Raw genomic sequence first — 46,243 nt, forward strand, 5'->3', positions numbered from 1 at the left:
GCGGGCCGGCAGGCACGAAGGTCAAATTGACCATCGCCCGCAAGGGAGTGCCCCAACCCTGGGATGTAAATCTGGTCCGGGAGGAGATTAGTGTACCCACCGTAGAGGGTAAAATGATACCGGGCAAAGGAATTGGCTATATTTCCCTGACCCAGTTTACCGAAAAAACGCCGGAAGAACTGGGGGCCACCATTTCCCGTTTAAAAAAAGAAGGAATGCGAGCAGTTATCCTGGACTTGCGCAACAATCCGGGGGGTGAGCTGCGCTCGGCAGTCAAGGTGGCCAACTACTTTATACCCCGGGGGCCGGTGGTTTACATCCAGTATCGTTCCGGCCGGGAGGAAACATATTCCTCGGAAGGGAAAAACCTCAACCTCCCTCTGGTGGTGCTCATAAACCGGGCCAGCGCCAGTGCGGCTGAGATTCTGGCCGGGGCGGTTAAAGATACCAGGGCGGGTATCCTGGTGGGAGAGAAAACCTTCGGCAAGGGCATTGTACAAACGGTTTTTGATCTGGACAACGGTGCCGGTTTGAAACTGACCACAGCCCGTTACCTGACCCCCTCGCGCCACGACATTCATAAAAAAGGGATTACGCCGGACGTGGTGGTGGAACAGGAGCCCCAGGCGGAAGTGGATCTGCAGCTGGAACGGGCCATTGAAATCCTGGTAAGCAAGATGGCCAGGGCCGCTTGATGAGGAAAGAGTGGTGAAAAAATGTTTCCTTTTAGCCAGATATTACCGGCCATTATGGCCACCCTGGTCACTGTGTTTTTCGACCCCCTGTTCTGGGTGGTGGTGCTGCTGGTGGCCCTGCAGTACCGGCGCATGGCCGCCGCCAGGAGGGAATTTTTCGGCCTGCCGGGTGCTGGCGGGGTGTGGCGTGACACTGTGGTCGCCACGGGGTACGGCCTTCTGGGCGGTTTTCTGGGCAGTTTCCTCATGGTGCTGATCGGACTTTCCCTTACAGGCTCCGGTCTGATTTATCTCTGGCCGGTGGCCATTTTATTGATGTTGATCAATGCCCGGTTTCTCTGTTTTGCCTATGCCGGGGGGGTGCTGTCGCTCAGCAACCTCCTTTTTGGCTTTCCGGAAATACACATCGCCCAGGTGCTGGCCCTGGTGGCCATTTTACACCTGGTGGAAAGCGCGCTGATTCTGACCAGCGGCCACCTGGGAGCCGTGCCGGTTTACTTTAAATCGCCCGCCGGGCAGGTGATCGGTGGGTTTACTTTACAGCGCTTCTGGCCCATTCCCATTGTTGCCCTGGCCGTGGTCGGTCCGGCGGCGGTACAGCAGGGGGTGGCCATGCCCGATTGGTGGCCCCTGCTCAAACCGGGAGTTAGCGGTGATGCGAAGGACCTGGTCTACACCCTCATTCCGGTGGTAGCCGGGCTCGGTTACGGGGACCTGGCCATTTCCCGCAGTCCGGGAGAGAAGAGCCGCCTTTCAGCCCTTTTTCTGGGCGCCTATAGCCTTTGCCTGCTTCTCCTGGCGGTACTGTCCCAGTATGTCCGCGGTCTGGCTTTTCTGGCCGCCCTTTTTTCCCCCCTGGGACATGAAATGGTCATTTATACCGGCAAAAAAGTGGAATTTTTACGGCGCCCCCTCTTTGTACCGCCGCCCCGGGGTGTAGGGGTGCTGGATGTGGTGCCGGACAGTCCGGCCTGGCGGGCGGGGATTCGCTCGGGGGATGTGGTGCTGTTTCTAAACCAGCACCAGGTAAATTCCCGTCCAGAGCTAGAGATGGTTCTGGCCGACGTTTGGGGTCCGGTGGAGGTGCAGTTCCTGCGCGGGCAGGAGCAGGCCTTTCATCGGGAGGTGGTCTTCCGGGCTCCGGGCCGGCCCTTTGGTTTTGTACCCGTGCCCGACGGTAGTGAGGAAGCCGTCATGGACCTTTCCACCGCCGGCCCCCTGGGGCGCTTGTGGCAGGACTTCCGGCGGCGCATCAAGCGTTAATCTTTCTGCAGTACTGCCCTCGAAACCGGATATAATTTGCCGTTGACACATGCCGGAAGCTGGGGCTATAATCGTTTATGAAAAAAGGTGGTGAAACGCATGTGTGAAGCAAATGCTTACCTGCGTAAAGATGGTAAGGAAGAACTCTTTTTAGAAAATGTGGACCGGGTGATCCCCCACGAGGACGGGATTTTGCTGGAGGACATCTTCGGGCGGCGCAAAATAGTGAAGGCCAAGATTGTGGAGCTGGCCCTGGTGGATCACCGCATTATTTTAGAGAAAGAAGAATAAGCGGCATGATAAAGGCTTAAAGCGAAAGGGGCAAGGGGCAGTGAAACCTGCCCCTTTTCCTTGGTGGCGAAGCGAGCGTAGCGAACGGCGTGTAAACAGGCATACAGTTATTTTTCCGGGTTAGTCTTTAATGGCGGGGTGAGATAGTTGTTCTGGTTGCAGGAGAGCCTGTTCGGCGACCCCGGGTGGGATCTCTCCGGGATAAACGATATGGCCGCCCTGGAGGAAAAGGTCAAAACATGCAACCGCTGCGGCCTGCGGGCGGGCTGTCAGGGAGTAGTTTTTGGCGAGGGCAATCCCGCGGCCAAAGTTGTACTTTGCGGTGAAGGGCCGGGTGCCGACGAAGACCGTTTGGGCCGGCCCTTTGTGGGGAAGGCCGGCCAGTTGCTGGACAAGATTTTAGAGGCCTGCGGTTTCGGGCGTTTTGAGCACGTTTACATATTGAACACTGTGAAATGCCGTCCTCCCGGCAACCGGATACCCACCGAAGAGGAGCGGGCGGCCTGCCGACCCAACCTGGAGGCCCAGCTGCGCATTTTACAGCCCCGGATTATGGTCTTGCTTGGGGCTACCGCCCTCCAGGCCGTACTGGACTCCCGGGGGCGCATCACCCGGGACCGGGGACGCTGGGTGGAAAAAAACGGGGTCTGGATCATGCCCACCTACCACCCGGCGGCCTTACTGCGCAACCCCAACTTGAAAAAGGATACGTGGGAGGACTTCAAGCAGGTGGTGGCCAAGTACCGGGAGCTGGTCGACCCCAACCATTACTCTCCCCATTGTTGAAAATCGCCACGGGGCGAAGGGTGATGGCCGTCACCCCCGGCCGCATTGCTCGCCGCGTGCGCATTTTACGCGGAAGCCAAGGAGTGAGCGGGATAACGCCGTGCCTTAAGCGAGTTGTTTAACACCTAGCCGGTAGTTCTGACAGGTCCCGGCAGGTCCGGGGGCCAGGCGGTAACGCCCCTGCGCCGGGCCTGGATTAAAAGCGCGATGAATCTCCGCTCCGCGGTATTTATCTTGAAAATTACATAATCAACCATTTCACTATCCACCAGGTGAAATTCCCTCAAGGCTTCTTGCCACTCCCGGCGGGCCTCATCAATGATTTCCACCAGGGTCGGCATCCGGTGCCGGCAAAACGATCCCATCCATCGTGAAATGCCCCTGAGTACTGATTGCCAGAGAACCAGCAGTTTGTTCAAGGGGACCACCTCCCACAACCTATGGTTATGAGCCTGTAGCCCTCTGTAGAAGGGCTTTTTTTGTTGAATGCAAAAGGCCGGGCATATTATATTTCCGGCGGAGGGTAAGCATAATACCCTTAAGATACCAAAGGTTCACTGTCCATGGTAGCGTGTTTTGGAGCTTTCACTGCGGGGAGGGTCTTGGAAGATGGTCCGGTGCGCCGGGTGGAAGAAGGCGGGGCTGCCTATTTTCCTGGCTGTGTTGCTAATTTTAACTGGATGTCCCGGGCGGGGTGAACAGGAGCAACAAATGACCCCCCAACTGCGGATTGCCGTCAGCCTGGCCGATATGCAGCGGGACGGCAACCAGATCATCAAGCAGGTGATGAACCGGCGCAGGCGCGAGGAAAAGATGGACATCACCTGGCTGGATGCGAAAAACGATCCCGCGCAGCAGGAAAAACAGCTGCAGCAGCTTGCCGGACGGCGGGTTAAAGCCGTGGTGCTCCAGGCGGTGGATCCGGCGAGTGCCCCCCGTCTTGTGCAGCAGCTGGTACAGAATAATATCAAGGTAGTGGCCCTGGAAACCCTGCCCGCCAATACACCGGTGGATGCCTACGTGGCCTCAGATCACGCCAGGGCGGGAGAGTTGCAGGTCCAATTCATTAACGAGGCCCTCCGGCAGGCCGCCGGTATGCCTGCCGGGCCGGGAGCTTCCTCCGGCGGCCAGGGTGGCCAGACCGGCGGGCAAGGTCAGGGTGATCAGGCCGGCGGCGGCCAGGGGCAGGGTACCGCCCAGATGACCATGCCCGGCAGGCAGCTTCCTTCCAGACGACCCCTTAACGTAATGATCCTGGCCGGTGATCCCCGGGACAACGCCGCCCGGGAAATTGTGTTCGCGGCCAGGAAAGCGCTGGAGGCTAACCCCCAGGTACGGGTGGTGGAAGAGGCCCAGCAACCGGGAAATCAGCCAGCCATGGCCAGCCTTGCCGTGCAGCAGGCCCTGGCCAGGTTCAACAATAAAATTGATGTTATTCTGGCCAGTGACAGCCGGCTGGCCACAGCCGCGGTGGAGGTCCTCAAAGCGGCAGGCTTGAACAACCGCGTACTTACAGTGGGGGTGGGGGCTGATAGGGAGGCTTCCCGGGCCCTGCGAGCCGGGGAGCATGATGCGGAAGTGGACACCAGGCCCGATTTGCTGGGGCAGTACGCCCTGGACGCGGCGGTGGGCCTGGCCAAAACAGGGTACTGGCAGTACGACACCCGGGTGATCAGCGGCGATTACAGCATTCCGGCCCGCATTGTACCCGTGCGGTTGATTCAGTCCGCCAACGCCTATTTGCTGCAGGAGCGCTGGGGAAAGGAAATGGAGCAAAAGCAGGGTGGGGGTCAGGGCCAGGGCGAAGGCCAGGCCGGAGGTAGCGACCAGGGCAGCAGTTCCTCCAACCAATCCGGCCAGCAGGGCGGTGAGGGTAAACAAAAGCCCCGCACCACCTTGCGCATTACCACCCGCGAGGGGAAAACGGTGGAGGTGCAGATCCAGGGCGAGGTGGAGCGCATTGAAAGTGTGGAAGGCGGCGGAGCCCAGCAAATGCCCGTGCCGGCCGGGGGAGCCGGCGGTGGCGGCGTCCCCGGTGGAGGAGGCGCTGGCGGTGGAGGCGGTACGTAAGCAAAGCGGCAATGCCTTTGAAAAAAACTGGATAACAAAAGACCATTTCCCCGGGAAGAGGAGATGGCCGTATAAAATTTAAGTAGGCCCATGACGCATTCAGCGCCACTAACAGCGGATAAAATGGCCGCCGTTTTGCACGAAGCGAGCGACCTTGAGCCGAGCAGGTGCCAAACTTAGCGAGACCGAGGGCGGAGGCGGGGCCGAGGGCATGGATGCCGGGAATGGAGGTTAGAGGTCGGAAGTCGGAAAAGAGGAAGGAATTCGCGTAGCGAATTCCAACAGCAGTTCTAACCTCTGACATCTGACTTCCAACGTCCAAATTTGCCGGGAACCCCGCCGGAGCCCGAGGTCGAGCGTTAGTTTGCCCAGCACTCACTGCAACCAGAGTTCTCTGATGGGATGAGTGCTGACTATAACTGTTTAAATGCCTTCGGAGGTACCTGCACCCGGTGAGTGCTGGGGAACGGAGCGAGCGCGTGCAAAACGGCAGGCGAGTACAGAGTTACCTACTGAATCTTAATACGAACGAGACACCTGCTGGAGCTTGACACGGACCAGGAGATGGTCTTTTTACACCCGGACCGCAAAATATAGTATAATATCTCGTTACAGGGCAATCTGGTTATCTGGTTGCTTAACGGGAGGAGAACCCCTTTTGAAAGTACGCATCAACGACTGCCTTCTGGGCGGAAAACCGGCCTATGATGTGCAAATAGTCCACGAAGGCGCCACGGTGCAGGATTACCTGGATGCCTTAAACGATTTTATCCGGGAACACTGTCCTCCCTGCAACGGCTGCACCGCCTGCTGCTGGGAGAGGGTCCCCCTTACCTACCCCGATGTGGCTGCTTTCCTGCGGGACGGCCGGTTCGGGCGGCAGTTCCAGGGGCTGCCTGCGCCCCTGTCATCCTTCCTGCAGCAGTACGGTTACGTTTACGTGGAAGGGCCGGTGGTGGATATCAGCTTGGGGTTTAAATCCGACGGCTCCTGCATTTTCCTGGATACCCGGCGGGGCCGGTGCTCCATTTATCGCCTGCGCCCCATGGTCTGCCAGACCTACACCTGCCGCCGGGCCACCCGGCGGGCCCGGGAGCTCAGGGGCCTGGTGGTGAATGCCGGCATGGACGAACTGGTCCGGCGCTGGCTCCTGGAGGGCCGGCGCTGCGGCCGGACGCCGGTGATCCATGAAGGCCGCCGGCCCCGCCCGCGCCTTAAGGACTATTCCCCCGGAGCTTTCAGCGGCAGGGAAAGGTTTTCCGGGATTCCCTTGAAGAAAATCTGCCCGCCCGGGTTATGGCGGGAATTGTATGGTTTGCCTGGAACTGGCTCCGACCACATTGACAGGTAATTAAAAGGGGGATAGAATCAATTAAGAAGTGGGGTGGTGAAGTTGTCTTACCAGGAGCGTCCTTTCAAACTGAAATCGGATTTCCAGCCCCGGGGCGACCAGCCCAGGGCCATTGCCCGGCTGGTGGAAGGGCTGCAAAAGGGCTACCCCATGCAAACCCTTTTAGGGGTCACCGGTTCCGGGAAGACCTATACCATGGCCCAGGTAATCCAGGCGGTGCAGCGCCCTACCCTGGTGCTGGCCCCCAACAAGACCCTGGCCGCCCAGCTCTGCAGCGAGTTCCGGGAGTTCTTTCCCGAGAACGCGGTGGAATACTTTATCAGCTATTATGATTACTACCAGCCCGAAGCCTATATACCGCAGACGGATACCTATATCGAAAAGGATTCCTCCATCAACGACGAGATAGATAAGCTGCGCCACTCGGCCACCTGCGCCCTTTTTGAGCGGCGGGACGTGATCATCGTGGCCAGCGTATCCTGCATCTACGGTTTGGGTGACCCCGAGGAATACCGCACCCTGGTGCTCTCCTTGCGCAAGGGGGGTACCTATGACCGGGATGCGGTATTGCGCAAGCTGGTGGAGATCCAGTACGAGCGCAACGATGTGAACTTCACCCGGGGAAAATTCCGCGTGCTGGGGGATGTGGTGGAGGTCTTCCCCGCGTCCTACACCGAAAAGGCCATCCGCATCGATTTCTTCGGTGACGAAATCGAGCGGTTGCTGGAGTTCGACGTGCTCACCGGGGAGATCATCGGGGAGCGCCAGCACGTGTCCATCTTCCCGGCTAGCCACTACACCGTTTCCCGGCCCCGCATGGAAAGGGCCATCGCGGCCATTGAGGCCGAACTGGAGGAGAGGCTGGCCGAGCTGCGGAAGCAGGGCAAGCTGCTGGAGGCCCAGCGGTTGGAGCAGCGGACCCGGTACGACATCGAGATGATGCGGGAGATGGGTTACTGCAAGGGCATTGAGAACTACTCCCGCCACCTGACGGGCAGGGCTCCCGGGGAGCCCCCCTATACCCTGCTGGACTACTTCCCCCAGGACTTCCTGCTTTTCATTGACGAATCCCACGTGGCCGTGCCCCAGGTGCGGGGGATGTACGAGGGCGACCGCTCCCGTAAGGCGGCCCTGGTGGAATACGGCTTCCGCCTGCCCTCGGCCTTTGACAACCGGCCTCTCAAGTTTGAGGAGTTCGAGCGGAAGATCAACCAGGTCATCTTCGTCTCCGCCACCCCCGGCCCCTATGAACTGGAGCGCAGCAGCCAGGTGGTGGAGCAGATCATCCGGCCCACCGGGCTGGTGGACCCCGAGCTTTCGGTGCGGCCCACCCGGGGCCAGATCGACGACCTGGTGGCGGAGATCCGGCAGCGGGTGGCCAAAAACCAGCGGGTGCTGGTGACCACCCTGACCAAGAAAATGGCCGAGGATCTCACCGACTACCTGCGGGAACTGGGCATCAAGGTGCGCTACATGCACTCGGAGATCAACGCCATCGAGCGCATGGAAATTGTCCGGGACCTGCGCCTGGGGGTCTTCGACGTGCTGGTGGGGATCAACCTTTTGCGGGAGGGCCTGGACCTGCCCGAGGTCAGCCTGGTGGCCATCCTGGATGCCGACAAGGAGGGTTACCTGCGCTCGGAGCGCTCCCTGATCCAGACCATCGGCCGGGCCGCCCGCAACGCGGAGGGCAAGGTGATCCTCTATGCCGACCGCATTACCGAATCCATGGACCGGGCGATCAAGGAAACGGAACGCCGGCGCCGCATCCAGATGGAATACAACGAAAAACACGGCATCATCCCCCGCACGGTGGTCAAGGGGGTGCGGGACGTGATTGAGGCCACGCGGGTGGCGGAGCCAAAGGCCGCTTACCAGGCCAAGGATAAGCCCCGGCCGAAGAAGCGGACCAGGAAAGAGCTGAAGCAGTTGATTGCCCGCCTGGAAAAGGAAATGCGGGAAGCCGCCCGCCACCTGGAGTTCGAAAAGGCGGCGGAGCTGCGGGATGCGATCATCGAATTGCGGCTGGAGCTCCAGGGCCTCGACAGGCGCCTGGTGCCCATAGGGGAGGTTGTGGGGGAGTAGCATCAGGCCCACACTTTTGAAAGGTCTACGGCCAGTCCCGGAAAAATTTCCGGTTTAAAGGGTTCGCTACCGGTGGCCCGGCTGACCAGGGTGTAGGCTCCTTCCTCCAGGCGGTACTCTTCCACCGTGGTGGTGTCGGGGTCGACCAGCCAGTAATAGCACACCCCGTAAAGGGCGTACACGTGGGCTTTGGTGATCTTGTCCCTGCGGGAAGTATGGGGAGAGAGAATTTCCACCACCAGGTCGGGGGCACCGGCAATATTTTTCTCGGTTATAATTTCCGCCCTGGCGTGGGAGACAAAAATGAGGTCCGGCTGGGCAATGCTGATATTGGAAAGGATTACGTCCAGGGGGGCATAAAAAACCTCTCCCAGGTCGTGTTCCAGGACGTGGGCATCAATAATCCGCTGCAGGTTGCGGGAAACCCGCTGGTGGCGGGTGGTGGGGGAGGGCGTCACGTGCAGCACCCCTTCCAGGATTTCATAACGGTTACCGTCGTCGGGCAGGTCAAGATAATCCTCATAGGTGAGGATGATCTTCCCTGCCGGGGGAGTGGGGATACTCATGGCCGGGCCTCCTTTGCGCTCAAATGTGCCTGAGCGGCTTTTGTTTTGCTACCGTCAATTGTATAATATATCCCCGGGACAGTCAAAGGGGTCCCTTTGCTCTTTTCCGTGGCGCTATAGTCCGGCAAAGGGCATTATATGGAGGAAGAGTTATGCTGGAAAAAATTGTCGTTAAGGGAGCACGGGTGCACAACCTTAAAAATATTGACGTGGAGATTCCCCGGGGAAAGCTGGTGGTGCTGACCGGCCTTTCCGGCTCCGGGAAGTCTTCCCTGGCCTTCGACACCATCTACGCCGAAGGCCAGCGCCGCTACGTGGAATCCCTGTCGGCCTATGCCCGTCAGTTCCTGGGCCAAATGGACAAGCCGGACGTGGACTACATCGAAGGTCTTTCCCCGGCCATCTCCATTGACCAGAAAACCACCAGCCACAACCCCCGTTCCACCGTGGGGACGGTGACGGAAATATACGATTACCTGCGCCTCATTTTTGCCCGGGTGGGCCGGGCCCACTGCCCGTCCTGCGGCAGGCCCATTTCCCGGCAGACGGTGGAGCAGATGGTTGACCAGCTTACGGTCCTGCCGGAAGGTACCCGCCTGCAGATCCTGGCCCCGGTGATACGGGGCAAGAAGGGCGAGCACCAGAAGGTGCTGGAGGAAATCCGCAGAAGCGGTTTTTCCCGGGTGCGGGTGGACGGCGAGGTCAGGGACCTGGCCGAGGGGGTCAAGCTGGATAAGAATAAAAAGCACACCATAGAAGTAGTGGTGGACCGGGTGATCGTCCGTCCCGGCGTGGCCCGGCGCCTGGCCGACTCCCTGGAAACGGCCCTGGGCATGGCCGGAGGCGTGGCCGTGGCTGCCGTGGTGGACGGCTCCGAGATGCTGTTCAACGAGAACTTTGCCTGCCCGGAATGCGGCATCAGCCTGCCGGAGATAGCCCCCCGGCTGTTCTCCTTCAACAGCCCCTACGGGGCCTGCCCGGTGTGCACCGGCCTGGGGGTGAAGCGGGAGATTGATCCCGACCTGGTCATTCCCGACAGGCGCAAATCCATTGCCGATGGGGCCATAGAAGGCTGGTTCCGGGGTACCAACGCCTATGCGTGTCTGGAAGCCCTGGCGGAAAAGTACGGCTTTTCCCTTTCCACCCCGGTGGCCGAGCTGACTGAAGAGCAGCTGGATAAAATCCTTTACGGCACCGGTACGGAGAAAATCCTGGTCAATTACCGGGACGCCTCCGGCCGGCGGCACCAGTACGTGGCCACCTTTGAGGGGGTAATCAACAACCTTTCCCGGCGCTACCGGGAGACCACTTCCTCCCACATCCGGGAGGAAATCGAGCGGTACATGAACGACCGCCCCTGCCCGGCCTGCAGCGGAGCCCGCCTGCGGCCCGAGGCCCTGGCGGTGAAGCTGGGGGGGCTCTCCATTGTGGAAGTCACCCGCCTCTCCGTAAAGGAAGCGCTGGAGTTTTTCCGTCGTCTTGAGCTGACGGAAAGGGAGCGGCTCATTGCCCGGCAGGTGCTCAAGGAGATCAACGCCCGGCTCGGTTTTTTGGTCAACGTGGGTTTGGACTACCTGACCCTGGACCGGGCGGCGGGTACGCTGTCCGGCGGGGAGGCCCAGCGCATCCGCCTGGCCACCCAGATCGGCAGCGGGCTGACCGGGGTGCTTTACATCCTTGATGAGCCCAGCATCGGCCTGCACCAGCGGGACAACCAGCGGCTTTTAGATACCCTGCTGCACCTGCGGGACCTGGGCAACACGGTGATCGTGGTAGAACATGACGAGGACACCATCCGTACGGCGGACCACATTATCGACATCGGCCCGGGAGCCGGGGAGCACGGGGGCAGGGTGGTGGCCCAGGGTACTCTGGAGGACATCCTCAATAACCCCGACTCCATTACCGGCCAGTATTTGAGCGGCCGCCGCTTCATCCCCGTCCCGGCTGTGCGCCGGAAGCCCAACGGCAAGGTACTTGAGGTGATCGGGGCGGCCGAACACAACCTCAAGGAGATAGACGTGACCTTCCCTCTGGGGGTGTTCATCTGCGTCACCGGGGTTTCCGGTTCGGGCAAGAGCACCCTGGTGAATGAAATCCTGTACAAGTACCTGGTCCGGGAGCTCCACGGCAGCCGTACCCAGCCGGGGGCCTGCCGGGAGATCAGGGGTACCGAGCACCTGGACAAGGTGATCAACGTGGACCAGTCCCCCATCGGCCGCACGCCCCGCTCCAACCCGGCCACCTATACCGGGGTGTTCAACGACATCCGGGATCTTTTTGCCGGCCTGCCCGAGGCCCGGATGCGGGGCTACAAGCCGGGCCGCTTCAGCTTCAACGTCAAGGGCGGGCGTTGCGAGGCCTGTGCCGGGGACGGCATCATCAAGATTGAAATGCACTTTTTACCCGACGTCTACGTGCCCTGTGAGGTCTGCAAGGGCCGGCGCTACAACCGGGAGACCCTGGAGGTAAAATATAAGGGGAAGAACATTGCCGACGTGCTGGACATGACGGTGGACCAGGCGGTGGAGTTTTTCCGTCACATCCCCAAAATCCACCGGCGGCTGAAAACCCTGCAGGACGTGGGTCTGGGCTACATCCGCCTGGGCCAGCCGGCGCCGGAGCTTTCCGGGGGTGAGGCCCAGCGGGTGAAGCTGGCCACCGAACTTTCCCGGCGCTCCAACGGCCGGACCCTCTACATCCTGGACGAACCCACCACCGGCCTGCACATGGCCGACGTGCACCGCCTCCTTCACGTGCTGCATCGCCTGGTGGAGGCCGGCGATACGGTGGTGGTTATTGAACACAATCTGGACGTCATCAAGACCGCCGACTACATCATCGACCTGGGCCCCGAGGGCGGGGACGGGGGCGGCCGGGTGGTGGCCTGCGGCACGCCGGAAGAAGTGGCCCGCGTGAGCGAATCATACACCGGTCAGTTTCTGGCTCGGGTTCTGGCCGGTGCCCCCGTATCCCACCATTTCTTTGCCGGTGGAGCGGATACGCAGGGCCCGTCCTTACTTGATGGGGTGCGTGTGGCGGGAGGTTGATGACGGGGAGGGGAGCAGGATGACACCTGAGGAAAAATTACAACACCTCCCGGACAAACCCGGCGTGTATCTCTTCCGCGATACGGCCGGGGAAATTATTTATGTGGGCAAGGCCGTTTCCCTGAAAAACCGCGTGCGTTCCTACTACCAGTCCGGTAGCCGTCTCAGCCCCAAGGTGCGGGCGTTGATGAACCGGGCGGCGGACTTTGAGTACATTGTGACGGACAACGAAGTGGAAGCGCTGATCCTGGAATCAAACCTGATCAAGGAGCACCGCCCCCGCTACAACATCTACCTTAAAGACGATAAAAGTTATCCTTATCTGAGAGTGACCCTGGGGGAGGACTTCCCCCGGGTGCACGTCACCCGCAGGGTGGTCAAGGACGGCTCCCGTTATTTCGGCCCCTACACTTCCGCGGGAGCGGTGCATGAAACCCTGGACCTTTTGCGCCGGCTTTTTCCCTTCCGCACCTGCAAGCAGAAGCTGGCTGAAGGTGTGATGTCCGCCAGGCACCGTCCCTGCCTCAACTTTCACATCGGCCGCTGCCTGGCTCCCTGCTCGGGCCAGGTGGGCAGGGAGGAATACCGGGCCATGATCCGGGAGATCTGCCTGTTCCTGGAGGGCCGCCAGGACGACCTGGTTAAAGAACTCACCAGGCGTATGAACGAGGCGGCGGATAAACTGGAATTTGAGCGGGCGGCCCGCCTCCGGGACCAGCTTCAGGCCGTGCGCCAGGTGCTGGAGAATCAGAAGGTGCTGTCAACCAGCAAGGAAGACCGGGACGTGGTGGCCCTGGCCCAAAATCATGACCTGTCCCTGGTGATGATTTTCTTTGTGCGGGGCGGCAAGCTCATCGGGCGGGATCAATTCCTGGTGCTCGGTGCGGAAAACACCCCGGAGGAAGTGCTCACCGCCTTTGTCAAGCAGTATTACGTCCGGGCTGATTTTATCCCCGGAGAAATTCTCCTTGCCGAAATGGATCCCCAGGAACGCCCGGCCATAGAAGAATGGCTTTCCGGCATCAGGGGGGCCAGGGTGCGCCTGGTGGTGCCCCGCCGGGGAGAAAAGAAACAGCTGGTGGACCTGGCGGCCAAAAACGCTCTTTTGGCCCTGCAGGAAGTCGAACAGGAACAGAAGTCCCGGGGGCAGGGCAGGGATGCCTGTGCCGAGCTGGCCCGGGAACTGGGTCTGGAGAACATACCTTACCGCATCGAATGCTTTGACATATCCAACACCCAGGGCGAGGAAAGCGTGGCCTCCATGGTGGTTTTTGAAGAGGGACGGCCGGCGCCAGGCCAGTATCGGCGGTTTAAAATCCGCACCGTATCAGGGCCGAACGACTTTGCCTCCCTGAAAGAAGTGCTCACGCGCCGCTTCACCCGCGCCAGGGAAGAGCGGGAACTGATCCAGACCGGGCAGCTGTCCACCAGGCAGGCCAAATTTTACCAGTTACCCAACCTGGTCATTGTGGACGGGGGCAAAGGCCAGCTGTCGGCGGTACGGAAAGTTATGAAGGAGCTGGGCTTTGCCCACATCCCGGCCTTTGGCCTGGCCAAGGAGGAAGAACTGCTCTTTGCCGAGGGACGCTCCGAGCCCATTCGCCTGCCCCGGGATTCCCGTGCCCTGCACCTGTTGCAGCACCTGCGGGATGAGGCCCACCGCTTTGCCGTGACCTACCACCGGCAGCTGCGTACCCGGCGCAACCTCAAGTCCCTTTTGGATGAGATCGAGGGCATCGGTCCCGTGCGCCGCCGGGCCCTGCTGAAAGCCTTCCCTTCCCTGGAGGAGATGGCCCGGGCTACGGTGGAGGAACTAGCCGCCGTGCCGGGGATGAACCGGGCGGCCGCCCTGGCCGTTTACCGTTTTTTGCGTGGTTAGGACTGGTTTTTTCAGAAAACCATGGTATAATATCCAGGGATATCTTGATCATGATGTAACTACCGGTGTGAGCTACAAATGTAATCTGGAGGAATGAACTGTTGTACCGGTTGCTGGCCTTAGATCTGGACGACACCCTGCTGGATAAAAACCTGCGTATCAGCGAAGACAACCGGAGGGCCCTGGCCCTGGCCAGGGATGCCGGTGTGGTGGTTACCCTGGCCACGGGGCGCATGTACCGGGCCACCCTGCCTTATGCCCGGGAACTGGAGATCAATGCCCCTCTGATCACTTACCAGGGGGCTCTGGTCAAGCACGCCGTTACCCGGGAAGTGGTGGTTCACCGGCCCGTGCCCCTTGCCTGCGCCCTGGACATTGTTGCCCGGGTCCAAGCCCGCAGTTACCATATCAACATCTACCTGGACGATCACCTTTACGTGGAGCGGCACACCGAAGAAAGCAGGCTTTACCAGTCCATTTCCGGGGTTCAGGCGCGGGCGGTGGGGCCGCTCGTTCCTTTTTTGAAAGAAGCGGGGCAGGATCCTACCAAGGTACTGGTAATTGCCGGGGAAGAGAAACTGGACGAACTGGCCGCGGAATTAAAACCCCTTTACGGGGATAACCTTCATATCACCAAGTCCAAACCTTATTTTCTCGAATTCTCCCACCCGCAGGCCACCAAAGGACACGCCCTAGCGGCGGTGGCCGCCTTTTACGGTTTCAAGCCCGCGGAGGTGATTGCCGTGGGAGACAGCTACAACGATCTGGAAATGATTGAATGGGCCGGTCTGGGAGTGGCGGTGGCCAATGCCCGGCCCCAGATCAAGGCCCGGGCCGACTACGTTACGGTTTCCAATGAAGACGGCGGCGTAGCCCGGGTGGTGGAGAAATTTATCCTGGGTTGGGCTTGAAAAGGAGGGTCCGCATGAGGGGATTGGTTGCCGCCGTCGACCTGGGTGGTACCAAAATTTATACCGCCCTGGCCGACCAGAGCGGCGGCGTGCTGGCCGAAGTCGTGGTCCCCACCCGGCCCTGGGAGGGAGCCGGGGCGGTGATCGGGCGGATTGTGGAGACGGTGAACCAGGTATTAAAGCAGGCCGGGGAAACAGGACCACTCCTGGCCCTGGGCATCGGTTCTCCCGGCCCCTTGAATGCTGTCACCGGGGTGGTTTACCAGGCCCCCAATCTGGGCTGGCACGATGTCCCTTTGAAGGATTTGCTGGAGAAGCGGCTCGGTATTCCCGTGGCGGTAGACAACGACGCCAACCTGGCCGCTCTGGGGGAATATGTCTACGGGGCCGGGCGCGGTGAGGAGGAGATGGTCTACATCACCGTCAGCACCGGCGTCGGGGGCGGTTTGATCCTGGGCGGGTGCCTATACCATGGCGCCGGTTACGGGGCCGGCGAAATCGGTCACATGACCATAGATCCCGGCGGCCCCCGGTGCAGCTGCGGCAATTACGGCTGCCTGGAGGCTATGGCTTCAGGGACGGCTATGGCCCGGGCGGCCCGTCACCTGGTGGAATCCGGCGGGGGCAGGGCCATTCTGGAGGCGGCGGGAGGGGATGTGGCCGCTATCACCGCCCGGGAGGTGGCCCGGGCGGCCGCTGCGGGTGACGGCGAGGCCCGGCAAATAATCATCAACGCTGGTCGGGCCCTGGGTATCGGCGTGGCCAACGTGATCAACCTGTTGAATCCGGCCCTGGTGGTGCTGGGAGGCGGGGCCATGCAGGTGGGCCCCCTTTTATGGGACGCCATGGAAGGGGAGGTGTCCCGGCGTGCCTTTGCTCCTGCCCGCAGGCGGGTGCGGCTGGTGCCAGCGGAGCTGGGCGGGAGGTCCGGTTTAATGGGAGCGGTGGCCCTGGCCCTCCAGAAGGTGCGAGGAAACCTTCCCTACTAACGCTGTGGTATAAGGGCGCCAGTACGGGATTATTCTATTTATCACATATTATTGTAATCGATCCAGGTTATTGGGAAAGGAGGAGAGGCGTTGCGCTTTGGCAAAGGGGAATGGCGCAATTTTGAGCGGGGTATTGAAAAGGAATGGCTGATCACCAACGGTCTGGGTGGTTATGCCTCCTCCACCATTATCGGGGTCAATACCCGCAAATATCACGGTCTGCTCGTGGCGTCCCTTTCCCCGCCGGTACAGCGCAATCTGCTTTTGGCCAAACTGGATGAGCGCCTGGAAACCCCCCAGCGGACGTACAACCTGGCCACCAATCACACCGGGGGGGGCGTAACGGAATTTGGATTTGTCCACCTGCAGCAGGTACTGTTCAATCCATTTCCCACCTTTGTTTTTTCTTTTGGCGACATAACCCTTCAAAAGCAAATTTTTATGATCTACGGTGAAAACAGCACCGTTATTCTTTATCGCGTCATCAACGGTGCCGAACCGGCCATCCTGCGCCTGATTCCCCTGGTCAACTACCGGGATTTCCACTGGACCGTCCGGCGGGGGCAGCTTAACTTTTGCCGGGAGAAAATTCCCTACGGGGTGGCGGTAAAAGTGATGCAACGGAATCCCGCCCTGCGCCTGGTTTGCAGTGAAGGTGAGTTCCACGGCCGCGATGACTGGTTTTACGATATGTTTTACGTGGTGGAACAGAGGCGGGGTCTGGATGCCCGGGAGGATCATTTCATACCTGGTGATTTTACTATTTCTCTGGAGCCGCGGGAGGCCAAAACCATTACTTTTATGGCCACGCTGGAGGAAGTTTCCACCCTGGACGGGAGAGCCCTTATGGAGCTGGAAATAAAGCGCCTTCAGGAGCTGGTGAAGAGGGCCGGGTACAGGAGCGTTTTAGCCCGCCAGCTGGTACAGGCCGCGGACAGCTTTATTGTCTACCGCCAGTCCACGGGCGCGAAAAGTATCATTGCCGGTTATCACTGGTTTAACGACTGGGGAAGGGACACCATGATTGCCCTGCCCGGGTTGACCCTGGTTACCCGGCGTTACGACGACGCCCGGGACATCCTGCTCACCTATGCCCGTTACTGCAAGGACGGGCTTCTCCCGAACATGTTTACCGATGCCGGCAGGGAGCCCCTTTATAATACGGTGGACGCTTCCCTGTGGTTTTTCTGGGCGGCCTGGAAGTACCTGCAATACACCCGGGACCATACCCTGGGTTCTGAAGTGATCTACCCGGTCCTTAAGGAGATTGTCCACCATTACATCAAGGGAACTCACTTTAACATTAAAGTTGACGAGGACGGGCTCCTGGCGGCGGGTTCTCCGGAACTGCAGCTCACCTGGATGGATGCCAAGGTGGATCAATGGGTGGTTACACCCCGCCACGGTAAGGCGGTAGAAATCAACGCCCTCTGGTACAATGCCCTGTGCGTATTGCGGGAGCTGGCCGCCCGATACGGGGATACCTTCCCCTACCAGGACCTGCTGGAAAAGCACAGGCAAAGTTTTTTGCGGGAGTTCTGGTTTGAGGAAGGCGGCTATCTTTACGATGTGGTTGGTGAGCAGGGAAAGGACGCTTCCCTGCGCCCCAACCAGGTTATTGCCTTGAGCCTTCCCTTCACCACGGTTGATGCCGAAAGGGGGCGAAGGGTGATGACCCGTGTCTGGCAGGAACTCTACGCCACCTACGGGCTGCGTACCTTATCTCCAGGCGACCCCCGGTACCGGGGGGTTTATGGCGGTGACCGGTGGCAGCGGGACGGAGCCTACCATCAGGGGACGGTCTGGAGCTGGTTGATCGGCCCATTTGTTACGGCCTGGCGCCAGGTGCACCATTATTCCCCGGCCAGCCGGCTGCAGGCGGCACGTTTTCTTGCTCCTTTTCAGGACCAGCTGCGGGACCACGGGGTGGGCTATATTTCCGAGATCTTTGACGGCAATGAGCCCATTATCCCCCGGGGGTGTATTGCCCAGGCCTGGGGTGTGGCGGAAGTGCTCCGGGCCTACGTGGAAGACGTGCTGGAAATCAGGCCGCAGTTTTAAAGGTTGAGACACCCATGACGCATTCAGCGCCACCAACGAGGATGAAAATGGCCGTCGTTATGCACGAAGCGCCCCAGCACTCATTGTAGCCAGAGTTCTTTGGTATGGATGATTGCTGGCTATGTGTGGTTTCAATCCCTACGCAGGTATCCAGCACTCACCGTAACCGGGTTCTCTGGTAGTAATACTGCTAACCATATGCGGCTTTAGTCCCTGCGCAGGTACCTGGAACCGGTGAGTGCTGGGTGAGTGCTGGGGAAGGGAGCAAGCGAGTGCAAACGGCAGGCGACAATGATAAAGGAGGGGTCCATTTTGCCCGTTCTGGATGACGCTCAGGCCATGTATAATGCCGATACGAAGGGAATGCTCAAGGCCCTGTGGGAGCTGCCCGAGCAGTGTGCCCGGGCCTGGGAACTGGGTATGGCCGCCGCGGTTTCTCCCCTGGATGATCTCCGCCAGGTAGTGGTCACCGGTCTCGGTGGTTCGGCCATCGGGGGTGACCTCCTGCGGGTCTACGCCGCACAACGCCTGGACGTGCCGGTGGTGGTGAACCGGGATTATGTGCTGCCCGAATTTGTGGGGCCGCATACCCTGGTTTTTGCCGTCAGCTATTCCGGCAACACCGAGGAAACCTTGAGTGCCTATGCCCAGGCCCGGGAAAAAGGTGCTTCGCTTGTGGTCTTGACCACCGGCGGCAAATTGGGCGAAATGGCCAAGAACGACGGCGTGCCGGTGATTACTGTGCCCGGCGGCATTGCCCCCCGTTCGGCCACGGGATACCTTTTCATTCCCACCCTGGCCGTGCTTTACCGGATGGGCCTGTTGCCGGACCTCAGCCATGAGGTGGCCGAGTGCGCTTCCCTGTTGCAATCCATCCGGGAGGAGCTCAAGCCGGAAGTTCCGCGGGATTCCAACCAGGCCAAGATGCTGGCGGCCAGTTTCCACAACCGCATTCCCGTAATCTGGGGTTCCAGCGGTACCACGGAAGTAGTAGCCCAGCGCTGGAAAGGGCAGATCAATGAAAATGCCAAGGCCCCGGCCTACTGGAACGTGTTTCCGGAGTTAAACCATAATGAACTGGTCGGCTTTGAGTTTCCCGGTGAACTTCTGCGCCGGCTTTACGTGGTTATTTTGCGGGATCCCCAGGATCACCCGCGGGTGCAGAAGCGTTTTGCCATTACCCGCGAAATCATGGAAAGTGCCGTGGCCGGTGTTGTCGAAATAATGGCCCGGGGCAGCGGCGCCCTGGCCCGCATGTACTCCCTGGTGTATATTGGGGACTATGCCAGCGTGTACCTGGCCATGCTCTATGGTGTGGACCCCGGCCCGGTCAGGGTGATCGACACGCTCAAAGCCCGCCTGGCGGAGGAGTGAGCGGGACCCAGCACTCACTGGAATACTAGTTCTTCCCAAAACCTGATTTGTCAATTAAACCTGAAACACCGGGAGCAGAGTCATATATAGGTGAGTGCTGGGCCGCATCCAACCGGGTTCACTGAATATTTACAACAGACGAGCCTTTTGATGCGCAGTTGAGCCGGGTAACGAGTGGTGATAATTATGCGTCTGGTAATTGTTACCGGCCTTTCGGGGGCCGGAAAGACCCAGGCCTTAAGGATTCTGGAGGATCTGGGCTTCTTTTGTGTGGACAACCTGCCCCCCAGACTTATTCCCAAATTTCTGGAGCTTTGTTCACAATCTTCCCGGGGAATTAATAAAATAGCAGTAGTGGTGGATATCCGGGGTGGGGAATTTTTCGACGCCCTTTTTGAAGTTCTGGCCGGCCTGGAGCAGGAGGGGCTGCGCTACGAGATATTGTTCCTGGAGACCTCCGATGCCACCCTGGTCCGCCGGTACAAGGAGTCCCGCCGCAGCCACCCCTTGAGCGTGGACGGGGAAGTGCTGCAGAGTATACGGCAGGAAAGGGAGCGGCTGCGGGAATTGCGGGGGTGGGCCCATAAAATAATTGACACTTCCGAAATGACTCCCCAGCAGCTCAAAGAAGAACTGGTCAGCTTATTCGGGGATAATGCCGGGGCGCCCTTGCGCATTACAGTAATTTCCTTCGGGTACAAGTACGGCATACCTCTGGACAGCGACCTGGTCTTTGATGTGCGGTTTTTGCCCAACCCTCACTACGACCCGGCGCTGCGCCCGCTGACCGGAAACGACCCGGCCGTGCGGGATTACATCCTGTGCGCCCCGGTGAGCCAGGAATTCGTGAGCCGGTTCTACCAGTTTATTGATTTTCTACTTCCTCACTACATCCAGGAAGGCAAAACCACCCTGACCATCGCCATTGGCTGCACCGGCGGCCAGCACCGCTCCGTTACCCTGGCCAACTGTTTGGGGGCCTATCTGGCGGAGCGGGGTTACCGGGTGGCCGTGCGGCACCGGGATCTTCCCCGTTAAGACAGGGGTGAAAGGTGATGCACCTGTTCAAGTGGCTTTACCCCGGTATGCATATCAAGCGGTGGCTGGCCCTGGCCTTATTGGGCCTGGTGCTTGCTGCTGCCGGCATCTGCCTTTTGGGCCGGTATCTGCCCCGGGAGCACCAGGCGGTGCTGCTGGCCTGGCTTGCAGAGCTTTTCGGGCCGGGGCGGGTTTGGATCGCGGGCGCGATTCTCCTGGTTCTGGGTCTGCCGGCCCTGGCTTACGGGAACTTCAAGGCCTTTAAATCGGTGTTGGACGTCCTGGCGCCCGGAGAGCGCACGCGCCTAGCGGAAATTATCTATACCCGCCAGCACCTGCGCCGGGGACCCCGCATAGTGGTAATTGGCGGGGGTACGGGGCTGTCCGTATTGTTGAGGGGCTTGAAAGAGTATACCAGCAATATTACGGCCATTGTTACCGTGGCTGATGACGGGGGAAGTTCCGGCCGGCTAAGGGGAGAGCTGGGTATGCTTCCCCCGGGTGATATCCGCAACTGCCTGGTAGCCCTGGCCGATAAGGAATCGTTGATGGAGGACCTGCTCCAGTACCGCTTTAAGAGCGGCGACCTGGCCGGACACAACCTGGGCAACCTGCTCCTGGCCGCGCTAAACCACATGGCCGGGGGGTTTCACGAAGCCGTGCAGGCCTTAAGCAAGGTGCTGGCCGTCAGGGGGCAGGTATTGCCCGTTACTCTGCAGAATGTGGTCCTGGGGGCGGAACTATCCGACGGCACGCTGGTATACGGGGAATCCACCATACCCGGATGCAGGAAGCCTATTAAGCGGGTCTTCCTGGTGCCCGGAGATTGCTACCCCCTGCCCGAGGCGCTGCAGGCCATTGCCGGGGCCGATGCGGTGGTGTTGGGGCCGGGCAGCCTTTACACCAGCATTCTGCCCAACCTCCTGGTGCGAGGAATTCCCGAGGCCATTGCCCGCACCAGGGCCGTGCGAGTCTACGTCTGCAACGTGATGACCCAGCCCGGGGAAACCGACGGTTACGCCGCCAGCGATCATCTCCAGGCTATTTTCACCCACGCCGGTCCCATTGTGGATTACGTGGTGGTCAACCAGGGCGGCATACCGGCCCGGTTAAAGGTACGCTACCGCCGGGAGGGATCCGTGCCGGTTGCGGTGGATGAAGAGAAGCTGCGGCAGATGGGAGTCGAGGTCATCGGGGCCGACCTGGTGCACGAAAGCAATGTAGTCCGCCATCACCCCGACAAACTGGCCCGGCTGATTTTGGAGCTGGCCCTCCTGGAGCGCAAAACGGGGGAACCCTTCAGGTTGCTCGGCCCCGTTAACGGCGGCCTCCGTTCGGGGCGCATGTGATCCGGCTAATAAGTTAACCAGCCTTCCGCGGAATGCGGAGGGTTTTTTGTCGAAACGGCAGTTGTCAGGGCTAAAGCCGGGTGTTAAGATCTTAATTAAGACCAGAGAATTTAAGACCAGTAAATCCGGTCGGATGCGCTCGACACTCATTTTTCTTAAAAGTCTTATTTTCTGAAGAAATCTGGAGGAGTAGATGAGCAAAAGGATTTTAATCGCCATCGTAACGCTGCCCCTGCTTTTTCTGCTGGTTCTGGGCGGCACCCGGTATGCCGCCGATTCCCTGGCGCAGAGCCTGGCCCCTCCCCTTCCGCCACCTGGGCGGGGAGAGAGAGGGATACCCATTCTGATGTACCACAAGGTAAACCCCGACCCCCGTGCGGGAGGCCTGGGGTTGCGGGTGCCCCCGCAAAAGTTTGCCCGGCACATGGAGTACCTGGCCGACCACGGGTTTCATACAGTTTCCCTTACCGACGTGGTGGATCACTTCCAAAAGGGCAAACCTCTCCCGATCCGGCCGGTGGTAATTACCTTTGACGACGGCTACCTGGATAATTATACTTACGCTTTTCCTATTCTAAAGAAGTATGGTTTTACCGCTACCATTTTTGTGGTAGCCCATACGGTAGGCAAGACAAATACCTTCGATGCCGGAAGACAACCTGTAAACAAAATGGCCGGCTGGCGGGAGCTTAAGGAGATGGCCGATTACGGCATAACCATCGGCGCCCATACCCTGGATCACCCCCGCTTGACCCGGATTCCCCTGGAGGAAGCCCGGCGCCAGATAAAGGAAAGCAAGGCCCTCCTGGAAGCGGGGTTGGGGCGTCCGGTGGAGGTTTTCAGCTATCCCTACGGCAGGTACAACCGGGAACTGGCCCTGGCGGTGAGAGAAAGCGGGTACCGGGCAGCCGTGACCACAGAACAGGGTCTGGCCTGCCTCGGGGATGACCCTTTTACCCTGAAACGGATAAGGGTGATGGGCAGTTACGACCTGCAGAAATTCATCACAGAGTTGGTAAAACATTATTATCCCCCTCACAGTTGAGAGGTGGGAAGTGAGAGGCAGGAAGTGGGATTAAGAAGGAATCCGGCTTTAGCCGGATTCCGACCTTAAAATCTCACCTCACGTCTCTCAAATAACTCCGGTGTGGTATAATATCAACAAGGTGAATGTAAATGTCCTTTTCTACCCTGACCAAAAATGAACTGGCCCGGGTGGTGGGGAAGGAAAAATGCTGCCGGTTGGCCGAACTGGCCGCCCTGGTCAAAATGGACGGTAGCCTGTCCATTGGAACGGGACCTGAAGCCGCCCTTACAATCGGTACCGGTAATGCAGCTGTAGCCCGCAAAATATTTTCCCTTTTCAAAGAAATCTTTGGTGTACATACCGAGGTTGTGGTAAAGCGTAAGAACCGGCTGCGCAAAAAAAACCTCTACCAGGTGCGAGTTTCCCCCCCGACCGGGATGGCCGAAATCTTGCGCCGCCTGGGTATGGTGGATGCCCGGGGTCAGTTGACCGGGGGCATCCCCAGGGAACTGGTGCGCCGGGAATGCTGCCGCCGGGCCTATTTGCGTGGGGCTTTCCTGGGGGGCGGTTCGGTGAACAACCCCGAAGGCAACTATCACCTGGAGATCATCACGGGCAACGCCGAACATGCGCGGGCGCTAGGCCGGCTGATGGGGGAATTTGGCCTGGATGCGCGGGTAAGCGCCCGCAAAAACTGGCATGTGGTATATTTAAAGGATAGCGACCAGATTGTAGCCCTGCTGAATATCATGGGAGCCCATACGGCCCTTTTAGATTTTGAAAACGTGCGCATATACAAAGACATGCGCAACCAGGTGAACCGCCTGGTAAACTGTGAAACAGCCAACCTGAACAAGGTTGTGGATGCAGCCCTACGCCAGGTGGAGAATATCCGTTTTATTGCCGCCACTATGGGGCTGGAAAAGCTTCCGCCAGCTTTACGGCAGGTGGCCGAGGCTCGCCTGCAGTATCCTGATGCAAGCCTGAGGGAACTGGGAGAAATACTCGAGCCCCGGGTGGGAAAATCGGGCGTGAACCACCGGCTGCGCAGGTTGGATGAAATTGCCAACAGGCTCCGGCATGGCAGGGAATGAAACAATTACCGTCCGAATATGCTGGTACCGGGCAAAAGGCGGCAGGAGAAAATCGCGGTTTTAGAGAATAAATATTCTTTAGAGAATTAATTAATCTTCCGGGACTTAATTAACGTTATTAATGGCGGAGCTTTGGAGGAGTGAAGGCCTATGCGCCTGGGTTACGGACTTAACGTGGAACAAACGCAAAAGTTAATCATGACTCCCGAGCTGCGTCAGGCCATAACCGTACTGCAGCTGTCTTCTCTGGAGCTTTCTCTGTATATAGAACAGCAACTGCAGGAGAATCCCCTTCTGGAGTTGCGGGAAGAGGAAGGCGACGGAAACGGGGAAGAAAGAGAATTTGAGTGGGAGCTTGAGAGGGAGGAAGAAAACAGGGAATACGATCTGGACTGGGAGGAGTATTTCCAGGATTCTAGCGATCTGGGTTTTCCCCGGGCGGAGCGGGATCCCGAGCTCCCTGCCCACAATTACGAAAGTTTCCTTTCCCAGGCGCCTACCCTGATGGAACACCTGATGTTCCAGCTGTATTTGAGCAAGTGTAGCCCCGAGGCAAGGGTTATCGGCGAATACCTGATCGGCAATATTGACGAGCACGGCTACCTCCAGACCAGTGTGGAGGAGGCCGCCAAACAGCTGGCCGTGCACCCCCAGGCTGTGGAAGAGACGCTGAAACTAATCCAGACCTTTGACCCGCCGGGGGTAGGTGCCCGTACCCTTCAGGAATGCCTGCTCATTCAGGTTAATCAGTTGGGCATTAATGATACGCTACTGGAAAGGATTATCCGCCATCACCTGGTGGATCTGGCCAGGGGCAAATTTAACCGTCTGGCTCAGCAGTTCAATGTCCATGTCCGTGACATCCAGCGAGTGGCCGATATTTTGAAAACCCTTGACCCGAAGCCCGGCCGCAATTTCTCAACCCCCCATGACGTGCGCTACGTGGTACCGGATATCGTGGTGGAAAAAGTGGGAGACGACTATGTCATCCTTATCAACGATGTATCCGTGCCCCGCCTGACCATCAACCATACCTACCGCTCCGTGCTCAGCCAGCAGGAAAACTATGATTCCCGCACTCGCCGGTTTGTGGAAAGCAAGCTCAATGCGGCGGCCTGGTTGATCCGCAGCATAGAACAGCGGCGTTTGACCCTTTACAAGGTGGCTAGCTGCCTGGTGCAGCTGCAGCGGGATTTTTTGGACCACGGGGTGAAATATTTAAAACCTCTTAATTTAAAACAGGTGGCTGAAATGGTCGGCCTGCACGAGTCTACCGTAAGCAGGGCCACTTCCAACAAGTATATCCAGACCCCCCAGGGAGTATTTGAAATGAAATATTTCTTCCCTACCGGGATTAACAGCGACGGTGGGAACCTGACCTCCGCTGAAAGTATTAAGAAGATGCTCCAGGAAATCGTGGCGGCGGAGGATCCCAAAGAGCCCTTAAATGACCAGAAGATTGCAGAAATTTTATGTAAACAGGGAATTCACATCTCCCGGCGCACCGTAGCTAAATACCGGGGCGAACTGGGCATCCCCCCCGTGCAGCAGAGGAAGCGCTACTAAGTCCTTTGCAGATTATCCTGCGGTATATTCCCTTTGCGATGGCCCGCGCACATCTGGAAAACTACCATACACGCACAGCTTTAAATCCGGGTACTGTTTTTAAACGGTACCCAATTTTTTATGCCAATCAGCCAGAAAAAGGAGGAACTATTTAACTGGATAGCGAATAAGAATATCATAATTCAAATAAATTTTACTAAATGAGGTATACTATTGAAAGGAGCGAGAGGGAATAATGACGGTAAAAATAGGGATTAATGGTTTCGGCCGGATTGGGAGGAATGTCCTGCGGGCATCTCTCCGGTATCCTGAGATCCAGGTGGTAGCCGTAAACCACAAGTCCCGGCGGCTTCCGGTGAATGGAAACTACGTCCGCACCCTTGCCCACGCTCTGAAATACGACTCGGTGCACGGCCGGCTGGACGCCGACGTGCAGGCCGGTGAGCGCTCCCTGGTGGTAAACGACCGGGAGATCGCTGTCTTTGCCGAAGCGGACCCCGCCAGCATCCCCTGGGGCAAACTGGGGGTGGATGTGGTGGTGGAGTCCACCGGCAGGTTCAAAACAGCGGAAGATGCCTCCGTACACCTTACCAGCGGGGCCAAAAAGGTGGTGATCAGCGCCCCGGCCAAGGGCGACGTCCTCACAGTGGTCATGGGCGTTAACGAGGAGCTTTATAATCCTGCCGTGCATCATGTGATTTCCAACGCCTCCTGCACCACCAACTGCCTGGCGCCGGTGGCCAAAGTGCTGGATGAGCATTTCGGCATTGTCAAAGGTCTTATGACCACCGTCCATGCCTATACCAACGACCAGCAGATCCTGGATATGCCCCACCGGGACCTGCGCCGGGGCCGGGCCGCCGGTATGAGCATTATTCCCACTACCACCGGTGCAGCCAGGGCGGTGGAACTTGTGCTCCCGCAACTGAAAGGCAAGTTGAACGGTATGGCCATGCGGGTGCCCACGCCCAATGTCAGCGTGGTGGATTTTGTGGCCCAGTTGAGCCGTCCCGTTACGGTGGAGGAAGTAAACGGAGCTTTAAAGGATGCTTCCGAGGGCGGGCTTAAGGGGATCCTGGCCTACAGCGACCTGCCTTTGGTGTCGGTGGATTACTGCGGGGATCCCCACTCGGCCATTGTGGACGGCCCCTCGACCATGGTCATAGCCGAGGACATGGTTAAGGTGGTGGCCTGGTACGACAATGAGTGGGGTTATTCAAACCGCATCCTGGACTTAATTTTATACATGGCACGGAGAGGATTTTAGTAAAACATGTCAAAGAATATACATAGGCAGACATTTCCGGCGGGCCCCTGACGCGGCGCCCGCCGGAACAGGTAATGGGCAATACTAAATAAAAAGGGCGGCGCCCTTCCCCGGCCCTTTCGCCGGGAGGGAAGATTACCGCCCGAATATTATGCCGCGAATTTATTTCATTTCGGTAGGGAGGTATATGCGTGATTAAAACTATCCGGGACTTGGAAGTGACCGGTAAACGGGTCCTGGTACGGGTGGACTTTAACGTACCCCTGGACCAGGAAGGTAATGTTGCCGATGATACCCGGATCCGGGCGGCACTGCCGACCATACAGTACCTGATTGACAGGCAGGCCAGGGTAATCCTGGCCTCCCATTTGGGGCGTCCCAAGGGCAAAGTGGACGACCGCTACCGCCTGGATCCGGTGGCCCGGCGCCTTTCGGAGTTGCTGGGCAAGCCGGTGGTCAAGGTGGACGACTGTGTAGGGGATGAACCCAGGCAGGCCATCGACGGAATGCAGCCCGGCGATGTGGTGCTGCTGGAAAATGTGCGTTTTTACCCCGGGGAGGAAAAAAACGATGAAAAGTTTGCCCGGCAGCTGGCCGAACTGGCCGACGTTTATGTAAACGACGCTTTCGGCACCGCCCACAGAGCCCACGCCTCCACCGAGGGGGTAGCCCACTTTTTGCCCGCCGCGGCCGGGTTCTTGATGGAAAAGGAAATTACCGTGCTGAGCCAGGCCCTGTCCAACCCCACCCGTCCCTTTGTGGCCATCCTGGGTGGGGCCAAGGTTTCCGATAAGATTGGCGTGATTGAAAACCTCCTGGGCAAGGTGGATGCCCTGCTCATCGGCGGGGGCATGGCCAATACCTTCCTGGCCGCCAGGGGTTTTGCGCTGGGCAAGTCGCTGCTGGAAGCGGACCGGGTGGCCCTGGCCCGGGACTTAATGGCCCGGGCGGAAAAGGCGGGCGTTAAGCTGCTGCTGCCCGTGGACCTGGTGGTTGCCGAGGCGGCCCGCCCGGAAGCAGAACCCAGGGTGGTACCGGTGGATTCTGTGCCGGAAGAGTGGATGGCCCTGGACATCGGCCCGAAAACGGTAGAAACCTTTGCCGCCGAGGTGCACGATGCCGGTACCGTCATCTGGAACGGCCCCATGGGTGTTTTTGAGATGGCCCCCTTTGCTGCGGGCACCTTTGGCCTGGCGAAGGCGCTGGCCGACAGCAAGGCTACCACCATCGTGGGCGGGGGAGATACGGCGGCGGCGGTGGAAAAGGCCGGGGTGGCCGGCAGGATGTCCCATATCTCCACCGGCGGCGGCGCCTCTCTGGAGTTTCTGGAAGGGAAGGTTCTGCCCGGCGTGGCCGTGTTAATGGACACAGGGAAGTGAGGGAGAGATAAACATGCGTATACCCCTTTTGGCGGGTAACTGGAAAATGTATAAGACCGTCACCGAAGCGGTAGAATTTGTGCGGGGGCTAAAAGAGGCCCTGGCCGGCGTCCAGGGGGTGGAGGTGGCCGTCTGCCCCCCCTTTACCGCCCTGCACGCCGTGACCCGGGAACTGGAGGGCAGCAACATCGTCCTGGGCGCCCAGAATATGCACCACGCCGAAGAAGGAGCCTATACGGGGGAAATTTCCCCGGTCATGTTGAAGGAGATCGGCTGTCGCTACGTGATCCTGGGTCACTCGGAACGGCGGCAATATTTCGGCGAAAGTGACGAGGATGTCAATGCAAAGGTAAAAGCGGCCCTTAAACACGGGCTCGTTCCCATTGTTTGCGTGGGCGAACGCCTGGAGGAGAGGGAAGCGGGACATACGGAAAGGGTTGTCGGTGCGCAGGTGCGCCGTTCACTGGCCGGCCTTTCCAGCGCTGAGCTGGCCGGCCTGGTGGTGGCCTACGAGCCGGTGTGGGCCATCGGCACCGGACGCACGGCCTCACCGGAAGACGCCCAGCAGGTAAACGCCTTTATCCGTTGCCTGCTGGCCGAGATGGGAGGGCAGGAGGCGGCCCGGCAGGTACGCATCCAGTACGGCGGCAGCGTCAAGCCGGAAAATGCCGCCGAACTGCTGGGGCAGCCCGATATAGACGGCGCCCTGGTGGGCGGCGCCAGCTTGAAGGTGGACAGCTTTGCCGCCATTGTCCGGGCGGCGCTGCGGGAATAGACCGCCAAACGGCGCTTTTATTGCAAAACAGGCCAAGCCAATCTATTTTCAACATCCTGGAGGTTTCTGATGGAAATAAAGCATGTCCCCATGGTCCTGGTTATCCTGGACGGCTGGGGCCTGAGGGATGAACAAACAGGAAATGCCATAGCCCAGGCCAAAACACCCAATATGGATCGCTTTTGGGCCAGCTATCCCCACACCACCCTGGGAACATCGGGAGAGGATGTGGGCCTGCCCGACGGTCAGATGGGCAATTCGGAGGTGGGGCACCTCAATATCGGGGCTGGGCGCATTGTCTACCAGGAGCTGACCCGCATTTCCCGGGCCATCAGGGACGGCAGCTTTTTTACCAATGAAGCTCTGGTGGCGGCCGTGGAACATGTCCGGGCCGGCAACGGGGCGCTGCATTTGATGGGTCTTTTGTCCGACGGCGGCGTGCACAGCCATATTACCCACCTCTTTGCCCTGCTGGAACTGGCCAGGAGGCATAATTTGCCGCGGGTGTACGTACACTGTTTCCTGGACGGCCGGGACGTTCCCCCCGACAATGCCGGGGAATACATCCGTCAGCTGGAAGAAAAGTGCCGGGAACTGGGTACGGGCAGGATTGCCACGGTCATGGGGCGCTATTACGCCATGGACCGGGACCGCCGCTGGGACCGTACCAGAAGGGCATATGAGGCCATGGTCCTGGGGGAAGGGTTAAAGGCGCCTTCCGCCATGCAGGCCCTGGAAGAAGCATACCGGCGCGGGGAGACTGACGAGTTTGTACAGCCTACGGTAATTACCGGGGGAGATGCTCCCGTGGCGGTGGTGAAAGACGGCGATGCGGTGATCTTTTACAATTTCCGCCCCGACCGGGCCAGGCAGATCACCCGGGCCTTTGTGGACGAGGATTTTGCCGGCTTTGAGCGCCCGGCAAACCGCCCGCGCGTGCATTTTACCTGCATGACCCTTTACGATAAAACCATAAATGCTCCGGTAGCCTTCAAACCACACCATCCCACCAACACCCTGGGGGAAGTGATCAGCCGCTTGGGGCTAAAACAGCTGCGCCTGGCCGAAACGGAAAAATACGCCCACGTCACCTTTTTCTTAAACGGGGGAGTGGAAACGCCTTATCCCGGTGAAGACCGCCTTTTAATTCCCTCCCCCAAGGTGGCCACTTACGATCAGAAACCGGAAATGAGCGCCCCGGAGGTTACGAACGCCTTCCTGGAACAGCTGGCTGCGGATAAATACCAGGTAATCATCATGAATTATGCCAATGCGGACATGGTGGGTCATACCGGTGACATGGCTGCGGCGGTCAAGGCCATTGAAACCGTAGACCGGTGCCTGGGCAGGGTGGTGGGGGCCGTGCTGGAAAAGCGTGGTACGGTCATTATTACTGCCGATCACGGTAATGCCGATGAAATGCTGGATCCAAACGGACACCCCCATACCGCCCATACCAACAACCGGGCTCCCTTTATACTGATCGGGAAGGATCTCGGGCAAGTGAAACTTCGTCCGGGGGGCATTCTGGCGGATATAGCCCCGACCATGCTGGACCTGATGGGGATTTCCAGGCCGCCGGAAATGACCGGTGAGTCGTTAATTATGGAGTGTTAGAAATTTAGTGTGCCTGTTATTCGGCGCATACTTGCCATAATACATACGAGGAGGAAGACTTTCATGAGCACAACCATTGTTGACGTATACGCCAGGGAGATTCTCGATTCCCGGGGCAACCCCACCGTGGAAGTGGACGTGTTGCTGGAAGACGGCACCCTGGGACGGGCGGCCGTTCCTTCCGGGGCGTCTACCGGCGCCCACGAAGCGGTGGAACTGAGGGATGGCGATCCGTCCCGTTACCTGGGCAAGGGCGTGCAAAAGGCCGTAAATAACGTAATTGAAAAAATCGCCCCCGAGATCATCGGCTTTGACGCCACGGATCAGGTGGGTCTGGACATGGCCCTCATCGAGCTGGACGGCACGCCCAACAAGATCAACCTGGGCGCCAACGCGGTACTGGGTGTTTCCCTGGCTGCAGCGAAGGCAGCGGCCCAGGCGGTGGGCCTACCCCTCTATCAATATCTTGGCGGAGTCAATGCCCGGCGGTTGCCCGTGCCAATGATGAACATTTTGAACGGCGGCAAGCACGCCGACAACAACGTGGACATCCAGGAATTCATGATCATGCCCGTGGGGGCACCCAGCTTTGCCGAAGCCCTGCGGATGGGGGCCGAGGTATTCCACAACCTGAAAAAGGTGCTCAAGAAAAAGGGGCTGAATACCTCCGTAGGCGACGAGGGCGGTTTTGCGCCCAACCTCAGTTCCAATGAGGAGGCCTGCGCGGTAATTATGGAGGCTATTGAAGCCGCCGGCTACCGGCCGGGGGAAGATGTGGCCCTGGCCATCGATCCCGCTGCCACAGAGTTTTTCAAGGAAGGTCGTTACATGCTGGAAGGGAAGCCTTTAACTGCGGAGGAGTTGATTGACTTTTACGCTTCTCTGGCAGAGCGCTATCCCATCCTTTCCATTGAAGACGGCCTGGCCGAGGACGACTGGGAGAACTGGCCGAAGCTCACCGCCCGCCTGGGTGGCAGGGTGCAGATAGTGGGGGACGACCTTTACGTTACCAATACGGAAAGGCTTCAAAAGGGGATCGAACTGGGGGCCAGCAATTCCATCCTGATTAAGGTGAACCAGATCGGCACCCTCACCGAGACCCTGGAAGCCATAGATATGGCCCGTCGGGCCGGGTTCACCGCGGTGGTCAGCCACCGCTCCGGGGAGACGGAAGACACCTTCATTGCCGACCTGGTGGTGGCTACCGGGACCGGCATGATTAAGACCGGGGCGCCTTCCCGCACCGACCGGGTGGCCAAGTACAACCAGTTGCTGCGCATCGAGGAAGAACTGGGAGATACCGCTATTTATTCGGGCCGGAACGCTCTGAGAACCCCACGTCTCCAATTTATCCCGCATGTATAATTGTCAATTATTATTGTTGTATGCTATAATAACAACGAATGGAAGGGGAGGTGCCTGCGAGTGCTAAAGGGCGTTTTAATAGCCTTTCACGTTCTCTTAAGCATTGCTCTCATTGCCACAGTTCTTTTGCAGTCAGGAAGAAGTGCCGGGCTCTCCGGGGCCATAGCCGGGGGAGCGGAGGTTTTGTTCGGTAAAAAGAAAGGGTTGGACGAATTTTTCAGCAAACTGACTACGGTAGTGGCGGTGTTATTTGCTATTACATCACTGGTTTTGGGCTTATGGATATAAGCCCATTGTCTTATTCTTTGCAGGCTGCCAGCCACCAGCCAGAAGATTTATAAAAGAAAGGTGTGCGGCGCCTGTTACCGGGAAGGGGAGGTGATCGGGAGGGGGAGGTTAGGTATTTTATGACAGGCTGTTTAAAAAATTAACCATGGGGGGGAATATTCTTGGTACAGTCGTGGGTGACCTATTCCGGGATAGTGGCTGCCATTGTGGGTATCCTGTTTGCAGGTTATCTGGCCTCATGGGTACTTAGTCGTCCAGCTGGTTCCCAGCGCATGCAGGAAATTTCGGCGGCCATTCAGGAAGGGGCTATGGCCTATCTCAACCGTCAGTATAAGACCATAGCCGTGGTTGGTGTGATAGTAGCCCTGATTATCCTGTTCGGCCTTAACTACTGGACAGCTGTTGGCTTTGTCATCGGGGCCGTTTTCTCCGGTTTGTGCGGGTACATCGGCATGTATGTGACCACCCGGGGTAATACCCGTGTGGCGGAAGCGGCCAAGTCCGGCATCGGCTATGCCCTCCAGGTGGCTTTCCGGGGCGGCGCCGTGACGGGTATGATGTGCGTGAGCCTGGCCCTTTTAGGCGTATCGGCTATGTACGTCATTTTTAAGGACCCGGTGGCGCTGGTGGGCCTGGGCTTTGGCGGCTCGCTGATCAGCGTGTTTGCCCGTCTGGGCGGCGGCATTTACACCAAGAGTGCCGACGTCGGCGCCGACCTGGTGGGTAAGGTGGAAGCCGGCATTCCCGAAGACGACCCCCGGAACCCGGCGGTTATTGCCGACAACGTGGGTGACAACGTCGGTGACTGTGCCGGTATGGCTGCCGACCTCTTCGAGACCTATGCCGTGACTGCTGTCGGTGCCATGCTCCTCGGTTTCCTGATCTTCAAAGATCAACCCCAGTACGTGGTCTATCCCATGGTTCTGGGAGCAGTCGCAATCATTGCCTCCATTATCGGTACCTTCTTTGTCCGCATGAGCGGCGGTACCAACATCATGGGCGCCCTGTACAAGGGGTTGTGGGCTTCCGCTGTTCTGGCACTGATTGGTTTTTGGTTTGTAACCAGTAGCGTTCTGGGTTCCACTGCCTTCTTCTGGCCCGCTCTCATCGGCGTGGTCGTCACCGTAGCCATCGTGTACATTACCGACTACTATACATCCAAGAGTTTCCGCCCGGTGAAATCTATTGCTGAAGCTTCCCAGTCCGGTCACGCCACCAACATCATTACCGGTATTTCTGTGGCTATGGAGGCCGGCGTTTTGCCTGCCATTGTAATCATAGCCGGTATTCTGATTTCATACCTGATCGGCGGCGGCGGGGCGGAAGGGCTCTATGCCATCGGTATTGCTTCCATGGCCATGCTCTCCATGACCGGTATCATCGTGGCCATTGACTCCTACGGACCCATTACCGATAATGCCGGCGGTATTGCCGAAATGGCCGAGTTGCCGGAAGAAGTGCGCAACATCACAGATCCGCTGGATGCTGTGGGCAACACTACCAAAGCGGTGACCAAGGGTTACGCTATCGGTTCTGCCGGTCTGGCGGCCATCGTGCTCTTTGCCGACTACACCCACCACCTGGCGGACTTCGTTCCCAGTGAGAAGCTCACCTTTTCCATCCACAACCCGTGGGTGCTGGCCGGCCTGTTCATCGGTGCTGCCCTGCCCTACCTGTTCTCCTCCCTGGCCATTGGTGCCGTGGGCCGGGCGGCCTACGAGGTGGTCAACGAGGTGCGGCGGCAGTTCCGGGAAATTAAGGGCATTATGGAAGGTAAGGCCAAGCCGGAATATGGCCGTTGCGTGGATATCGTCACCCGCCGTGCCCTGAAGGAAATGATCCTGCCCGGACTGATCCCCGTTCTCTCCCCAGTGATCGTGGGCCTGCTCCTGGGACGGGACGCCCTGGGCGGCATGCTGATGGGCACCATCATCAGCGGTCTCTTCCTGGCCATCTTCCAGACCTCCGGTGGCGGTGCCTGGGACAACGCCAAGAAGTACATTGAAGAAGGCATGTACGGCGGCAAGGGTACTCCCACCCACGCTGCGGCGGTAACCGGCGACACCGTCGGAGACCCGCTGAAGGATACGGCGGGACCGGCCATCAACCCCATGATCAAGATCGTGAATATCGTGGCCCTGCTGATCATCCCGTTGATTGCTAATATCGCCCGCTAGGATCAAAACTGGCATTAAAAATGCCCCTGCCGTATGCGGCAGGGGTACTTTTATATGCGCGACCTGAGTTAACCCACTTTCCAGCTACCCTTACCCCCGGCTTCCGTTTGCGGTGATTATCGCCTCAACCGAGCAACCCCTGAATGGAAAGGCGGCGCCACACGCCTTTGCCAGTGATGTCGATACTAACCCCATCCGGCGCCACCCTGGCATTTTTGGGGAGAAATACCTTGAGGCCGTTGGTCTCGGTTTGGTGGAACCTTTCTACATCGGCAGGTGTGCCTGCGTACACGGCAGGCTCATAGGTCGCACCTCCTCACCCGCCGCAGAGTTCCATGACCAGGGTGATGGTATCGGTTTGTTGTAGTATATAGTCCCTGGCCTCGTCGGATACATGTACCTGAACCACAAAAACCACCCTCCTTTCGAGCGTTTTGTTAAGTGAACTTGCGAAAGACCTGCATAAATTCAGCCATAATGTCTTTAAGCTCCTTGCCTCCCGCCAGTCCCTCCATGACCTCATCAGCCAGGTGGCAGGCCAGGGTGGTCATGGCCACCTGGCTGATGGCTGCCTTAATGGCCGCCAGCTGGATGACCACCTCGCCGCAACTGCGCTGTTCCTGGATCATCCTGGACACTCCCCTTACCTGTCCCTCGATGCGCTTTAACCGGGCCAGCAATTCTTCCTGAACTTCCTGGCGGTAAACCGGGTCTCTGTTCATGAAGTCCGCTCCTTTCCCGGAATGTCAAATCATAATTCATAGCCCCATACCCGGTATGGTATATAAAAGTTTACTATTAATTCTGCAGTTTGTCAAGGGCAAACCCTCAACAAAAGTGTGTTGACAATCGGAAAGGACACGAGTAATATTATATATGCGAGATACCCCTACAGGTACCCGTAGATGGCCTAATAGTTTTTTCAGTAAGCGGCAACCTTCAGATAGTCCAGAAAAGGAGGAATCACCATGCTCAAGGAAAAACGGAAACAGCGCAAAATAAGGCAAAGCTTAACCTGGGCGGGCCTGCCCCTGGTGGCCGTCTTGGGTTGGTTATACCCCTGGCTGGGCTTTTTGCTGCTCGGGTGCATGGTTGGGGCCGTGGGTGTGGCTATCTTCCGGGGGAGGGCCTGGTGCGACTGGATGTGCCCCCGGGGAGCCTTTTTCGATCTCTTTGTGCGGCCCCTGTCCCAGAAGAAAACCATCCCTGCCTTTTTCCGCAGTCGAGCGGTGCGGGTATTCATGCTGGGCTTAATTTTCACCATGATCGGCATCCAGTGGTACCTGGCCTGGGGAGATGGCGCGGCCATGGGACTGGCGCTGGTGCGTATACTTACTGTTACCACCGTGGTCGGAATTATCCTGGGGTTACTTATTCACCCCCGGATCTGGTGTCACATCTGCCCCATGGGCACCTTGAGCCACTGGCTCTCCCGGGGCAAGGAACCCCTCTCCATCGGCAAGACCTGTACCGTATGCCGGGCCTGCGCCCGGGCCTGCCCCATGCAATTGAAACCCTATGAGTACCGGCTGGACGGAACAATGGGGGATAACGACTGTATCAAATGCGGCACCTGTGTGGCCGCCTGCCCACGCCGTGCCCTGTCCTTCCGCTCCGGTCACGGGGAGAAGGAAGCCGGCCTGGTGGCCTGAACCCATCCGGTTCTGCTGAAGGTCGGTGTTAAAAATGGCCGGCGACAGCCGGCCATTTGCCTTGAAAATGGAGTTGCTTCAGAACCCCTGTACCTTTTTGAACAGTTGGCGCTCCGCCCAGAGCTGGTCGGCCACCCGGCCCCACTCCCGGGAACGTTCATCCAGGTGGGCGGCAATAATTCCTTCCAGGACGCTATCTGCCCCTTCGTGAGTGGGATGGGCTCCCGATTCCTTTACAATGTCCCTTAAGGCCTGTGGCACGTCGATGATCGGGCAGGGCCGCAGCAGGTTGTCGTGGAAGGGTTGGCGCTTCTGGTAGGCGGCGAACAGGGGCGAGTGCAGCACCTCGAGCAAGCTCTTTTCATTGATGTTGTCCACGGCAAAGTGGACGAAGGCGCAGGGTTCCACTTCCCCGGCGGCATTGATGTGGAAGTAGCGCCGCCCGCCGGCAATACACCCTTCCACCAGTTCGCCGTCGTTCCAGAAGTCGGCAATCTGGATGGGTTTATGGGTGCGGATGTAGGGGATGCGTTCAGCCAGGTAGGCCCTCTGCTCCGGGGTGATCATCAGGTTCACGTTGGGGTTGCGGCCGATGGGAATGTAATGGAATGTCCAGCCATAAATAACCCCTTTATCAATAAGGAAATCGATAAACTCGTCGCTGGTTACTTCCATGACGTTTTCCCTGGTGATGGTGATGGAAACGCCAAAGGCCGCACCTCGTTCCCGCAGCAGATCCATGGCCCGTATTACCTTGTCAAAGGTTCCCGGACCCCGCCGGGCGTCGGTGCGTTCCCGCCACCCTTCCAGGCTGATTGCCGGGGAGAAGTTTCCTACCTCGATAATTCTATCGGCCATTTTTTCATTGATCAGCGTACCGTTGGTGTAGGCCATGAAGGCCATATCGTGATGTTTGGCCATCAGGTCGAACAGGTGCGGATAGACCAGGGGCTCCCCGCCGGAAAAGACGATCCAGTAGATGCCCAGCTCTTTGGCCTCGCTGAAAAGGCGGTCCAGCCTCTCCGGGCTCAAGGAGTTCTTGGGGGAATATTTGCCCGCCCAGCAGCCCTCACAGGCAAGGTTGCAGGCGGTGGTGGGATCGACCAGGATGAAGTTGGGAACATTCACCCCCAGTTTTGCGGACATGCTCCTCTGGCGGGGAATACCGAAAATCATGGCGTTCATGAACCAGTTATACGCCAGGCGGTTACGCACGTTGGGATGGAGATTTCTGGCCAGCCTGTTGACGTACTCCCGGATGGCTGCGTTTTCCCGGTAGGCGGCGGCTACCGTTTCAACCTGACGTTTGTGCCGTTCTTGAATGGCCAGTAACTTCACCAGATTTAAGAGTCGTGGAAAATTGGTTTCCGGTTTTTTGCTCACGTAGGCCAGAACGTTTTGAGAAAGGTGCGCGGCAAGGAAATTTTTAGCCCGTCCCAGTTTGGAAGTTCCGGAATGCATAAACAGCAACCTCCTGTAAGTTTTTTAAATGACCGTTTGCAATGCATTTACTGGTTGAGGGAGAATACCGCAAAATTGCCCGGCGGTGGTCGTCTTTTGTCGCGAAAGACAGCAGCCAAAGGGAATATCTTGAGGTCCATATCAATACGCATAGGATTTCCCCCTTTCGTCAAAAAATTCCCCAATAAACCTAATAGACACAAAAGACCCAAAAATATTTTAAAAAATTTACCGTGAGCGTTGCAGGGCTTCCGTTAAAAAGCTGGCCAGGAGCCTGCGCTCCTGATTATCGCATTTGGAAATATGATCTTCAAAGCGACGGATACAGGCAAGGATTTTGTTGTTAACAGCATCTTTCATGTTCTTGAGCATGGTTCCTATTACCGAACCTGCAAACAGACTCAAGACCAGCTCGGGTTTTGGGGCCAGTTCGAGGATGTGCTTCAGTGCCGCTATGCCCCGGGAGTTCATTTCGTGTATATGGGTGACTAAAAGGGCAATAGTGTAGGCACTGAAAACTACCGGCAACTCTATCCGGGACATTTCCTCCAGAAGCTCTTCCCTGATCTTCTGGGGGTTTAAATTTTTCAGGTTGTCAAAAATCGACAACAGCCTTTCCCGGGCTAAAGACCAGTCTTCAATCTTTTTAGCTTTTAGATCCTTCGCGATATTTTCGTTACTGGGGGACAAAACCTGCAGTGCCTTTTCCGTGGGCCGGAAAACCACCATGGAACGGCCGGGAGCTTTTTCGCCGCGGCTGAGGGTATACTCCCTGCGCAGAAAGTCTCCTTTTTCCAGCTCCTTGAGGATGTCGTAGGCCGTCCACTTGCTTACGCCCAGTGCCTGGGCAACGGTGGCATAGTGGACGGGAAGACCGGTATGGTGGAAGAGGTTGATAATTTTATAGAGGAATTCTTTACGCCGTTGGGTAAGATTCATGGGTTATCACTCCCGGCAAGAAATAAATCAGCCCTGCTCCCCAAAACTAAACTCTTATACTTTATTTTCGTCCGTGTCGTCCCGGACTTCGATACCTGGCCAGGCGCCACCCAAAAAACCAAAATTTAATTATTATTATACTTTCCCTTTCTGGGCTGTCAAGGTTACCTCGAAACGTCACCCCATTCTTATTCAGCTCCGGCCCGGTGCTACTTGCGATATGAGAAATTTTTGGTAAAATATCTGTATACCGTGTTCAAAAAGGGACTTTTCTCCATAGGTGTGGCGAATATCCAAAAGTAAGGTGAATGAAGATTATGTACGGTCTCAGCCGGAGTGACGGCATGTGTTTTGCCTGCAGCCCCAAAAATCCCATCGGCCTGCACCTGGAGTTTTCCCTGGAAGGGGATATTTGCCGGGCTACCTTTACAGCCGGGGAAGAACACCAGGGGTGGGATGGTTTGCTGCACGGCGGTTTGATTGCTACGCTGCTGGACGAGGCCATGGCCCAGTGGCTCTGGCACCGCGGTATTGCGGCCATGACGGCGGAAATGCTCACCCGTTTCAGCCACCCGGTGCCCGTAGGCGTGCCGGTAACCGTAGAGGCATGGAAGGTGGGCGGTAAAGGACGGCTGTGGGAGCTTTCCGCACACCTGATCCTTCCCGGCGGCAGGGTGGCGGCCCGGGCTACGGCCAAGTTTTTAACTATGAAAGAAGGGAGTTTTCCGGCGTGACACGAGACGAAGCCTATAGTCTTCTCACTAGGCATTTAAAAACACGTAACCTGGTAAAGCATTCCCTGGCCGTGGAAGCGGTCATGCGAGGCCTGGCCAGGCATTTCGGCCAGGACGAGGGTATCTGGGGCCTGGCCGGGCTGCTCCACGACATCGACTACGACTGGACGAAGGACGAGCCTGCCCGGCACAGTATGGAAGGGGCGGACCTGCTGGCTCGCGAGGGTTTGCCGGAGGAAATAGTCTACGCCGTCCGGGCACATAATGACGCCCACGGCCTGCCCCGGCGGAGCCTGCTGGACAAAGCCCTTTACGCCAGCGACCCCCTCACCGGGCTGATTGTGGCCGGAGCTCTAATTAAGCCGGAAAAGAAGCTCTCGGCCATAGACGTTCCCTTCCTCCTCAACCGCTTCCACGAAAAATCCTTTGCCCGGGGGGCCAACCGGGAACAGATTAAAAGCTGCTCCGAAATGGGTCTTTCCCTGGAGGAGTTCATGGAAATCGGCCTTGAGTCCATGCAGGGTATTGCCGGGGAGATGGGGCTGTAAGCATTTTGAAAGGTTCCTGAACTGGCTTCTTAAAGAAGTTGCCCCTTGGAACTTACCAGCGATGGCACGGTATATTAACGCAGTGGCTAAAGCTGATGAACTTTCTTCATTGTTGGGTCGGAAGGGATGGGTTCCCGGGAATATTTCCGCGTCTTTGGCAGGCTCATCCGCTTTTGCGTTAGAGGACCGCAACCGTCGGCCTCCCCGGGACCCGGTCAGCGCGCTGACGAAGGTATGATTCAGGCAGGTGACCGGTTTCGCCCGGCTCAATGAGATGCTTTCCAGGGTGGCTGTTATATTGCAGGGCTTACCCCGCACCACCTATATCTGAACCTGACCAGTGGTACGACCTGCCTGCAATATATGATTTCCCGCATTCCCGGAGTCCTCACCTGTACCTGTACGGGTGTAACCACCGTGGCCATGATCGACCGGCGGCCGGCGGAAGAACAGAGGGAAAATCCGTTTGTGGTGGGGGAAATGGTTCTGGTGGAGTATAAAATGCGTGTTGCCGGCGGCGCCAAAACCGGGCGTACTTTAAAACTTAAAAGGCTGGGAGAGGCTATAAGTGCCGGTTATACCCTTGCAAGTGGTGCAATCCTTGAGTAAAATATGAGAAATCAACTTTGAAAGGGGCGGCATAAAAGCAGTGCAGGTGAAGATAAATCTGAACCGGGAAGAATACGAATTGCTCATTGAGATTTTTTATATCGCGGACTGGGTCCTGAATGCATACAAAACAACAGAGGATGACGAAATTGACCGGTATCGGGATCTGGAGCAGAAAATACTTTCCCGTGCAAAAGAATTTGGCTTGCAAAATATTGTCGAATGGGACCCTTCCATGCGTGTGTACCAGTACACCAGGGAGTTTGAGGAAAATAACCCCGCGATGGAATTTATCGAGGACTTCGAAGAAGATACTTTCTGGGATGAGCTGGTTGAACGCCTCAGTATGCGGGATTTAGTTGAAGAATACGGGGAAGAGTCTGTAATGGAAATGGACGTTTTTACCAGGCTGGAGAAGCTGGACAAGTACAGGGTAAAATACCTGGAGGAATTCGAGAAGAACGGCCTTCAAAACGTCCAGGTTTTTTGAGCGGTTTAGGGTGTTCATATGACAGGCATCTTATTACAATTAGATCGACTGGCCCGTACCCGCGGTCAGCAGGTACATTTGGTGGGCGGTTTTCTGCGGGATTTACTGCTGGAGCGGCCATCCCGGGATGTGGACCTGGTGTGCCCGGCCGGAGGGAGGAACTGGCCCGGGCACTGGCCGGGGCGGTGAGGGGCAGTTTTGTGCTCCTGGATCCCAGATTTTTCCGGAAATCAATCCCATGCGGCAGATGGAGCAGAATGGCCATCATGTGGCTAACGTGTGGGTGCACAGTTTAAAGACATTACAATGTTTCGAAGCCATTGTGAACTCACTTAATATAAATCATTCCGGCGGCCCATCCCGGTGCAGTCACGACTCCCGTGGGGAAGCGCAGACAGAGCACATTCAGCTGCTTGCCCTTCCCGGTTACCTGGCCGGCTCGGAGTGGGACTACCTGCGGAAACCGGTGACCCGCACCCGCAGCCGGATGCCGGTGGTCAAGCTGGCCTGCCTTTTCCACGACACCGGCAAGCTGGAAACACGGGCCGTGGGCGGCGGCGGGCGGTTTACCTTTTACAATTACCACACCGCCGGTGCCACCGTAGCGGCTGCTATCGGTGGCGGCTGCGCCTTTCCGGCCGGGAGGTGGACCTGCTGTCCTGGCTGGTGCGGGGCCACATGGACCCCCTCTTCCTGTACAAATCCCGCCCGGTCAGAGGCCGGGCGGCCTACCGCCCAGCGCTGTCCAAATTATTCGCCCCACCCGCTACCAGTGTACTCATGCGCAAAGTCAATTAGGTGGTGGGGAACTTGAACTTAGATTCACCAGGGTATGCTTCCGACCAGATAATGGTATTCACCGCTTGACAATTCCCCCCGGACTGTTATAATGGTGTTAAGAGCCGTATACCAGCAAATGCAGCCCGGCCGTTTTCCGGTAGGGGCTTTATTTATCGGCGTGGGAGGTGGTCATGGTGGGAAAGGTGGTCACGGTGAACAGGAAGGCCCGCCATGACTATCACATCCTGGAAACCTACGAGACCGGCATCGCCCTGACCGGCACCGAGGTCAAGTCCCTGCGGGCAGGGCGGGCCAACCTGCAGGACAGCTTCGCCCGCGTTGAAAACGCCGAACTGTTCCTGTATAATATGCACATCAGCCCCTACGACCAGGGCAACCGCTTCAACCACGAGCCCAAGCGGACGCGCAAGCTCCTGATGCACAAAAAGGAAATTCTGCGCCTGCTGGGGAAGAGCCGGGAAAAGGGTTTGGCCCTCATCCCGTTGAAGGTGTACTTCAACGACCGGGGCAAGGCCAAGGTGGAACTGGCCCTGGCCCGCGGCAAGAAGGTGTACGACAAGCGGGAAGATATGGCCGCCCGGGATGCAAAGCGGGAAATGGAGCGGGCCCTGCGGGGGAAGATGTAATATGTGACATGGGGGCGAAAGGTTTCGACGGGGGAAGCGGTGGCAGGAGAAGCGAGCCGGGGTTCCATCAGCCCGTAAAACGGTGGAAAAACAATAACTGCCAACGAAGAATACGCTCTGGCTGCTTAATTTAGCGGCCACATCCTACCCGGGTCCGGCCCGTGACGCGGGATAGGGTGTCAGACTAACGGGCTTGCCGCCGGGACGGTTCTCGGAGGCCCGGCGGGACAACAAAACGGGATAGCCCCTGCGGAGGCTGGCTGTGGCCGCCAAAGGGGCGAAAGTTAAAACACAGCCTGCGCTCGGAGAAACTCCTGTGGCTGTTCTTCCGGACGGTGGGTTCGAATCCCCCCGCCTCCACCAGGAAACAATAACAGACACCCGGAAGGTTACTTCATTTCGGTGTCTGTTTTTGTATATTGGGTAATGTTGCGGGTTCACTCCAAAGCAAGCCGATTGCTCAATAAGACCGGAGCGCTTAATTGACGCATTTATTACACGTTTATATCAATGTTACGGGGGCTTTTAAATGCCGGTCAAATTCATATTTAGCAGGCATGCTTTACTGGAGATGAAAAGAAGACAAATTGATGAGGCTATGGTTCTTAGAGTACTCAAGGCACCTGAACAGGAGGAGTATGTACGTCCCGGGAGGAAAGTTTTTCAATCCAAAATACAACTTGGGGAGCCGCGTAAAACATATTTACTGCGGGTTTTTGTGGATGTGGATCGAAAACCGCCGGAAGTGGTTACAGTATACAAGACCAGCAAATTGAAAAAATACTGGAGGGGAAAAAATTGAAAGTAACCTATGATCCCCATACGGATTCCCTGACCATTGTTTTCAGTAACAGGCCAGTAGCTGAAAGCGATGAGGATAAGCCTGGGATAATTATTGATTATGATGAAGATGGAAACCCGGTTGGAATTGAAATCCTTGATGCATCCAAGCGTATAACCGAGCCTGCTGGCATCGAGTTTCATCTGCTTCAAGCAAAGTAGATAGCCCCTTCAGGAGGCTGGCTGTGGCCGCTAAGGGGGCGAAAGCCAAAACACAGCCTGCGCTCGGAGAAACTCCTGTGGCTGTTCTTCCGGACGGTGGGTTCGAATCCCCCCGCTTCCACCACTCAAATCCACAGTTATCTTAAACAACACTTTAATTTTTTCTTTGGTTGCGATAACCTTTTCCATAAACTGCTGGACGAGGGGCTTTAAGTGCTCTTCGTCCTTTTCGTTTTTGAATTGCTCGTAAATGGCTCGAGATATCGTTCCACCGGGCCGTGAGCGCGCGGGGGGCAGGGTGTAGGAGAAAAGGATGGGGCGGCAGAAATAGCTATGAGACCGGGAAACATTTAAAGAGTCTGCCTGACTCAGTGCTAATTGAAAGTCAGATTTCCGGCAGCCATAACGTTTTTCTAATCAGAAGTGCTTTCCTCAGAACTGGCGTGAAACAATTCTAATGTATTATGAGTTGGATGTAAACAAGGACATAGACGCTAAGGAATGGAAGGGATATGTTAATCGAATTCAAGAGGCAGTTTCAGGATTCGCTTCACAAGGCAGCAGGTCTTTAATTGTTATAAAGGGGAGTAATAATCATTTTTATTATATCAACCCCTTGACAACTTAACTCAAATTTAAATATTACTGACTTAAAGACGCGGCCTTACTGTCCGAGATAGCAAGTTTCTGTAAAGAAAAAGCCCGCACTTGGCACAGGACCTGTTCGAGGTGGGGGAGATAAGTGAACTCGGAAGCGTAAATGAAATCCTTGTGTTGAACAAAAGTGACTTTGCCGTCCTCATCCTGGATGGGGAAATCCTGACGGGAGCGAAGCAGAACCGTGTGGTGAACGCCAGCGTTCTGGTGAGTCTTAAGGAGATGAAAACATTGGGGCTTGAAGTGATTTGTTTTATCCCGTGCTGCTCCAGCAAAAGCGTGGGAGGTGGGGTGGAAAGGCCGCCTTACGTCTGGCCCGGCAGCGGTCTGGAGCGTGCCTGGGTCCGTCTGGAGGTGGCCCGCCGCGGGATGGAGCACTGCATTGAAGGCAATTCCAGGCCGACACCAGCGATGCATCTTTACAACGGTAGTTTCTATTCCGCTTTTGATGCCGGGCTGGCAAGACAGCTTATTTATTCCGGAAAGCTCCGGCTATTTATTATATCAGCCGGCTATGGCGTGCTGGATGCCTTTGAACCCGCCCGTAATTATGATGCTGAAATGAAGGGTAGGGTGGCCAGGTACTGGCGTGAAGCCGGTTTGGCCGATATTATCGGCGACATCTGTCTGGTCCTCAGCCCCCAGCGGGTTTACGGCTTTTTTGCCGGCGAGCCGGGCTGGTCCGGTTCCGGGGCAAAATACCGCTATTTTTTTACTGAGGGGGTAAAAAAAGCTCTTAGCTCCGGTTTCAAGCCTGCCCAGGCGGGCTGCTTCTATAGGGAAAGTGGTAGGGGAGTTACTGCAATACTCGGGGCTCTGGGCCGTGCCTTTTCCAGATGGCTTTCCAGCGGACCAAATTGCGATATGATTGTCGAAGCGGCAAAAACGAACGGTTTGAGGGACGGCGGAATTATAATCAGGTATCAGGATTTTCTGGCGGCCGGGGAGTAGCGCCGGGCTTAGAAATTCCCGGGCTATCTTAAGGGGGTGGCGGTTTGTGGATATAAAGAATTCTGCCAAGGTTATCAGGGATTTAGAGAGGTTTTATGCGGTTTTGAATACGATCAGAGAGCATGTCGGCGGCGAGCGACGCCTATCAGAGTGCAGCGGGCGGATGGGTTGGCCCCGGCGGGGAGTATATTTCTTTTTCGAACCTGGAGAGAACAGGTGCTCCGGCGCGGGGCTAAGTTCCGGCACCACCCTTTGGGACCGCCTGCGGACTCACCGGGGCGTTCTGGGGGGAGGCGGCAACCACCGGGCTTCGATCTTCCGACTTCATGTCGGGACAGCTCTCCTGGCGAGGGGAGATTACCCCGATGCAGTCAGGTTGAGCTGGGGCAGGGGCAGCTCCGCTCCGAAAGAAGTGAGGCGCGCCGAACACGGGTTGGAATGTGCGGTAAGCGAGTACATAGGAAAGATGCCTTTCCTCTGGCTGAAGGTCGATGATGAGCCCGGGCCGGCGAGCACGCGCAAGTACATAGAGCGCAATGCGGTGGCGCTGCTGAGTGCAGCCTCCAGGTTACATATTGATCCCCCGTCAGAAGGCTGGCTGGGCTACAGCTGCAGGCACGAGGCGGTCAGGGCATCGGGCCTGTGGAACGTGGATCACGTCTTTGAAGAATACGACCCGGATTTTCTTGATTTATTCGAACGGCTGGCCAGCGGAAAAGTGAGAATAGATACTCGTCCTGCAGGAGGTAACGATGTTAAAAAGAGATGAAGTTTTAAAGCGGCTGGATGCCTATGACATTCAAAAATATCCGGCTTCCGTTTACGATGAGCTGGTAGTTGAACAACGCCCATATCCTGGCAGAATTAAAATCCTTGGCGCCTGGAAGACGGGGTGTTTGAGAGCTGGTGGTCAGGGGAGAGAGTATGTTGGTGAACCTCCCCCGGGACAAGCCCGGGGGATTCGTCCCCCCAGCACTCAACACCCAAGTTAAGTTGGTACTCAGAAACTGAGTGTTACAATGGGTGTTGAGTGCTGGGTCTTACGCTTTCCTCGTGAGCTACATCCCGGCATTTGCCGGGAAGGCCCGGTCCATAGGCGTCTACTACTCATCGTAGATACGTTTTAAGATACAGTCGCAAAACCCCCAGCTAAATGGCAGATATTAACATAGCCCAGGGAAAATGCTACTCCCTGCCATGGATGAAAATGGTCTTCCACAGCAACTCATTATGATCACATGTAAAATGACTAAAAACAGGGATAATCAATAAAAACTACCCTCCCCGCCAGGAAAACAACCAAAAACGTCGAATATCCAACTATGGCTGATGACTTCTACCCGGGGAGGAAAACCTCATGTACAGGCCATCAAAAGAAGAGCAACTCTCCTTCTATCATCCGGACCTGATCTTGTCCCGGATGTTCGGGGAAGACAACTTTTATCACCTGTTCCGGGAAA

At 57.5% G+C, this 46,243-nt stretch carries 42 protein-coding genes and 1 other RNA gene (1 of these 43 running past the window's edge); 37 read left to right on the top strand and 6 right to left on the bottom strand.

The genetic code is table 11. The annotated features are described in order from the left end of the window. The 4 genes from BUA65_RS02805 to BUA65_RS02820 all read left to right on the top strand — a co-directional run. Positions 1–695: the 3' portion of a S41 family peptidase gene (locus BUA65_RS02805; RefSeq protein WP_072867292.1), read on the top strand. It extends 466 nt beyond the left edge of the window; 695 of the gene's 1,161 nt are visible here — the last part of the coding sequence; its start codon lies beyond the left edge, outside the window; it ends in the stop codon at positions 693–695. Positions 696–716: 21 nt separating this feature from the next. After that, positions 717–1,958, top strand: a complete 1,242-nt coding sequence (locus tag BUA65_RS02810; protein ID WP_072867253.1) for a PDZ domain-containing protein — start codon at positions 717–719, stop codon at positions 1,956–1,958. A gap of 99 nt (positions 1,959–2,057) precedes the next feature. Next, positions 2,058–2,249 carry a CooT family nickel-binding protein gene (locus BUA65_RS02815; RefSeq protein WP_013824306.1) on the top strand — a complete coding sequence of 64 codons (192 nt, stop codon included), beginning with the start codon at positions 2,058–2,060 and terminating at the stop codon, positions 2,247–2,249. Between the two features lie 147 nt (positions 2,250–2,396). Next, positions 2,397–3,035 (top strand): uracil-DNA glycosylase, encoded by a 639-nt coding sequence (locus BUA65_RS02820; protein WP_207543840.1) that lies wholly within the window; start codon positions 2,397–2,399, stop codon positions 3,033–3,035. Between the two features lie 125 nt (positions 3,036–3,160). On the opposite strand, the gene BUA65_RS02825 is transcribed toward BUA65_RS02820, so the two are convergent. Beyond that, on the bottom strand, positions 3,161–3,454 hold the full coding sequence (locus BUA65_RS02825) for a DUF2508 family protein (protein ID WP_072867254.1): 294 nt from the start codon (positions 3,452–3,454) through the stop codon (positions 3,161–3,163). Positions 3,455–3,644: 190 nt separating this feature from the next. Between BUA65_RS02825 and BUA65_RS02830 the strand changes: the two genes are divergently transcribed. The 3 genes from BUA65_RS02830 to uvrB all read left to right on the top strand — a co-directional run bounded on the left by BUA65_RS02830 (position 3,645) and on the right by uvrB (position 8,541). After that, a complete protein-coding gene (locus BUA65_RS02830) occupies positions 3,645–5,105 on the top strand; it encodes a sugar ABC transporter substrate-binding protein (protein WP_084061997.1) in 1,461 nt (486 codons plus the stop codon). A 658-nt stretch (positions 5,106–5,763) separates the two neighbouring features. After that, positions 5,764–6,456 (top strand): YkgJ family cysteine cluster protein, encoded by a 693-nt coding sequence (locus tag BUA65_RS02835; protein ID WP_072867255.1) that lies wholly within the window; start codon positions 5,764–5,766, stop codon positions 6,454–6,456. A gap of 42 nt (positions 6,457–6,498) precedes the next feature. Next, positions 6,499–8,541 (top strand): excinuclease ABC subunit UvrB, encoded by a 2,043-nt coding sequence (gene uvrB, locus BUA65_RS02840; protein WP_072867256.1) that lies wholly within the window; start codon positions 6,499–6,501, stop codon positions 8,539–8,541. Between the two features lie 2 nt (positions 8,542–8,543). Here uvrB and BUA65_RS02845 read toward each other — a convergent pair whose 3' ends face one another. Next, positions 8,544–9,107, bottom strand: coding sequence for a Uma2 family endonuclease (locus BUA65_RS02845; RefSeq protein WP_072867257.1), 564 nt, complete (start codon positions 9,105–9,107; stop codon positions 8,544–8,546). A gap of 152 nt (positions 9,108–9,259) precedes the next feature. Here BUA65_RS02845 and uvrA point away from each other — a divergent pair, with 152 nt between their 5' ends. From uvrA to BUA65_RS02935, 18 genes are all read left to right on the top strand, one after another. Beyond that, complete coding sequence (gene uvrA / locus BUA65_RS02850; protein WP_072867258.1) at positions 9,260–12,157, top strand: excinuclease ABC subunit UvrA; 2,898 nt, start codon at positions 9,260–9,262, stop codon at positions 12,155–12,157. Positions 12,158–12,176: 19 nt separating this feature from the next. After that, complete coding sequence (gene uvrC / locus BUA65_RS02855) at positions 12,177–14,036, top strand: excinuclease ABC subunit UvrC (RefSeq protein WP_072867259.1); 1,860 nt, start codon at positions 12,177–12,179, stop codon at positions 14,034–14,036. 101 nt (positions 14,037–14,137) lie between these two features. Then, the gene (locus BUA65_RS02860; RefSeq protein ID WP_072867260.1) at positions 14,138–14,947 is read left to right on the top strand and encodes a Cof-type HAD-IIB family hydrolase; all 810 of its coding nucleotides are present in this window, start codon (positions 14,138–14,140) and stop codon (positions 14,945–14,947) included. 14 nt (positions 14,948–14,961) lie between these two features. Then, positions 14,962–15,936, top strand: a complete 975-nt coding sequence (locus BUA65_RS02865; protein WP_072867261.1) for an ROK family protein — start codon at positions 14,962–14,964, stop codon at positions 15,934–15,936. Between the two features lie 90 nt (positions 15,937–16,026). After that, on the top strand, positions 16,027–17,997 hold the full coding sequence (locus BUA65_RS02870; protein ID WP_072867262.1) for an amylo-alpha-1,6-glucosidase: 1,971 nt from the start codon (positions 16,027–16,029) through the stop codon (positions 17,995–17,997). 312 nt (positions 17,998–18,309) lie between these two features. Continuing rightward, positions 18,310–19,371, top strand: a complete 1,062-nt coding sequence (locus BUA65_RS02875) for a bifunctional phosphoglucose/phosphomannose isomerase (RefSeq protein ID WP_084061998.1) — start codon at positions 18,310–18,312, stop codon at positions 19,369–19,371. Between the two features lie 186 nt (positions 19,372–19,557). Then, positions 19,558–20,409: an RNase adapter RapZ gene (gene rapZ, locus BUA65_RS02880; protein WP_072867264.1), complete on the top strand. Its 852-nt coding sequence runs from the start codon at positions 19,558–19,560 to the stop codon at positions 20,407–20,409. Between the two features lie 17 nt (positions 20,410–20,426). Beyond that, positions 20,427–21,758, top strand: a complete 1,332-nt coding sequence (gene mgfK / locus BUA65_RS02885) for a gluconeogenesis morphogenetic factor MgfK (protein WP_072867265.1) — start codon at positions 20,427–20,429, stop codon at positions 21,756–21,758. A 193-nt stretch (positions 21,759–21,951) separates the two neighbouring features. After that, the gene (locus BUA65_RS02890; RefSeq protein ID WP_072867266.1) at positions 21,952–22,803 is read left to right on the top strand and encodes a polysaccharide deacetylase family protein; all 852 of its coding nucleotides are present in this window, start codon (positions 21,952–21,954) and stop codon (positions 22,801–22,803) included. Positions 22,804–22,934: 131 nt separating this feature from the next. Beyond that, a complete protein-coding gene (whiA, locus tag BUA65_RS02895) occupies positions 22,935–23,879 on the top strand; it encodes a DNA-binding protein WhiA (RefSeq protein WP_072867267.1) in 945 nt (314 codons plus the stop codon). A gap of 150 nt (positions 23,880–24,029) precedes the next feature. Further along, a complete protein-coding gene (gene rpoN, locus BUA65_RS02900; RefSeq protein ID WP_072867268.1) occupies positions 24,030–25,445 on the top strand; it encodes an RNA polymerase factor sigma-54 in 1,416 nt (471 codons plus the stop codon). Between the two features lie 235 nt (positions 25,446–25,680). Next, positions 25,681–26,712, top strand: coding sequence for a type I glyceraldehyde-3-phosphate dehydrogenase (gap, locus tag BUA65_RS02905; protein ID WP_072867269.1), 1,032 nt, complete (start codon positions 25,681–25,683; stop codon positions 26,710–26,712). A 191-nt stretch (positions 26,713–26,903) separates the two neighbouring features. After that, positions 26,904–28,091, top strand: coding sequence for a phosphoglycerate kinase (locus BUA65_RS02910; RefSeq protein WP_072867270.1), 1,188 nt, complete (start codon positions 26,904–26,906; stop codon positions 28,089–28,091). Positions 28,092–28,104: 13 nt separating this feature from the next. Next, the gene (gene tpiA / locus BUA65_RS02915; RefSeq protein ID WP_072867271.1) at positions 28,105–28,866 is read left to right on the top strand and encodes a triose-phosphate isomerase; all 762 of its coding nucleotides are present in this window, start codon (positions 28,105–28,107) and stop codon (positions 28,864–28,866) included. Positions 28,867–28,935: 69 nt separating this feature from the next. Continuing rightward, a complete protein-coding gene (gpmI, locus tag BUA65_RS02920) occupies positions 28,936–30,483 on the top strand; it encodes a 2,3-bisphosphoglycerate-independent phosphoglycerate mutase (RefSeq protein WP_072867272.1) in 1,548 nt (515 codons plus the stop codon). 63 nt (positions 30,484–30,546) lie between these two features. Next, complete coding sequence (eno, locus tag BUA65_RS02925; RefSeq protein ID WP_072867273.1) at positions 30,547–31,848, top strand: phosphopyruvate hydratase; 1,302 nt, start codon at positions 30,547–30,549, stop codon at positions 31,846–31,848. Positions 31,849–31,908: 60 nt separating this feature from the next. Continuing rightward, positions 31,909–32,136: a preprotein translocase subunit SecG gene (gene secG / locus BUA65_RS02930; protein WP_072867274.1), complete on the top strand. Its 228-nt coding sequence runs from the start codon at positions 31,909–31,911 to the stop codon at positions 32,134–32,136. A 161-nt stretch (positions 32,137–32,297) separates the two neighbouring features. After that, positions 32,298–34,313, top strand: coding sequence for a sodium-translocating pyrophosphatase (locus BUA65_RS02935; RefSeq protein WP_072867275.1), 2,016 nt, complete (start codon positions 32,298–32,300; stop codon positions 34,311–34,313). 124 nt (positions 34,314–34,437) lie between these two features. Here the strand turns inward: BUA65_RS02935 and BUA65_RS18970 are convergent, their stop codons facing one another. Together BUA65_RS18970 and BUA65_RS02940 are read right to left on the bottom strand one after the other, a co-directional pair. Next, positions 34,438–34,722, bottom strand: coding sequence for a CC/Se motif family (seleno)protein (locus tag BUA65_RS18970; protein ID WP_278246251.1), 285 nt, complete (start codon positions 34,720–34,722; stop codon positions 34,438–34,440). A 28-nt stretch (positions 34,723–34,750) separates the two neighbouring features. After that, positions 34,751–35,035: a metal-sensitive transcriptional regulator gene (locus tag BUA65_RS02940; RefSeq protein ID WP_072867276.1), complete on the bottom strand. Its 285-nt coding sequence runs from the start codon at positions 35,033–35,035 to the stop codon at positions 34,751–34,753. Between the two features lie 246 nt (positions 35,036–35,281). On the opposite strand from BUA65_RS02940, the gene BUA65_RS02945 reads away from it, so the two are divergent. Further along, positions 35,282–35,965, top strand: coding sequence for a 4Fe-4S binding protein (locus BUA65_RS02945; RefSeq protein WP_072867277.1), 684 nt, complete (start codon positions 35,282–35,284; stop codon positions 35,963–35,965). A gap of 78 nt (positions 35,966–36,043) precedes the next feature. On the opposite strand, the gene BUA65_RS02950 is transcribed toward BUA65_RS02945, so the two are convergent. Both BUA65_RS02950 and BUA65_RS02955 read right to left on the bottom strand, forming a co-directional pair. Continuing rightward, a complete protein-coding gene (locus BUA65_RS02950) occupies positions 36,044–37,426 on the bottom strand; it encodes a radical SAM/SPASM domain-containing protein (protein ID WP_072867278.1) in 1,383 nt (460 codons plus the stop codon). Positions 37,427–37,654: 228 nt separating this feature from the next. Continuing rightward, complete coding sequence (locus tag BUA65_RS02955; RefSeq protein ID WP_072867279.1) at positions 37,655–38,365, bottom strand: LexA family transcriptional regulator; 711 nt, start codon at positions 38,363–38,365, stop codon at positions 37,655–37,657. Between the two features lie 317 nt (positions 38,366–38,682). On the opposite strand from BUA65_RS02955, the gene BUA65_RS02960 reads away from it, so the two are divergent. From BUA65_RS02960 to BUA65_RS03010, 11 genes are all read left to right on the top strand, one after another. Beyond that, entirely contained in the window at positions 38,683–39,099 is a 417-nt protein-coding gene (locus BUA65_RS02960; RefSeq protein ID WP_242656216.1) for a PaaI family thioesterase, read from the top strand. Next, a complete protein-coding gene (locus tag BUA65_RS02965; RefSeq protein WP_072867281.1) occupies positions 39,096–39,647 on the top strand; it encodes an HD domain-containing protein in 552 nt (183 codons plus the stop codon). The genes BUA65_RS02960 and BUA65_RS02965 overlap by 4 nt, the downstream gene beginning before the upstream one ends. Before the next feature lie 363 nt (positions 39,648–40,010). Then, complete coding sequence (locus BUA65_RS02970; RefSeq protein WP_072867282.1) at positions 40,011–40,256, top strand: hypothetical protein; 246 nt, start codon at positions 40,011–40,013, stop codon at positions 40,254–40,256. Positions 40,257–40,296: 40 nt separating this feature from the next. Continuing rightward, positions 40,297–40,746 carry a hypothetical protein gene (locus BUA65_RS02975; RefSeq protein WP_084062000.1) on the top strand — a complete coding sequence of 150 codons (450 nt, stop codon included), beginning with the start codon at positions 40,297–40,299 and terminating at the stop codon, positions 40,744–40,746. A 268-nt stretch (positions 40,747–41,014) separates the two neighbouring features. Beyond that, complete coding sequence (locus BUA65_RS18035) at positions 41,015–41,560, top strand: HD domain-containing protein (RefSeq protein ID WP_131821452.1); 546 nt, start codon at positions 41,015–41,017, stop codon at positions 41,558–41,560. 157 nt (positions 41,561–41,717) lie between these two features. Next, positions 41,718–42,173: an SsrA-binding protein SmpB gene (gene smpB / locus BUA65_RS02985; protein WP_072867284.1), complete on the top strand. Its 456-nt coding sequence runs from the start codon at positions 41,718–41,720 to the stop codon at positions 42,171–42,173. A gap of 10 nt (positions 42,174–42,183) precedes the next feature. Continuing rightward, positions 42,184–42,536: a transfer-messenger RNA gene (gene ssrA, locus BUA65_RS02990) on the top strand. 166 nt (positions 42,537–42,702) lie between these two features. Continuing rightward, positions 42,703–42,975 (top strand): DUF4258 domain-containing protein, encoded by a 273-nt coding sequence (locus BUA65_RS19155; protein WP_072867285.1) that lies wholly within the window; start codon positions 42,703–42,705, stop codon positions 42,973–42,975. Next, the gene (locus BUA65_RS03000) at positions 42,972–43,175 is read left to right on the top strand and encodes a DUF2283 domain-containing protein (RefSeq protein WP_072867286.1); all 204 of its coding nucleotides are present in this window, start codon (positions 42,972–42,974) and stop codon (positions 43,173–43,175) included. Before BUA65_RS19155 ends, BUA65_RS03000 begins: the two co-directional genes overlap by 4 nt. A gap of 708 nt (positions 43,176–43,883) precedes the next feature. Next, the gene (locus BUA65_RS03005) at positions 43,884–44,783 is read left to right on the top strand and encodes an ARPP-1 family domain-containing protein (protein ID WP_072867287.1); all 900 of its coding nucleotides are present in this window, start codon (positions 43,884–43,886) and stop codon (positions 44,781–44,783) included. A 46-nt stretch (positions 44,784–44,829) separates the two neighbouring features. Continuing rightward, on the top strand, positions 44,830–45,552 hold the full coding sequence (locus tag BUA65_RS03010) for a GIY-YIG domain-containing protein (protein WP_500683351.1): 723 nt from the start codon (positions 44,830–44,832) through the stop codon (positions 45,550–45,552). Positions 45,553–46,243 lie beyond the last annotated feature (691 nt).

This window comes from Desulfofundulus thermosubterraneus DSM 16057 (genome assembly GCF_900142025.1).
Classification (GTDB): Bacteria; Bacillota; Desulfotomaculia; order Desulfotomaculales; family Desulfovirgulaceae; genus Desulfofundulus; species Desulfofundulus thermosubterraneus.

Excerpts from the sequence above, each read along its gene's own strand:
- BUA65_RS02810 (WP_072867253.1), top strand. The coding sequence starts at position 717 with ATGTTTCCTTTTAGCCAGATATTACCGGCCATTATGGCCACCCTGGTC.
- BUA65_RS02815 (WP_013824306.1), top strand. The coding sequence starts at position 2,058 with ATGTGTGAAGCAAATGCTTACCTGCGTAAAGATGGTAAGGAAGAACTC.
- BUA65_RS02830 (WP_084061997.1), top strand. The coding sequence starts at position 3,645 with ATGGTCCGGTGCGCCGGGTGGAAGAAGGCGGGGCTGCCTATTTTCCTG.
- BUA65_RS02845 (WP_072867257.1), bottom strand. The coding sequence starts at position 9,107 with ATGAGTATCCCCACTCCCCCGGCAGGGAAGATCATCCTCACCTATGAG.
- uvrA (WP_072867258.1), top strand. The coding sequence starts at position 9,260 with ATGCTGGAAAAAATTGTCGTTAAGGGAGCACGGGTGCACAACCTTAAA.
- uvrC (WP_072867259.1), top strand. The coding sequence starts at position 12,177 with ATGACACCTGAGGAAAAATTACAACACCTCCCGGACAAACCCGGCGTG.
- BUA65_RS02865 (WP_072867261.1), top strand. The coding sequence starts at position 14,962 with ATGAGGGGATTGGTTGCCGCCGTCGACCTGGGTGGTACCAAAATTTAT.
- rapZ (WP_072867264.1), top strand. The coding sequence starts at position 19,558 with ATGCGTCTGGTAATTGTTACCGGCCTTTCGGGGGCCGGAAAGACCCAG.
- mgfK (WP_072867265.1), top strand. The coding sequence starts at position 20,427 with ATGCACCTGTTCAAGTGGCTTTACCCCGGTATGCATATCAAGCGGTGG.
- BUA65_RS02890 (WP_072867266.1), top strand. The coding sequence starts at position 21,952 with ATGAGCAAAAGGATTTTAATCGCCATCGTAACGCTGCCCCTGCTTTTT.
- whiA (WP_072867267.1), top strand. The coding sequence starts at position 22,935 with ATGTCCTTTTCTACCCTGACCAAAAATGAACTGGCCCGGGTGGTGGGG.
- rpoN (WP_072867268.1), top strand. The coding sequence starts at position 24,030 with ATGCGCCTGGGTTACGGACTTAACGTGGAACAAACGCAAAAGTTAATC.
- gap (WP_072867269.1), top strand. The coding sequence starts at position 25,681 with ATGACGGTAAAAATAGGGATTAATGGTTTCGGCCGGATTGGGAGGAAT.
- tpiA (WP_072867271.1), top strand. The coding sequence starts at position 28,105 with ATGCGTATACCCCTTTTGGCGGGTAACTGGAAAATGTATAAGACCGTC.
- gpmI (WP_072867272.1), top strand. The coding sequence starts at position 28,936 with ATGGAAATAAAGCATGTCCCCATGGTCCTGGTTATCCTGGACGGCTGG.
- eno (WP_072867273.1), top strand. The coding sequence starts at position 30,547 with ATGAGCACAACCATTGTTGACGTATACGCCAGGGAGATTCTCGATTCC.
- BUA65_RS02940 (WP_072867276.1), bottom strand. The coding sequence starts at position 35,035 with ATGAACAGAGACCCGGTTTACCGCCAGGAAGTTCAGGAAGAATTGCTG.
- BUA65_RS02945 (WP_072867277.1), top strand. The coding sequence starts at position 35,282 with ATGCTCAAGGAAAAACGGAAACAGCGCAAAATAAGGCAAAGCTTAACC.
- BUA65_RS02950 (WP_072867278.1), bottom strand. The coding sequence starts at position 37,426 with ATGCATTCCGGAACTTCCAAACTGGGACGGGCTAAAAATTTCCTTGCC.
- BUA65_RS02955 (WP_072867279.1), bottom strand. The coding sequence starts at position 38,365 with ATGAATCTTACCCAACGGCGTAAAGAATTCCTCTATAAAATTATCAAC.
- BUA65_RS02960 (WP_242656216.1), top strand. The coding sequence starts at position 38,683 with ATGTACGGTCTCAGCCGGAGTGACGGCATGTGTTTTGCCTGCAGCCCC.
- BUA65_RS02970 (WP_072867282.1), top strand. The coding sequence starts at position 40,011 with ATGATTTCCCGCATTCCCGGAGTCCTCACCTGTACCTGTACGGGTGTA.
- smpB (WP_072867284.1), top strand. The coding sequence starts at position 41,718 with ATGGTGGGAAAGGTGGTCACGGTGAACAGGAAGGCCCGCCATGACTAT.
- BUA65_RS19155 (WP_072867285.1), top strand. The coding sequence starts at position 42,703 with ATGCCGGTCAAATTCATATTTAGCAGGCATGCTTTACTGGAGATGAAA.